This is a genomic window from Armatimonadota bacterium, assembly GCA_016223145.1.
In the GTDB taxonomy this organism is placed as follows: Bacteria; Armatimonadota; Fimbriimonadia; order Fimbriimonadales; family Fimbriimonadaceae; genus Nitrosymbiomonas.
Window position 1 is genome coordinate 277864 of the sequence record JACRPN010000005.1, and the last position, 57671, is coordinate 335534.

Below are 57671 nucleotides of genomic sequence, written 5' to 3' on the forward strand. Positions count from 1 at the left end.
CTCACCGCGCCCTGCGGCGCTCATCGAATCGATGAGGAACCGGTTGACGCTGTTGCCGATGCCGAACGTGAAAATGCGCGCGGTGCCGACGTTCTTCTGGATGGTGTCCAGGATGTTGAACTCGTCGCCGACATAACCGTCGGTATTGAACACGATGATCCGGACCCGCTTGGGATCGGCCGGGGTCTCCATGGCCTTGTCGATTGCCAGCCTGAGCTGTGTGCCGCCGTTGGCCTGAAGTGCGTTGATGAACTGCAGGGCTGCCGCTCGGTTCTCCTGGGAGTTCGGCAGTGGCTTCGCCCAGAGAGCGTTGCACACGTTGCGGAAGCACATCACGTTGAATGTGTCGTTGGGCCGCATGATCTGCAGCATCCGGCGCATCATCTCCTTGGATTTCTCGATAGGAAAGCCGCTCTGGCTGCCGCTCTGGTCCATCACGAAGATCATCTCCTTGGGAGAGATGTCGGAGCTCTCAATGCGCTGAGGCGGGAGCAGCGCCAACGTAAAGAACCCGCCCTTCTGAGCGTCGGCATGGGTGAAGAATGCGTCGCGGACTGAGTTGCCAGCGAGCCTGTAGCGCAGGATGAAGTCCTTGTTGGGGATCTCGTCCTTCTTCGCGAGCTGGATCGCCATGCGTCCCTTGCCAACGTTGTCGGACTGGATCTGGTGCAGAACCGACTGCACTTCCTGGATCGGACCGCCCGCGTCCAGGTTGACCTTCACGCTGATTCCCGCGCCGGTGCGCATGCCCTCCTTCACGATCGGCGTGCCGATCCTGTTCGGGTCGGGGGCGTTACCCATGAATCGAGGGCCCACGACCATCGGGAAATTGAACTCAAACCAATCGTCCTTGAAGCTGACGAGCTGGACGTAGCTGATCTCGACCTGCACGTCCTGGCCCGGCATCACGTTGGCGACCGACTGGGTGAAGATGTTGGGGCGCTCCTGATCGAGCAGAGCGGCGGCTTGGCCCGCGTTCTTGGCGGCCTCATAAATACGTCGGGCCTCCTCGCGCCGCTTGATCTGGCCCTCGATGATGCGGTTGCCGACCGCAAAGCGCATGCGGTCCACGGCCGCGTCGGCCGGAAGCGGGAAGGTGTAGATCGCCTCGATTGGCGACTTCGATGGGTTGGTGAACGTCTGGCGAACGGTCACGCGAGCGCCGAATCCGGCGACGTCCGCGACGACTTCGGTGCCCTTCAGCGGGCAGAACGCTCCGGGGCCCTTCGGGTCCCAAATCTGCAGGGCGCCGGGATCGATGTGCCTGTCCAGGCCGGTCTGTTTGATCTCCTGGACCTGTCTCGATTCGGGGACCACGCTCACAACGGGTAAGGCATAGTTCGCCGGGGCATTGACGGTCCCTATAAGTCCTGCGGCGAGCAGTGAAATGGCAATCATCGTTGAAATCCCTCCTAAGAACGCGGCCTGGGAAAGGCCCGCGCGGTTCTTGTTTCGCATGGTCGGACTCCTCGGCGCTCTCTCCGTTTCAGGGTCCCTAGGCCGGATGGCCGGAGGTGGTGAGCCCCCAAATGGCACGGACGAAAGCGCGCTTCAAGAGTTCGTGTTTTGCAGGAGCCAAAGCGTTCACGCGGTTCGCTCGATTCGCAAAATCCCTCAGTCCTTGCCGAAGCCCATGGCGCCAGAAGCAAGCTCAAATGGAATCTCCAGTGGAACTCGCGCCCGCGCCGTCACGAAGCAGGAACTTCACGTGCCGCAGACTTCGGCTGCGCTGGATGGACTGATGGGGCGCGCCCTTGACGTGGCCCCAACTTGGGCTATGGCCGGCGGCCAAAGCCTCCCCTTATGCGTTCCTTTGCGCTATTGCGACTTTGCGAGAAGTCCCTGGGCCGGGACCCCAGATGCGAGGCTCGGGTTTTCGCTTGCCCACGGGCTTCAAATGCGAAACCGTGGGATAGAATCGCAACGTATCCTGAGATGAGGAGGATTCCATGTCCCTTACACACAGGCTCTTGACCCCATTGCTGCTGCTCGCGGCAGCGCTGCCCCTCAGCGCCCGCACCGAGGACGCGCCCGCCGCCTCTTTGGTTGTCGCCGATGCCTTCGCAAAGGCAAAGATGGAAAAGAAGGTCGCAATGGTGGCGTTCCACGCCTCCTGGTGCGGCTGGTGCCACAAGATGGATTCCGTGATGAAGCGGCCCGAAATCAAGCCGATCTTTGATAAGTACTTCGTGGTCACCTGGCTGACCGTCATGGAGGGACCAGACAAGAAGAACCTGGAGAACGCCGGTGGCGACGAACTGATGAAGGCGAACGGTGGCGAAGGCCAAGGAATCCCCTACTTCTACTTCGCCAACCCTTCGAGCCAAAAGACGATCGTCACCTCGAAGCGCCCTGCCACAGCTACCGACAAGGGTGGAAACGTGGGCTGCCCCGCGGAGCCGTTTGAGATCGCCTACTTCCTCGATATGGTCAAGAAGGCCGTTCCTAGAATCAGCCCAGCAGAACTCAAGACCCTTGAAGCGGGCTTCAAGACTGTCAAAGGCGGCGGGTAATGCCCGATTCTGAGATCGGCTCCGGAGCCTGTTGGCGATGGGCCGATCCCGTGATTCAGGGCCTGACCACGAGCACCGAGCACGGCGCTTGGACCGCTACCTCGTAGCTGACGCTCCCGATCAGGAACCGCTCCAACACCCCGTGCCGCGTCGCGCCGACGACCAGCAGGTCGGCAGACTTGGTCTTGGCGGTTTCGATCAGCACCTCTGCCGGCCTGCCGATGTCTGTATGCGTGCACATCTCGACACCCAACCCGGCCATCCGCTCCTGGGAATGCTGCACGACCGAAAGGGCCCGGTCCCGGTCGTATTCGTAATAGGGCAGGAACGCCGCGGGGTCCACCCCGGCAGGCACCACGTTTAGCGGTTCGGCACAGGCGCTGCAGACCATGTCGAACGATCCAGGCCCTTCTTGAGCCAGCCAATTTTCGGCGGCTTCGGCGCCCGCAGAGCCGTCTGCGCCCAACACGACCCGAGCCTTCTCAAGTTGCTGAAGCTGCTTCAAGGAGTCGCCGACGCTGTGTCCTGCATAAGGATGAGACACTAGGACGGAGCATGTCGCTTGGTTGAGGAGCTTTCTGGCCACGCTTCCCAGCACGAAGCTCTTGATGGCGCCAAGGCCCCGGCTGCCGACGAGGATCAGGTCGACGCGTTCGGACTCCGCATGCTCAAGCAGCCTATCGCCGATGTTGCCCTCCAGCACGACGCCCTCGGCCTTGTGGCCATGGGCGCGCAGGCGTCCGACGGCCGCCTCGACGAAGCTCTGGGCATGGTGCAGGCCGATTTCGACGATCTCACGTGCCTGCTCACCGCTGACGGCCATGCCAAGGGGTGCGACCGAAGCCACGGCAACGTGGGCGCTCGGCACGACGCTCGCCACAGACACGTCGGCGGCCCTTAGCCGTGGAGTGAGCCTGAGCGCAGCTTCGGCCAGTTGCGCGTAGTCCGAATCATCCGTTGCCAGCAGTACTTTCATGGCACACCTCTGGGCCGGCCAGGGGAAAGGGGTTCGCCGGTCCTTATGCGGCGCAAGCGCCAGGACTCTTTGATTTTAAGGCCTAGTGCTTGGCCGCTGGTCCTACTGTACCGCGAACCTCGCCAAACTCGATGCGCAGCCCGCCCTTCCGCGCAAATGCCGTCATCGCGACCGTGTCGCCGTCTTCGAGGAACGTTCGCGTCTCTCCCGTTTCAGAGAGCTGGATCGGCCTCTGCCCTCGCCAGGATAGCTCCAGCATCGAGCCGTACGAATCCTCCCCGGGGCCACTGATCGTGCCGCTGGCGCAGAGGTCCCCCGGCTCGAGGTTTGCGCCGTTGCTGGCCATGTGGGCGATCTGCTGGGCGATGGTCCAGTAGAGGTTGCTCGTATTGGAGCGGCATATCACCTGAGGCTGAGCCATCTTTTTGGACTGTAAGGTGACTTCCAGCTGGATATCGAAGTGGCCGCTTCCGGACTGGCGCAGGTGGGGAAGAACCTCCGGGTTCTGGGGCATCCCTGCAATCCGGAACGGCTCGAGCGCGTCGAGGGTCACCACCCAGGGGCTGATGCTCGTTGCAAAGCTTTTGGCCAGGAAGGGCCCCAGAGGCTGATATTCCCAGCGCTGAACGTCCCGAGCCGACCAATCGTTGACCAGCACCAGCCCGAGCACGTGGTCCTCGGCGTGCTCGATCGGGATCGGCGAACCCAAATCGTTGCCCTTGCCAACCAGGAAACCCATCTCGAGCTCGAAATCCAGCTCTTTAGTTGGCCCAAAGGTGGGAGATTCGCTCGAAGCATCCTTGGTCTGGCCGTTCGGGCGCAGGATCGGCTCACCCGACACGATGACGCTCGACGCCCGCCCATTGTAGGCCACCGGAAGGTGCCGATAGTTCGGGAGCAGCGGCGGCTGGTCCGGGCGGAACATCCTCCCTACGTTCGAGGCGTGGTGGATCCCGGAATAGAAGTCCACAAAGCCTCGGACAAACGTCGGCAGGACCATTTCCAGCCCATCTGCGGGTAGGAAACAGGCCCGCCGCAGACCCGCATTGCCTTGGAGTTCTGCCGACCCCTCCTCCAAAAGCTCGTACACGCGCCTACGGATCGGCGCGAGCGAACCGCCCACGGCCTCGGCCAGCCCCGCGACGTCGAACACCATGTCGAGGTCCAGATCTTCGATCAAGCCCGCTTCCGCAAGGGGCCGCAAGCTCAGCACCAGATCGCCGATGCGAACCCCCAGTTCGTCCAGTCCGGTGGCGGGGTCGATGAACTTGCCAAAGGGCAAGTTCTGGATCGGGAAACCCGAACCCTCTGGCACCGGGACCCAGCTCTTCTTGTCTTCAGGAATCACGAATTTCATGCGGGCGTTCCCTCCCCGGCTTCGAGTTGCTTCAGAGACTCAAGGGGCTCTTCGACCGAGCATGAGCCAAACGACGTGAACAGTTCGCGCGCACGGCGGACATCGTCCCACGAAGCCCTCAGATCTTCGAAGGCGAAACCCTCTGGGCCGCACTTCAGAGCCCCAAAGGTCCCCTCGTCGAGCACCACGGCAATCTCGCCGTGGGACAGATCGTTGGCCTCGTGCAAGGCGCAGGCCGCGAGCACGTTCAGAAAGCCGTGGTGCGAGATCGAAAGCGCCTCGTCCCAGTGGCGAAACGCGTGGTGCAGACCGGCCGTAAGTTTGAACTCGAGGTCCAGGTCCACGCAGTGCTTCAGAAACTCTGACAATACTTTCGAACTCGGAAAGGCGCTGGAGTCCGTTCCACCCGTCCGAGCCTTGGCCCGCAGCCAGTCCTCGCCGGCCAGCCGCGCCAGGCTCTCGGGAAAGTCGTCGGTCCATCCCAACTCGACATAAACCTCGATGGCCTCGAACGCCTGCAGGTCGGAAAGGGCGCCTGCCTGAATCTCCGCGCTCGACAGTTTGAGCTCGTAGGATTCGATCTCTCCCCAGTCGCCAAAGCTCTCATCGAAGGCCATCATCGCCTTGGCATCGGCCGCCATCAAAGCTCGGACGGTTCCCGAGCCGCCCGCCGAACCGACGACCGTCAATGGAACCGGCGCGGCCGCAGAGCCCTTGAGGGCATTGCCGAGTTCGGCAAGCCGGTGGACTGGGCAGACGAACCGAGACACGATCCAGGCCTCCGGCCCCGACTTGTGGCGCTGATAGGAAGCCACGGCTGCGTCCATCGGCAGTTTGGCCGGAGGAAAGAGCCCGGCGTAATCGATGATCCCCTGCAATGCGCTGCGAAGGCCCGTCGGCATGGCTGGAGTATGGCGCAAGGGGAGAGGGGACGTGAAGTGATGATGAGGTGAGGGGAGTGAGGGGAGTGAGGGGATGCGTGAGGGAGAGCGAGGATGCAAGAGGATGATTTAGGGTGACCGGGCTGAACGGCCTCTCGACCTTCAATGCTGAGTCATTGTGTTAGGAGATGCCTCCACCTCTTCCGAGGTGGAGGCTTCAAGAGCGATTGTCCAGGTTCAAGGCCTCCGCCTTGGAGGAGGCGGAGGCGCTTGATCTGCTTTCCCCGGACACATTGACGCAGCTTCCTATGGGAGAGTGCGGGGAGCAAAGCGACCCCGTGGAGGGGCTACTGATCTCGCCTCTCGCCTCTCGCCATTCGCCACTGACCTCTTTCACAAACTTTTCATGAGTCTATGCGTCACTTGAGGTACCGACTCGCGGAAACCCGCGGCTGGAGGTAACGCAACATGAGCAAACGACTGATGTCTCTCGCACTTGGCGCAGCGGCGCTTTTCGCCCTTGCGCTTCCGTTCACCTTGGTGGCGCGAGCCCAGGATCAGGGCGCGCAGGCGGCCCAGGGCTTTCAGGGCCAAGGCCAGGGATTCCCACCCCCGGGTGGCCAAGGGCTGCCTCCAGGGCAGGGGCCTGGCGCCGGGCCGGGCGGGTTCCAGCGCGGCCAGGGCCAGTTTCCAGGGATGATGTTGGGCCCCGGCGGCGGCGCGGCGATGGTCGAGGACAACAACTTCCTTTATGTGCTCGCCGGCAACCGGCTGCTCAAGGTGTCGAAGACTGACCTGAAGATCCTGAATGAAGCCAACCTCGGCGGCGGAATGATGCCCCCGGGCGGCCCCGGCGGTTTCCCCGCTCAGCCGGGCCAGCGCGGCGGCGGCAACCCCCCGCCTGAGAAATGAGGCGATAAAGGGATAAGGAGATGATGGGACAAAGGGATAGGGAATGGTCGAACGCCCCTCCTCTTGTGGCGACGAAGGGGCGATCGGAGGAGGGGGAGTCTCACGACGGCGCCTCGTCCCACCGTCCCTCTGTCCCTTTGTTCCTCCGTCCCTCCGCCTCCTCATCCCGTCCTTCTGTCCCTCAAGAACTTCACGTGCCAATCCAGAAACAAACGATTGCGCCCGCCGAAGTGCATTGATTTGCCCTTCCATGCCGGCGGCACGGTAGGGATTGTGCCCGGGAAGTAAGGATCGACGGCCATCTCGATCTCGGCGACACCCTGGGGGTTGCCGACCTGTGCGTTCTGGGCAGCCTGCAGGTCGCTGAGCGCCTGGTCCACCGATTTGCCCCAGAGGTTATCCAGGGGCACCGGATCGTCGGGCCGGTCGAACCGCCATAGCCAGTAGTTGGCGGCGGGAGCATTGGCGGCGGCTGACACGGCTTGCCGAACCTGAACCGCCGTACCGAGCCCCGCCTCCGCGATCGCCGGGCATTGGAATATGCCGAGACTCCGCACGTAGGGCTCCAGCACCACTGCGGTCCAACCCGCCCTGGGGTCGGAAGGAGGCCAAGTGGTCCAAGGCCGATAGCCGCCGGGAAGGGAGAGCTTCAGGTCCCGCCGATCTGGCAGGCGATCGTCGTAGTCAGCGAGATAGAGCTCGAACGCCGTGCCCACTTGCTTGAGGTTGCTGAGACAGGCTGCCTTTTTCGCGGCGGCCTTTGCCTGGGAGAAGACCGGGACCAGGATCGCGGCGAGGATGGCGATGATCGCGATCACGACGAGGAGCTCGATCAGCGTGGAACCACGTCTCGATAGGGAAACACCTGCTCGCTCTCCATGTACGGCCGCCACCCCGACATTATGGTCGCGCGCAGGTCCTGAGGCAGCCATGGGCAGAGTATTGAAACGCAGCGGCGAGCATCTGGCACCCCTCTGGAGACTGTCGAGCCTCCAAACGAACCGCCCGAATCGTCGCCACCTTCAGGGAGCCGTCGCCGGAGGTTCCGCCGCCTGTCGGACGGCCTCCGCCGACGGCGCAGAGCCCTTGAGCGCCGCCGCCTTGTGTCCGTGCGCGCCGGGGGGTGGAGTCTCAAGAATCCCCTTGAGCGTCATGATGCCGATGAGCAAGACCACGGCGCACCCCGTGACGATCACCCATTGCCTGCGTGCCGGGTGGCGGGATGGCGAGCGGTCGAGCCAGGGCAGGAAGAGCATTCCCATGCTCACCAGGCCGGGAACGATCATCGTCGCCACGACCTCCCAGCCTGCCGGCATGATCTTGAGAAGCTCATAGAGCCCAAGGAAGTACCACTCGGGCCTCGGCGCGAAGTCCGTGCCGCTCGGGTCCGCGATGGCCTCTAGCGCCGGCGGGAAAGCAAGGGCCAGATAGACCACCAACCCCATGCCGCCAAGGACAACCACCGCGTCCTTGAAGAGCTGGACAGGATAAAACGGAACCGGCTTACCTTTCTGCGGGAGCACGGGCCCAGCGATATGGTGCTTGCGCACGAGGAAGAGGTGCAGCGCCATGAAGCCCATCAGTGCCGCCGGAAGCAGCATCACGTGGAGCGCAAAGAACCGAGTAAGCGTGAGCGCCCCGACCTCTTCTCCACCGCGAATGAGAACCAGCAGGTCGTGGCCGACGACCGGGATGGTTGCTGCGATGCGCGTTCCAACGACCGTCGCCCAGTACGCCTTCTGGTCCCACGGCAGCAGATAGCCCGTGAACGAAAAGCCCAGGATGACGTTGAAGATCACCACGCCGACCAGCCAGGTGAGCTCGCGCGGCTTCTTGTAGGAGCCCCAGAAGAACACGCGCAGGATGTGCAGCACAGTGAAGATCACGATAATGGTCGAACCCCAAACGTGAAGTCCGCGCACGAACGACCCAAGGGCTACTTCCTCCGTGATGTGCTTGACGCTCGCATAGGCATCGTGCGCGCTCGGCGTGTAGAACATCGCCAGCGCAAAACCCGTGATGAACTGGAACATCAGCAAGGTCATCAGGAGGTTGCCCAGCGTCTGCCACCAGCCGACGCCTGGGGGCATCGGCTCGTCGAGATTCTTTCGCACGAAGCCCCACCAACCAAGCCTGAGCTCAAGCCAGTCGCTCAGCTTGGGGCGATCGACGAGCAGTTCCTCTTCGGGCTTGAGCGGAGTCTTCTCGACTGGACGTTCGGGGGTTAGAATTTCAGCCATGGTTACACGTTCTTTTGCACGAAGATCTGGCCGTTCTCGACCTTGACGGGATGCTGTTCGAGGGGTTTGGGAGGCGGTCCAGACACGACGCTGCCGTCCTTGCCGAACACGCCGCCGTGGCAAGGGCAGAAGTAGCGGTCCTTTTCGCCAACCCAGTTGATCCTGCAGCCAAGGTGGGTGCACGCGGGGTCGAAGGCGATGACCTCCTCTCCCGACCTGTGAAGGAACACGGTGTACTTGCGGTCGACCAGCGCGTAGCCGTCCTTGATCTGCATCGTGAAGGAGGCCTCGCGGGTCTGCCCGTCTTGAATCTCCGAAAGGCCCAGCACGGGCACCCACATGCCTTTGGTCTTTCTTCCCAGAGGCGATCCCAGGAAGCCCAGGACCGGCCCGAGGACGACGCCTCCGACGATCAGGTTGATGCCGGCCACCAGCCAGCCCAACAGCTTGCGCCGGGGCGGGCCTGGCTGATCGTTGATCGAATCGATCAGGGAGTTGGATACAGGTTGTTCGTTGCTCATGGTCTTGTCTTGGGTGTGATGGGCGTGCTCAGGGGTAATAGCGAAGCTTGACGGGGCCGTCAAAGCCCGGTTCCAGCTCCCTCATCAACTGCTCCGCGATGCGCTGCGATTTGTGGTGGCGTCCCGGCGAGGGCTCGCGACGGAAGCCGATCTCCACGCCCGATTCGACGATGGCGTCGGCCAGCTTGGTGAGGGCCACCATGGTCGGCACGATCCAAACGTGGGCGAAACGGGTGAACGGCGCGGTGGCGAGGAGCACGAGCACGATCGCCAGGTGATAGAGGTAGATCGGCATGACCCATCCGGTCAGGCCGGCACGTTTCATCACAAGCGTCAGAAATCCTGCGACCAGCGCGTGGAAGAGCAGCGTGACGAACAGAAAGTCCCTGCCCTGAGTCATGCCGTTGTCGATGTACTGGTCCTTGCGGTAGCGGACCATCACGTACATCACGCCGGTCATCGCCGCCGCACCACCCAGCACCGGGAGAAGCTTCAGGGGATCGGTGAACGGCAGTTCAGAGCGCAGAGGGTTGAAGATCTGCATCAGCACGTCTCCGAGCATCAAGGCGCAGAAGCCATAGAGGATCAGGCCGTGCATGAACCACCGAAACTTGTCCTTTCGGTAGAGCGAGGCGACGCAGAACCCGTCCACGATCAGCGACTGGAGCAGGACCCCGAAACTCTTGCCGAGTCCGAACTTCTTCATCGCGGGCCAGAGCTGCTTGGGCGCCGAGAGCCTGATCCAGTAGATCCAGATCTTCACGCCGAAGATCAGCGCAAACAGCGTAACGAGCGAGAAGATGATCCCGACGTTCCTGGTGCTGAGCAAACTTCCGACCTTGTACGCGATCGGGATCTGCGTCTCATCCCAGGGCTTGGCCTTGACCTCTTCAAAGATCTCGCGAAGCTGTTGGGCGGAGAGATCGGCCTCCTTGGTGGCGGGCATCATGCCCTTACCCTTTCGCACGACTTCTTCGAACTTCTCCAGCGTGACCTTGGTCTGGGCGATCGGCGGGCCTAAGCCGCCCATCGCGCTCATTCCGTGGCAGCCCATGCAGTTCGAGGTCGCGAAATGATCGGTCGTGGGACGGGTTTTCAGGTTCTCAGGTACAGGGCTCTCAGAGGTCCCCTGACCCCGACCAAGGGCCGCCATCCCGAAAAGCATCAGCAGTGCAAGCAGAGTTGCCAGCCAATGGACTCCCATGCTTCCCGACTTCGCTTTCGGCGTGGTGGGCTTTCCTGCCGGGGAATCCAGCGGCTCGGCTCGCTCGACGCCGGCACGTTGCCCAAATGTCGAACTTGCCTGTTTCGCCATCGTGCCCAAATACCGACCTGCCGGATTGGTACCGGCTTCGGGCAGGAGCTGGAACGGTGACCTTTTTGTTTCAACCACCTGCTCCTCGATGTAGGTTGAGATTTCGCTCTCGGGATTGTCCATGTCGCCGAAGATACGCGCCTTGGTGGGGCACGCCACGACGCAAGCCGGATCGAGGCCGACGTCCACGCGCTGCACGCAATAGGTGCATTTGCGCGCAACGTTCTGGTTGAGTCGTGGCTTGACGAAGTCGCGCTCGTAGGCTTCGTCTTCGTTCAAATACCAGGCGTCCTCCGCCTTCAGCACGATGTTTCCGTAGGGGCACGCCGAGACGCAGGCGCCGGTGCCGCGGCAGCGGTCCTGGTCGATGAGCACCACACCGTCAGGGCGCATGAAGATCGCCTTGTTGGGACAAGCTTTCAAGCAAGCAGGATTCTCGCAGTGGTAGCAGAGCATTGGCAGATACACGCGCTTGGCGTCGGGATACTTGCCAGCCTCGATGTTGAGCACCCTTGCGAAGAACACGTCCATCGGGGTGCCGTTTTCCTGCTTGCAGGCCACCGTGCAGGCATCGCAACCAATGCAGCGCGTGAGGTCGATGAGCATCGCGAGCCTTGCCATTAGCGGGTGCCTCCTGCTGGATTGGGTTGCGGAGAGTTCAGGTTGCCAGGTTCTCCGGTTTTCAGGTTTTCAGGTCGTCCTGCCTGAACACCTGAAGACCCGAATACCTGAACACCAGGCCTTCTGGTGCCTTCCGGCTTGCCGTTTTCAACCTTGCGAACGTCCACACGGGTGTCCTTCCAGTGCTGCCCGGGCGCATACACCGCGGGCAGGTAGTAATTCTCGTGAGTTGGTTTGACCTTTTGGTGCGTGTGCGGGCCGTGGTACTTGCCCTCGGAGAGGTACCGGTCCCACCAACCGTGGTCGGTGCAAAGCACTCCAGGCTTGATCGTCTCCGTTACCAGCGCCCAAAGCCGATAAGCGCCATTGTCGTTGAAGATCTCGACTTCATCGCCATCCTCGATCCCGCGCATGGCCGCGTCGACCGGGTGGATCTCTACCACCGGGCCTCTGTTCATGTTCAGCAACAACGGATTGTTGCTGTGGGTCGAGTGGACCCGCCATTTGCTGTGTGGGGTCACGATGCTCAGCGGCAATTTCTGGTCCGTCTCTGGAAGATGTGAGAACGCCGCCTTGAAGATCGGCACCGTCTCTCCCAGCTTGTGGAAGACCTCTTCTTCCTTGTAAAACTCCATCCGCCCAGTCTTCAGGAACTCGCGTTGTGCGCCCTCAGGGAAGGGATAAGCCCGGGGCGGGAAGAGTTTCAGATCGTGGAACTGCTCATCGCAGCCCACCTCGGGGTCGTGCACTTTCAACCGGACCGGGCCCGCCTTGAGCTGGTCGATGGTGATGTCCTCGACCTCTTTGCCACCACCCTTGAGCATGATGTCGATGGCTCCCCACTCGTCGAGGTCGAAGTGCTTGAGCAAGGTAGGGTCCACACGGCGGACCAGTTCGCGCACGATCCAGAACTCGGTTCGCGAGTTGTATTGCGGCTTGACCACCTCGTTTTGAATCTGAAGGTACGGGTGGCAGGAAGTACCGACCAGTTCGGTCTTCTCCCAGAACGTCGGGCAAGGGAGCACGACGTCGGCATATTCACACGTCGGGCTCATCGAGAAGTCCAGGCACACGAAGAGGTCGAGGTTGTCGATCGACCTCTTGAGCGGCTCGGAGAACTCCGTGACCAAAGGGTTGCCGTGAGAAACGAACAGCGCCTTGACCCCATCCTTCGGATACTTGATCTTGGGATTGATGGTCTCGGTGGCCTTGCCCATCACGAAGTAGTGCATGGGCAGGGGCTTCGGCCGAACGCCGCCCGGGAACCAGAACGGGCTCACGTCGAGGCGGAAGTGGTGCTGCCCAGAGTAGATGGAAACCGATTCGCCTGGCTTGCCGTGCGCGCCGGCGAGAGCGGAGAGCAATAGGATCGCCCGGATCGTCAGGTCGCCGTGGAGCCGGTGGTTGAGCCCCATGCCGATGATGATCGAGCTTGGCCGGTTGGTCGCGTACTCGCGGGCAAGGTCTTTGATGGTCTGCGCTGGGATGTCGGTGAGCTTCTCGACGTTTTCCGGACGGTACTCGTCACCGGAGATGACGTCCTCGAGGAGTTGGAAGACGGGCGTAACGCGGACGCGCTTCGTCGGAAGGTCCGAGGTCCGAGGTCCGAGGTCCGAGGCGTCCGCTTGTCCCTCAGGCCCTCGGTCCCTGATCTCAACTTCCCGAGTTCCGCGGAAGCTCGGCCTAAGTTCCTTCGGGAGCGCCAGAGAGTCCATCGGCAGCTTGTAGAGGCCGTCCGCGCCCTCATCCCAGACGACGAACTCCGCGTCGGTTCCCATCCCCACGTCGGAGGCTCGGAGCCGCTGGCCGTTGTCCTCGCGCACAAGGGTCGCAGTGTCTGTAAAGGTCTTGAGGAAGTCCCAATCCACCAGGTCTTCGTTGATGATCACCTGGCACATCGAGAGCGCGAGCGCGCCGTCCGTCCCAGGCGTGATGGGCACCCAGACATCCGCGCCCTTGGCCGTCTGGCTGCAACGCGGGTCGATGCAGTAGATCTTGCAGCCGTTGCGCTGCTTGGCATATTGGGTCAGGAATTTCGCGTCGGGAATGCGGGTCTGGAAGACGTTGCTCGACCAGAGGATCGCCGTCTTGGCGTAGCCCCAGCTCTTGGTCTCGCACTCCACGCAGTCGATGCCGACCGTGTGCGTGAAGCCCATGCTGATGTCGCCGTTGAAGTCGTACGCCGTGGCGAACGACATCCCGAGCAGCGCGGCCATGCGGACCTGCGCCCCCTTCTGCACGTAGCCCGTGCCCACCACCTGGTTGAAGAGCAGCATGTGGTCGGCGCCGTGGTCCTTGATGATCCGCTTCATGTGCCCGGCGATGTGGTCGAGCGCCTCGTCCCAAGTGGCCTCTTTCCATTGCCCGGCTCCGCGCTCCCCTTGGCGGATAAGGGGCGACTTGATGCGGTCCGGTCCATAGATCAGGTGCGTCATCGACATGCCGCGCAAGCAGCCGCGCGGGTTGTATTCCGCGCACGGATAGTCGGCGGCCGGCTTGAGATCAACGATCACATCATCGACCACGGTCGCTAGCCATCCGCACGCGCCGGTGCAATTGGGGCTGTCGGTGGTGCGCACAACCTTGGCCTCGCCTTTCGGCGGTTCGGTCTGTTGGAATCTTCCCGGGACTTTGTAGCGTGTTGCCATCGGTCGAAATCCTTCCTGGCGCAGCGCCCGTTACTCGGGCGTCCGCTATCGAATACTTTGGGGTCGAGATTGATGCGCTGCTATGACAGCCGTCATAGAACGGGTGTCGAACAAAGAACCCGGCACGGTCGAACCAAGCGCTCTTGTGCGATATGTCCGCCGTCATAGTCGCGCCGGATCGCCAGCGTCAACATCGGTTTCAGGGGGTTCTGCGCCCCAAAGGAAAGACCGATGCTCTTCATGTCTGATGCCCAAGCCGTCGACACCAAATTCACCCTTGAAATCAGGGAGCGCTATGAGCGCCGACTGAACAAAGACTTCCTAACCTCTGCCGCGGACAACCGCTCCGACCTCTACTCGAGGTTCAGACCCACTCTTGAGACCAAATTCGGCAAGAACGGCACGTTCGTGCTGCAGTATCAGTTCTCGTACGACGCCGCAAGAACCCCCGCCAAGAAATTCTCAACAGAGAATCAAGACGTCAATCAGGCGTACCTGAAGATCGCCGTTCCCAATGGCTCTTTCACCGCCGGCCGCCAGAAGATCAACATTGGCAGCGAGCGACTGATCGGCTCGCTCGAGTGGGTGAACGTGCCCCGTTCCTATGACGGGTTCCGGTTTCAGCAAGGAGCTTTCGATGCGTTCGCAATGAAGGTGGGCGTGGCCGTGCCAAAGCCGGAGAACGCCGAGATCGTTGGCCTTACCTACAAGTCCGACCTAGGCCAGACGCTCGCCGTCTACAAGAACGACGAGAGCGCGACCGGCAAGACCCACATCTGGACCATTGACCACTCCAACAAGCTGACCTTCGGCAACACAGACTTCGATTACGACATTGCGGCACAGGGCGGCAAGGTCACAGGCAAGGACCACTCGGCCTGGGCGGCGCACGGCGCAGTCACGTTCCGCAAGTCGAAGACCCAACGCGCCTATGTGGAGCTCAACGCCGCGAGCGGCGGGCACAGCGCCACCAAGAGCGAGACATTCGACAACCTTTATCCCACCAACCACAAGTTCTACGGCAGCATGGATATGCAGGGCTGGAAGAACATGGTGGAGTTTGCCGCCGGATGGCAGCAATCACTGAACGCCAAGACCGATCTCCACCTTCACGCCCACCTCTTTCGGCTGATGGACGCAAAGGACGCCTGGTACGGCGCAGGCGGAGCCCCCAACAAGGGCCCGTCTGGGGTGTACAAAGACGCGACGGGCGCCAGCGGCAAGGAAGTCGGGACGGAACTTGATCTGGAGTTTGCCTACCGGCACGACGCCACGACGACGCTAAACTTCGGTATCGGCAGCTTCAACCCTGGCAAGTTCATCAAGGCGAAGAACGGCGGCTCCGCCGACAGCCAGACCTGGTTCTTCTTGATGCTTTCGAAGAAGATGTAGCCGAGCATTCTCAACTCCAGAAACGCCGAGAGCGCCGGGACAATGTCCCAGCGCTCTCTCTTTATCGGGCAGCCTATCCTCTTCATGATAGGCCCTGCAACAGCGACATGCGCTGTATGACGTCCGTCATGTCGCCAGCTCCGGAGGACCGCCAGCATAGTGGGCATGAGCGCACGAGCGACCGCGAACCGCGTGCTCTTCATGAACACGCTCGCCTTCACCGTCTGTTTCGCCGTCTGGACCCTTTACGGCGTCCTCATCACCTTCATCGCTGACAACGGCCTCATCCCGCTCGACAAGGCCCAGATCGGGTGGCTGCTCGGCATCCCCGTCCTGTCCGGCTCGCTGATCCGGCTGCCCGTCGGGATGCTCTGCGAACGGTTTGGCGGCAAGCCGGTCTACATCGGCGTGATGATCTTCTCGGCCATCTCCGTGTTCATGGTCAGCTACGCCAACAGCTTCGTCGGGCTCTTTTGGGGTGGCCTCGCCTTCGGCATTTCAGGCACGTCGTTTGCCGTCGGGATCGCCTATTCCTCGATCTGGTTCCCCAAGAAGAGCCAAGGCACAGCGCTGGGCATCTTCGGCATGGGAAACGCCGGTTCTGGCGTCACCAGCCTGGGCGCTCCGCTCATTCTCAAGTCGCTCACGAACAACGGCGCAAACCCGGACAACTGGCGGCAGCTGCCTCAGATCTATGCCGCGGCGATGGCTGCGATGGTCGTGCTCTTCGCGCTATTCACCGTTCATCGCAAGGACGAAGCCGCGGCGCAGAAGTCTTGGGTGTCCATGCTCGAGCCGCTCAAAGACGTTCGTGTTTGGCGGTTTGGCCTTTACTATTTCCTGGTCTTCGGGGCGTTCGTCGCGCTCAGCCAATGGCTCATCCCGTACTACCTCAACGTCTATGGCATGAGCCTGGCGACCGCCGGTCTGATGGCCTCGGTTTTCAGCCTGCCCTCCGGCATCATCCGTTCGCTGGGCGGGTGGATTTCCGACCGCTTCGGCGCGCGAACCACGATGTATTGGGTGCTCAGCACCTGTGCCCTGTTCTTCTTTCTGTTGGTTGCTCCAAGGATGCGCGTGACGGCTCCCGGCGAAGGGATCCTTGCCGACCGGGCCGGCACCGTCGCCAGCGTCTCGAACGACCTGATCGTCGTCGAAGGAAAATCCGGGAAACAGGAATACAAGCTGACGCCCCAAACGATGGTTCACCTGGACGTCGATGAGGGCAACCTCGTGTTCCCGACCTTCACCAACTGGCATAAGCCCGCCGCGAAAGTCGGGGACAAGGTCAAAAAGCGCACCCTGCTCGCCAGCGGCGTGACGGAGGCCTACTTCCAGGCCAACGTTTGGATCTTCACGGCGTTCGTTTTCCTGGCGGGAATCATGATGGGCATTGGCAAGGCTGCCGTGTACCGGCACATTCCGGACTACTTCCCTCATGACGTCGGGGTTGTGGGCGGCATCGTGGGCGTCATCGGAGGTCTGGGCGGGTTCATCTGTCCGATCCTCTTTGGTTACATGCTGAAGTGGACCGGCCTCTGGACCACTTGCTGGATATTCTTGGGCCTGATCTCGGTCGTTTGCCTGGTCTGGATGCACCTTGTCATCCTCAAGATGACGCGGAACATGAACCCGGCGGGCCCGCTCGACAGGCCTGAAGGTGAGCCGACATCCTGACCGCAGCAGGCTCCACGCACGACTCAAGCGGAGCGGTTTGCCAATTGGACCGCCCCGCTTGACTTCGGGCGACCAATCCTGCTCCGTATGACGGTTGTCATAGCCCCATCTGGCCCACGGCTTGACAATGAACCTAAGAGGTCACGCACTTATGGCAACCGAACGACGCCCCTCCGCCACTTGGCTCCCATCCTGGAATCGCGACGACGACGCGTTTATGGAGGCGCAGGGCTTTCGCATTGCCTGGCGCACGATGTGGATCACGACGTTCTGTCTGATCCTGTCGTTCTCGACCTGGTTCATGGTCAGTGTGATGGCGGTTCGCCTTCAGGGCATCGGCTTCAAGCTGGATGCCGGCCAGCTCTTCTGGCTCACCGCAATGCCTGGGCTCGCAGGCGGCACGCTTCGCATCATCCACACCTTCCTCATTCCGATTGTGGGCACGCGCCACACCATCGCGTTCTCCACCATCCTGCTGCTCTTACCCTGCATCGGCTGGTCCATGGCCGTGCAGAACCCGAACACACCCTACAGCACCCTGCTAATGCTGGCGTTCCTGGCGGGCCTTGGCGGCGGCAACTTCTCCTCGTTCATGCCGAGCACCAGCCTCTTCTTCCCGAAGCGATTGCAGGGCACGGCACTCGGCATCCAGGCGGGCGTGGGCAACTTCGGGGTCAGCGTGGCGCAGTTCCTCATTCCGTGGGTCATCGGGCTCTCGATGTTCGCAAGCGTCGTGGGCGCGCCCCAGAACTTCACCAAGGCGGGCAAGACCACCCAAATCTATCTGCAGACCGGCGCGCTTATCTGGGCGCCTTTCATCGTGGTCGCCGCACTCATCGCCTGGTTCGGCCTCAAGAGCGTCCCGACCGCCAAGGCATCGTTGGCCCAGCAGACCGACATCTTCAAGAACAAGCACACCTGGCTGATGACCTCGCTGTACATCATGACCTTCGGCTCGTTCTCCGGCTTTTCGGCGGCGTTCCCGCTGATGATCAAAGAACTCTACGCCAAGTTTCCGGATGGGCCCGACCCCCTAAAGTACGCCTTCCTTGGCCCGCTGGTGGGTGCTGCGTCCCGTGTGCTTTTCGGGCCGATCAGCGACAAACTCGGCGGTGCGAGGGTCACCCAGGTGTCTGGCATCGGAATGCTGCTCTGCGCTCTTGCGGTAAGCAAATACGTTCACCCGACGAGCCTGGAGGAGTTCGGCCCCTTCCTGTGGCTGATGCTCGGCATCTTCTTCTTCTCCGGGGTCGGCAACGCCTCGACCTTTAAGCAGATGCCGATGATCTTTGAGGCGCGCCAAGCCGGCGGCGTGATTGGCTGGACGTCGGCAATCGCCGCCTACGGCCCGTTCATCTTCTCGGTGCTGATCGGGGCCTCGATCAAAGGGAGCTGGACCGCTTCGTTCTTCTATGGCGTGGCCGCCTTCTACCTGTTCAATCTGGCGATCAACGCCTACTACTATGGACGCAAGGGCGCCGAAAAGCCCTGCTGAGCTGCCAATGAGATCGCAGTCCCTTCAATCCCTGCGCGTCATGCCCAACCGCTCTGCCCTAGCGGAAGGGCTGGCGCGCGCCAGCGTCGAGATCTATCGGCCGTTTTTCCTGGCAGGGGTGATCTCCGTTCTGACAGCCGGATGCCTGCTTGGGGCGGTCGCGCTGCTGGGCATCGCCCTGAACGGAAGCTACACCGCCAGCGCGTGGACACCCTACGTCCTCGCCCACGCTAACTCGCAAGTTTATGGGTGGGTGGGCTTCTTCGTCATGGGTTTCGCGCTGCAGCAGCACGCCCCGACCGTGGCCAAGAATGCCCTCTTCGAGCGGCTTGCGGCCATCTCGCTCGTCCTGATGGCGGTTGGGATCGGTGTCCGGTTCGCCGCTGAGCCCCTCAGCAATGCCGATCCAGGAATCTGGGTCCCCATTGGTGTGGCCTCCTGCATCCTGCAGACAATCTCAGTGTTCCTCTTCATGGGCAATATCGCCGTCACCCGGCATCGAAGCGGCCCGATGACCTGGCAGACGGCGCTTGTGTTTGCCTCCATGTTCTGGCTAGTCGTCATCGCCCTCGCAGAGCCTTACTTCTTCGCAGAGACCCACGGAGGCAGCCCGCAGGAGCGGGTCCTGTTCATCGCCGAGTGGTTCCCGCCCTATCGAGAGGCTCAATTCCTAGGCTTCGTCACCATGATGATCTTTGGTGTGGCCTGCGTCAAGATGAGCTCTTGCTTTGGCGCTGAAGGCGCTAATCCAAGACAGGGCCTGCTGGGATTCGGTTTGTGGCAGGCCGGTCTGCTGGCCCGGATGGCGGGTTGGGTCCTGGCGTTTCGCCAAGACCTTCGGCCGGATAGCCTGCTGGTCTACCGATCAGGAGGGTTGCTGCTCGCCGCGGGCGCGGTCTTCCTGATCGCCTCGACCCAGATGTTTCGGCGTCTCCAGTTTGCGGCGCCTTCCCACAAGTTCGTGCGAGGGGCATTCACCTGGCTGCTGATCGGTGGGCTGCTTATGGCCGTTGAGCCGCTGCATCTCGCCCAGATCGGCCAGCCATTCTCGCACGCCTATACCGGCGCGATCCGTCACGCGGTAACCGTCGGGTTTATCAGCCAGATGATCCTCGGTGTTGGAATGCACGTGGTGGCGCGCATGAACGACATGCCGGCAGAACAGGAGCGCCAGCTCTGGGCGTCCTTTTGGCTGCTGAACATAGGGAACGCACTGCGCGTCGCGCTGGAGATCGGCACCGATTATTCCGGAAGCATGTTCCTGCCGATGGGCTTCACGGGCTTCATCGAACTCACCGGCCTCCTCCTTTGGGGAGGCTATGTCGCGAAAGTCATGCTTGATTCGAGGAGGCTCAGTCGTGCAAGCTGAACACCTAATGGCCGATGGTAGATTGAGAGACGATCGCCCGAGCGTTCGGGTAGCGATTGAGTCCTGCACCATCCTGAACGCCCTGTCTCAAGTGGAGCGCGATTCGCTGGAGCAAGGCTGCTTCATGGCCTATGCCAACCGTGGCGAGTCGATCTGGCTCGCGGGGTCGCCTTCCGAATTCTCAGGAATCGTCGCTTCGGGCTTCGTCAAGCTCACGCGCACGACACCGCACGGGCAGGAGGTGGCAGTGGACCTCCTGGGTCCGGGCCAGGCGTTCGGCCTCTTGATCGCCATCGAGGGCCGGCCGTTTCCGCTCAACGCCGTTGCGGTCACGAGTTGCTGGTACCTGAAGATTCCCACGCGCGTGCTCATGCCGATCTATCACGCCAGCTCTCCCTTTAAGGACCAAATCGTGCACACGATTGGCCCCCGGCTCAGGCAAGCCCACCAGATGATGTCCCGGCTTTCGAGCGGCACGGTTGAAGAGCGCATCGCGGCCGTCCTTTTGATCCTCGCCGACAACTACGGGCTTCACAAGGGCGACAAGGCTCGGCTGAAGGTCCCCTTAACCAGGCAGGAAGTTGGCGAGATGGCGGGCACGACGGTGGAGACGACGATCCGCGTGATGAGCAAGTGGCAAAAGGACGGGCTCGTAACGACCCAGCGCCAGATCATCACGATCTGCTCGGTGAGCCAACTCGAGCGGCTCCTGAGCGAACACGCTTAGGCCGTCCTTGACGCGTCGGCTGCGACGGAGCGCAGGGGAGGACGCGGCTGAATCGCGCTTCTCAACACCTGGCACGCCTCCGGGGTGCAGGCGATGGGTGCCCCCGGATCCATCGGTGTCGTTCCGACCGGTGGGGATCAGGAGACTTCCGCTCAACCCCTGGATACCCTCTGCTGACCCCGGCAGGGCCCGTTGAGAAAGGTGTAGCCCAGGCGGCCCGACTGGGCGATTTCGGTTCAGCAACTGTAGAGCGCAAAGCCTCCGTTTCTCAACATTCGCCGGTGGGGTCGCGAGGCATACGCTAGACCGGAGGGTCGCAGAAGGCGATCTCCGTTGGGTGTCGTTGTACAAGGGCTTGGCTAGCTTTAGGGCGCCCTGAGCCTTCCCAGAGCGCCCCGAAATCTGGTGGAGGCGGGGGGAGTTGAACCCCCTTCCAAAACCGTCGCCCCGATAGCTACCACGAGCGTCTCCCCTGTACTTTTTCTCGGCGGCGATCTCTCCCGGGGTCGGCTGATCGACGCTCAGTTCGGTTCTTTTTCGAGGCCTTCGCTACGAACAGAAGCTGGGCCCTTATCCGGATTTAGCGACGCCCTTAGCCCCCCTACCGGCTCGCAGGGTTAGGACGCGCGGTCGTATTACGCCGCGTAAGCGAAGTTTGTGTTCGCAGTTGCTTTTTTCCCGCTTTTTACGAGGCCAGCGGGTCCTCGGCTCGCAACCGTCGGTCGAACCGGCTCTGTCGAGCCCGTTCGCCCCCAGTCGTCATCATTATAGAACGTCGGTACTCTGCCCATGGTTCCGCAACTTTGCCGGTTGCTGGCTGGAACGATCAAGAAGCGCTGGATTCCAGTTCCTTTACACAATTGGGAAGTATTCCCGGCTTCAATTGGTGCTAAAGTAGCCTAAAGCGTGCTCGCGTGCGATGTCGCGCTGTTCGGAGGCCATTGGTCATGAAACGGGCTTTATTTGTTCTCTTGTCGGCGGCTGTGGCTGCCACCGCCCTCTCGCAAAGTGGTGACTTCGTGCCAGGCCAGATTGTGGTCCGGTTCAAGCCAAACACCCAGATAGCTCAACTGGTTCTCAACGCCAAGACCGGCGCCAAGGTCGTTCGCAGCGTCGAAGGGCTGGACATCGTCGCATTGCAGCTGCCCACCGCCTTAGGCGTGAACCAGGCCATCAAGACCTACGCCAGCCAGAAAATCGTCAAGTATGCCGAACCCAATGCCGTCTACTATGCCGACTTCACGCCAAACGACTCGCTGTTTGCCCAGCAGTACGCCCACAAGCGAATCCAGACCGAGCTGGCCTGGGACATTACGCAGGGGCTCAATACCGTCAAGATCGCCGTCATCGACACGGGCTGCGACATCAACCACCCTGACCTGATGGGCAAAGTGTTGCCGGGACATGACTTCGCAAACAACGACGATACGGTTGAGGACAACCAGGGGCATGGGACGCACGTCAGTGGCGACGCCGCCGCCTCAACCAACAACTCAATGGGAGTCGCGGGGCCCGGATTCAATTGTATGGTTCTCCCGGTCAAGGCTAGCGAGTTTGGAGGCTTTACCGAGGACGCCATTATCAACTCCATCAAATGGGCCGCCGATCAAGGCGCCCACGTCATCAATATGAGCTTTGGTGGCTGGTTCCCATCGCAAGCAATTGAAGATGCCTGCAACTACGCTTGGGCCAAGGGCTCCGTGCTCGTAGCGGCGGCTGGTAACGACCCGGTGACCGACAAGCACTACCCCGCAGCCTATCCGGTCTGCATCGCCGTGGCGGCTTCGGACCAGTTTGACCGACAGTCCGACTTTACGACCTACGGCGACTGGGTGGACGTGGCGTCTCCGGGTGTGGCGATCCTCAGCACCACGGTGGGCGGCGGCTACGAGGCCTGGGATGGCACTTCGATGGCCTCGCCGGTCTGCGCGGGTGTGGTCGGCCTGATCTGGTCGGTCGCCCCTTCCTTCACGAACACCCAGATCCGTGCCCTCCTAGAGGACAACACGGACTTTGTGGGGAACTGGGTGGCTCACGGCAGGATCAACGCTTACAAGGCCGTCCTGGCAGCGCCGATCTATGTGACAGAGCCAATCCCATCGACTGCTATCGCCGTGGCGCAGGGGACGTACCTCTCCGGCGATCTCGCGACGCTGCCTACGGTGGATGACTACCTGTATCGCGTCGCCACCGTGTTCCAGAGAGGAGTCGGCTATGCGGCGACCGTCAACGTGACGTTCGATGGCGAGCCTCTGAGCGATGAAGTGAAGGGCATGACCCTGAACATCAACGCCAAAGGCGGCTCCGTATCGACGGGCATGATCTATCTGTGGGATCGAACCAAGAGCAGGTACGTCTGGATGAAGTCGTTCCCGATGGGTGTCAATTCAACGTCGATCACGACGAGCATCGAACTGCCGAAGCCCCTTTCGAAGTGGGTGGACGCCAACGGCGTGTGCAAGGTCTCCCTGCGCGCCGTTGTGCCGCAGCGGCTGGGCCAGTCGTTCGTCTTCAGCATCGACCGCGCCGAACTGACAAGAAAGATCCTCGTCCAGTAAGCAGTCCCAGCAAACGCGCCCGCGGAAAAAGGCTTCCGCGGGCGCGTATTGCTGTCTGGATGCTTTGAACGGGTGAACTGGTATTCTCAGCCCATCTCCGCGGGCAACGGGTTGCTCATTGCCATCTGCGGGATCAGTTGAAGGTATTCAGGGTCGTTCATGAAGAAGCTAGCCATTACTCTTGTCCTCGTCGCAGGGATTGCCGGGGTCGTCATCTCCAATTTGGGCCAAGGGAGGCAGCAGAGCGGCGTCTTGCCTGTTGTCAAGACGTTCAAAGCCGCCAAGGGCGTGAAGGATTCGACAACGCGCTTCAAACCGCAGATTGTCGATGGCATCCGCCACGTGATCGAGCGTCCAGAGAACCCCCTACCGCCACTTGCGCTCGGCAACAACTCTGAGGAGGCCACGGCACCTCACGGTGAGAACCAGGCTTACCAGCGCGTCGACAACACCCGTGCCGCACGGTTCCCAGGCATAGGCGCGACCGGCTGGGTCCCGCCAGACCCCAACCTCGCCGTAGGTTTGAACCACATCGTTGAGACCGTGAACTCCAGTGTGGCGTTTTTCAACAAATCGACCGGCCAGAAAACTTTCCAGCAAATCATGGATGGCGCAGGCGGCTTCTTCGGCTCCGTGGGCGCGACGGACTTCGTCTTCGACCCAAAGTGCTATTACGACAAGTCGTCGGGGCGCTTCATTGTGCTTGCGCTTGAACTCCAAGACCCCACCATCTCCAAACTGCTGATCGCGGTTTCCGACGATGGCGACCCGAACGGCAACTGGTTCAAATACCGCATCGAGGCGGCGCTCACGGTCGGCTCAAACACCTACTGGATGGACTATCCGAGCCTGGGAGTCAACAAGGACGCCCTCGTCGTGTGCGGCAACATGTTCGCCATGTCGGGCAGCAGTGGCTTTGCCGGGGTCGAGTTCGTGGTGATGACCAAGGCGCCGATGCTCACCGGTGGCGCGCCGACGGTTACCGTTTTGCGGGACGAGAACGCGGGGTCCGGCCAATGCGCCCAGATGGCGGACGCCGTCACGGACAAGATCTATGCCGCCGCCGCGGAGTCTACGAGTTCCATCCGCCTCTACGGCATGACTTCCCTGACCAGTTCGCCGGCGATCACGTTCCAGTCCGTGGCGGTGCCCGGCTTCACTCCGCGTCAGAGGCCATCGCTGAGCACCAACGGACGCTTCCTCGACAACATCGATTCCCGCCTCTACAACGTGGCCTGGCGCAACGGAAAGCTCGTCACGGCGCATCACACACAGGTCTCCCCCGGCGACGACCGGAGCATCTGCCGGTGGTATGCCTTCAACACCAACAATTGGCCGGGCGCCGGGTCGCCCACGCTCGATCAGAGTGGCGATGTCAAGGGTTTGGGCGGCGAGGACTACCACTTCCCGGCGATGAACATCAACCAGCTCGGCGATATCGGCATGATCTTCGCGCGCAGCAGCACGAGCATCACCGCCGACGGCATGGTGACCGCCCGACAGGCCGGCGATCCTCCAGGCACGATGGGCGCGCCGGTCATGGTGGAAACCAGCACCAACGCAAACTACGGCTCGCCGGGCGTGAACCGTTGGGGTGACTACTATTCCACGCAGGTCGACCCTGCCGACGACACCACGTTCTGGGGCGTGGATATGGTCAGCGGGACCGGCGGCAATTGGCAGACAACGATTCACTCATGGAGCATCGCCAACGTGCTGCCCCCGAAGGACTACGACGCGCTGACCGTCACCAAGTACGTCGGCCTCTCGTCACTTGGCGGCGTCACCGACATCCGCAAGGTCGACAGCCTTTACTTTTCGATCATCTCCGCGACGATGAAGGGCGTAGGCTACGCGGCAGGCGCCGAGGCGACCTACGCGATCGACGAAACCGCAACCGGAGTCAAGTCGCTCAAGGTCACATGCACCAGCCGCGCCACCATGGCCACGACCGGGATGGTCTGGCTCTTCAACTGGTCGAAGAACGCCTATGAGCACGTGGGCACCTTCCCGCTCTATGGAGTGGGCGCCAGCACGGGAACGGTGACGGTGTCGACGAACCCGGGCCGGTTCGTCAAGAGCTCAAAGGAAGTCAGAGTGCTCTTCAGAGCCCACACGCCGTCCAGACAAGCCAAGCCGTTCTCGTTGAGCATCGACCTGATGGGACTTCAAGTCGGCCCGAAGGGCTAGGTGCCTGCCTCTCTCGCTGGGCCCGGACCATCAACAAATGCTGCTCCGGGCCCGGCCAGCACGTCTGCCTCTGGATTCGGTTGGATTCGATGGCCACTCCGTTTCCTGCAGGACCCTGAGGCTCCAGGGGCCGACCGGTTGAAGCGAGGAGCCTGCCCTCTTGCCGCCGAAGTTGGGTTACCTCCTCCCGTTGCGGGGAGGCTGTGGGCAGAGCGAACGGGGTGAGGGGGTGCGGGCCAGGAACGCCTATCTCACGGCGATGGAGCCTGCCCTGAGCCTAGCGATGGGGCAACGTCTTGGAGTGTGGTTCGCACAAACCGTATGCCGTGCAAGGGCGACCTCGTCGGCTTAGGAACAACCCCTATTCGGCCCTGCTGACGGCGTAGAGCGCCGCGACCATAAACCCCTCAGCGACAGGATACGCCTCAAAGGCCTGGGCCAGTTCTCTGGGCAGATGCTTCTCCATCGCCTTCAGTGCCCCGGGCTCATCGCCGGAGGAGAACCGATCAAGAGCAACCCGAGCCCGCTTGACGGTCTTGGTCAGGGGCTTGAGGGCCTCAATCAGGGCCGTATCCCGTGCGAAGCCCTCCAGCAAGAAAAGCCGGTACAGCTCCATCTCGACCCCCAGCAACCGACCCGCGCCCAGCAGGCACCGCCGACGGGTGATGATGGATTTGCAGTGTCCCGCGTGCTCCAGGATCGTGCCCAGGTCCGTGATTTCACCCACGGCCCCCAGCGCGTAGGCAACCTCGCTTTCACCCTCATCGGAGAACTGTCGCAGCGAAGTCCTTAGCGCTTCCCGAGCTTCGATCAACTCGAGCTCGGCGACGGCCTCGGCCGCCGCGATCCGGTTGCTCGGATAGGGGTCCATCAGCGCATCCAGGAAGATCTGCACCGCCTGCCGTGCTCCGAGGAGGCGCAGGGCCTGGAGCGCCGAGCGGCGCAGGTCCGGATCGGCGTCCAGCGCCGCAGCCCGCATCAGCGGCTCCGTAGCGCTAGGTGACCCGATCTTGCCGAGCGCTTTGGCCGCTGCGCGGCGCGTGAGAGCCCGGGGGCTCTCCAGATAGCGGACCAGCGGCTGCACCGCCTCCTCGTCCTGAAGCTCGCCCAGAGCTTCAAAGGTCTCCTCATCCACCAGGTCCGGGTGGTCCTCCAACATGTGGACCAGGGCAGGCACTGCCCCGGGGTCTTGCAGCTTGGCGAGCGCCTCGGCAGCCTGCCGCCTGACCCTGGGTGAAGGATCATGCAGCGCGGCAATGATCTCTTCAAGCGCCAAAGAAAGCCCCTGGGACGCTGCACGGTGGATGGCTTCCTCGCGGTGGCCGGGCGTCTCGCTCTTGGCAAGGCTCCTGAGCGCCCCATAACCCTTCGGCGTGACCTTGCGGATGTGCTTCAGGGCCTCACGGAGCCGCACCGAACCCTCCTCGCGCACCGACAGCAGCGGGAACACCGCCAGGAACCGGGCCAGCATCGCCGTCCCAAAGAGCACCTTGTAAGCGACGTCGGGCGCCCAAAAAGTGCGGTACAGCGCCATAAGTTCGCCGCCGACCAAGGGTGAGAGGCCGCCCACCAGAGCCTGAACCGCCAAGCCGACGCCGATGTAATTCGCTCGGTCCTCGGGCTTGGCCGTCGCGAGCAGGATGTTGAGCTGGCAGAGGGTGGCGCCTCCCCACATCAGGCCGGAAAAGATGTGCCCTGGGATCAAGATTGCGGCATTCACCGTGTCCTGGCCGGGATGGCAGAACATCCACATGACGGGTGTGAGCGTGATCCCGAACGCCAGCAGGAAGAGCACCGGGCGATTTCCATATTTGTCGGCCAGGTAGCCCCAGAACCGCGTGAATGCGACGATCCCGACCGCCTGCATCGCGCCCGCTACCGTCAGGATCTTGAACGACATGTTCAGGCTCTCGATGGCGAACGCGCTGAAGAGGTTGCCGGCAATCGTCTGGCCCACTACGAACACCGTCAGGAACGCAAGGACCTTGCGGAAGTCCCTGTCTCGGACGGGGTTCAGCATCGCCGACAGGCCCTCGCGGATCGACTGCTTGACCGGGTTGGCCCGCGGCAGATCGTGCATACGAAGGAAGAACACGAGGCTCCCGGCTCCGCACAACGCGCCGAAGCCGAAGATGGTGGAGAACCCGACGTCAGCCGAGCCGGTGTCCTTGAAGAAGTCGAGGACCACGCCGCCGATGACGCCGACCGTCGCCCCGACGGCCGTGGCGATGATCTGCCGCCGGCCGAAATACCAGCCGCGCGAGGACGCCGGGACCAATTCTGCAAGCCAGTCGTTGTAGATCGGGTTCACAAAGAGCGAGCAGGCCGCCGCCGCCGAAACGCACACGGCGACGAGTGTCAGCTTCAGACTTGCGCCAAGCGTGACCAGCGGCAGCAGGATCAAGGGCCAATGCAGCAAGCGCCATAGGAGCCCACCCGGAAACACGAAGCGCTTGTAGCTGGAAAAGCTCCTCCCGACAATGGCGCCCGGAATCTGAAGCACGCCGAACAGGCTGGGAAGGGCGACGAGCAGGTTGACCCAGGCGTCAGAACCGCCCAAATGCTTGACGTAGCCGACCAGAAACGTCCCGGAAACCAGCGTGCCGAAGGCGGTCGCGAGCGCCACGTCCACATTCGCGTTCTTGAGCGATTTGAGGGTTTCCAGGCGGCTCGGACCCATCCCCCTATTGTCCCGATTCGCGGGGATCGCGGCTCAAGGCTGAAGGATTGAGCTGAGCGTTCAGGGGCCGCGACGCCCGACAGGCGATGGGCGAAGCATGATGAGCGATGCGCGAAGAGCGATGGGCAATGCTTTCACCCACCACCTGACAACCTGACAACCCGAAAACCTGAACACCCGAAGACCTGACAACCTGAAAACCTGAAAACCTGACAACCCGAAAACCTTACAACCCGAAAACCTGAACACCCGAAGACCTGACAACCCGAAGACCTGACAACCTGAAAACCTGAATACCTGAACACCACCCACCACCCCCCACCGCCCCCCATCCCCCATAATCTCTCCCATGGCGCGGCGCTATAAGCCCTGGTACGGCTTCATCATCTGGCTGGCGCGCACCGTGCTGTTCAAACTCACCGGCGGCATTCGCGTCGTCGGGCAGGAGAACGTCCCCTTCACCGGCCCGCTGATCGTCGCCCCCAATCATTCGAGCAACCTCGATCCCGAAGCCGCCGCCGTCTGCGTGGGGCGGCAGATCACCTTCATGGCCAAGGCGCAGCTCTTCAAGGTTCCGGTCCTGGGCCAACTCATCCGTTCGCTGGGCGCGTTCCCGGTGCACCGCGGCACCGCAGACACCGAGGCCTTGCGCCTGACCTACAGGTTGCTCGGCGAGGGGCGCGCGGTGTTGGTCTTCCCCGAGGGGACGCGGGGTGATGGCAAGCAGCTTCTTCCCGTGAGCAGGGGCATCGCCATGATCGCCAAGCGATCTGGAGCGCCGGTGCTTCCTGTCGCCATCATTGGCAATCACAAGAAGATGCCCAAAGGACGCCCCTGGATCGGCTGGGGGCGGACGATCGTCGCTTTCGCAAAGCCCCTGAGATTTGAGGACTTCCAGGAGGGCCGATCGGAAAAGGAGGCTGGCGAGGCCCTGGCACGGGCCTGGTGCGCGGAGATCGTGAGACTCTTCAGGGAGCAGGGCGCAAAAATCGAGATGCCTGAGACGGCAGCATAGCGGGCGAAAGCCGCTCAATGGGGTGCAGGAAGCCTCCTTCCGGACTTCGCTCTTCGCCCTTCGCCCTTCGCCCCCATCCGAAGCACCTGAACACCTGCCAACCCCAACACCTTAGCACCAAAGCACCTGGCCACCCAACACCCAACACCATAACACCATAACACCTGAGCACCTGAGCACCTGAGCACCTGACAACCCCAACACCCCCGCCTGCGAAATGATCGCAAAGAACCCCAATTTCCGCTATCCTATCCCTATGCTCTCGCTCCTGCTTGCTGTTTCACTGCTCCAGCCAACCGCACCGCAAGACGTCGCCCGGGCGCATGCGCTTGAGCTGCACAAGCGATATCCGCTCATCGACGGCCACAACGATCTACCCTGGTCGTTCAGGCGCGGCGGCGGCAACATCTTCGACCAAGTCGACATCCGCAAGTTCCGGGAGGGCGGCCAGACCGACATCCCCCGGCTCCGCGCCGGCGGCTTGGGTGGGCAGTTTTGGTCGGTCTACGTGCCCGTTTCGCTGGGGGCGGATGAAGCCGTCAAAACCACGAAGGAGCAGATCGGCATCGTCTACAAACTGGCCAAGCGTTACCCGGACACCTTCGAAATCGCCTGGACCGCTGACGACGTGGAGCGGATCTTTCGATCCGGCAAGGTCGCCTCAATGGTGGGCATGGAGGGCGGCCACAGCATCAACAACTCTCTGAAGACGCTGGGAGACATGTACCGGCTGGGCGCCAGGTACATGACGCTCACCCACAGCCTGAACACCCCCTGGGCCGATAGCGCCACCGACGAGCCGAAGAGCCACGGGCTGAACGACTTCGGACGCAAGGTCGTGCTCGAAATGAACCGCCTTGGCATGCTCGTGGACCTGTCTCACGTGAGCGCCGAGACCATGCACGACGTGCTCGACGTCGCCAAAGCGCCCGTGATCTTCTCTCACTCCGGCTCTCGAGCGGTCTGTGACCATCCCCGAAACGTGCCCGACGACGTGCTTCGAAGGCTCAAGAAGAACGGCGGCGTGTGTATGGTGGTCATCTTCGGCCCGTACACGTCGCAGGCGATCGCCGACTGGAACAAAACGCGCACCGCTTACCGGCAGGGCCTGGATCGTCAGGCCGTCGGAGTCAGCCAGATCGAAGCCAAGATGGCCGATTGGGAGAAGTCCCACCCCCGCCCCAAAGCAACCCTCAAACAGGTCGCCGACCACATTGACCACATCCGAAAGGTCGCTGGGATCGACTCCATCGGCATCGGGTCGGACTTCGACGGCGGGGGCGGCGTGGACGGCCTGAATGACGTCTCGCAATACCCAGACCTCACCGCCGAGCTCATCCGAAGGGGCTACAAGGACGAAGAGATCGGCAAGATTCTGGGCCTGAACGTCCTGCGCGTCATGCGAGAAGCGGAGCGTGTGGCAAGAGAGATGAAGGCGGCCACGACCAAATAGCCGTCAAGACCTCATCCACATGAAGACGCTGCGCCTGGGCTGGGTTTGGGAATCGTGGAAGTGGCTGAACCGTGCGATTTGGCCTTGGCTGTGCGCTACGGTGCTGTTGCTGCTGTTCGGCGTCGGGGAGCTTTTCACTTGGAGCTGGTTCAAGGGTCTGGTACTCAGCCGAAGCGACTGGAAACAGCCCCTCACATGGCAGGAGCTTCTGCGCCTGCTACCGTACCAACTGCCCCACTCCGCGCTTCTCTTTGCTTTCAGTTGGTGCCTATCTGCCGGGCTGATCGGAATGGCGCTCAAGCAGTTTCGGGGCCAATCAATACGCGCGGAGGACCTGTTCGCACACCTTAGGCTCTTCCCAAAGCTCGTTCCGCCGGCTATTGGAGCAGCAATCGGTTGGTGGCTGCTCTCGGTCGCACTTTGGTCGCTGGCTGGGTCGCGATGGGATTCCTGGCTCGCGATGCCCTTTGAGAGCCTCGCATCAGGGCTCTTCATGCTCACCCTGCCGCTGATGACGGATCGGGGGCTTTCGCTGCGCGACGCCACGCAAGAGTCCGTTAGGCTGCTGGGCAGCCAGTATCCAAGGGCCGTGGCTTTTCACTTCTGGGCGTCGTTGGTCTCGTTACTCGGGGTCTTTCTATGTTGGGTTGGCGCCTTCTGGAGCTGGCCCATCCTCTACATCTCAATCGCAAGAGCCTACGCTGAGCTGGTGGGGCTGCGGGCAGAGGCTGTCCAGGAGCAACAGAGCCCGACATCTGAACCCTCATTCCAGGTGTAGATTCAGTTGCCCCATGGGCCGGCCCAACTCAGCGAAAGCCGAAAACCGGCCTGGAACCGGGTCCCAGTCAGCGAACGAACCCTAATGGGGACTGGTGAGGCACGCGTGGCCCAGGCGTCTCGCCTGGGTGACCCAGGTTCAACGACTGGAACTAATGGGCTCAGATGATGCATCTCTCAACGGACCCTGAAAGGGTCCAAGAACGCTAGCCGGCTGTCGAAGACACCGGGCGCCGGGGGCCGCCTCGTACCTTCCGACCCTGGAGGGGTCGCAGACCGCGCTTCTTCTGGGTCCCCGACGGCGAGGGTCAGCAATCTGAACCCGGCCTGCCACCCTTCGAGCGGCTGATCGGGCCAGCCACTGCGTGGCCTCTTCTTGTGTGAGCCCTGACTGCCGTTAGCCCCTTTGTTGTGTGGCTACCCACTTTGTGGGTTGAATCTCAAGGCCTTGCGTTGAAGGTCGGCCAGCCACTGCGTGGCCCCTTTTTGTGTGAGTCCAAACTTCCATTAGCCCTCTTGTTGTGTGGCTACCCACTTTGTGGGTTGAATCTCAAGGCCTTGCGTTGAAGGTCTGAGCAGACCTACAATCCCCAAAATGCAGCCAGGCAAGAGGGTGGCCATCAATGCTCCAGGCCATGCCCACCAACTCACCTATTCTTGCTACAAGAGGCTGCCCAGTCGAGCCGCCGAACTGCGAATCTGGGGTCTGGGAGCAATATTGGGAGCCCGAATGACGCTGGTCCGGCGTACAATGGATGCGTGGCCATCCTCTCAACGTCATGCTGGGGATACAACCCCGATGATCGGGGTAGCCACACAACAAGAGGTCACACGAAGGTCAGGGGTGAACGATGGAGACCACGCAATGCGTGGGCACCCGGGAAGGGTTATGTTGTATTCGCATTGCATAAACGGCAGGTGCACCCAAGATGTCTAGACTTCCAATCGGCCTTGCACGCCAGCACCGGTGGCTTGTCTTTGTTATATTCATGCTGACTGGTGGAGGTCTGTGGATCGCTTTCGGAGGCAATTCTGTCGATTCCAGTAGCGGTGTTCAGTCCTCAAGTGCGATCGTGGCCCTTGCCGGGTCTAGAGTGTTCTCGAAGCTGTGCACTGTCACGACCTTGTCCCCAATTATGCAACACAGGATGTCGCGCATTGCTAATGATCGCGATCTATTGAAGGAGTATCGCTTCTCAACTGACCAGTTGGAGCTTCTCACTAGCATGAAATCGAGTGCAAGTGGAGCCAGTGGGCTCGCTGCATATGAGTTGGCGAGAGTTACTGCTCAGCAGTTTCCAATGGAAGCACTTGGAGTGCCAGAGCTGCATAAGGCACTGCACCTATCGCACTCTCAGATAGCTCGCATAGATGACCTGCGATCTACCTACAGGTTCGCCCTTAGCGATCTACGGAAGCAATCAGACTCTATGCCGCGACTGAACAGAGTGGTGCATGGGAAACAGGTTACGGAGTACGAGATTGGTGTGGAAGGTGCTTACTGGAAAGCAACAGAGGCGATTTATGCCGTTTTGAGCACCAGACAGCTATGTGAGTGGAAGGAAGCTCTAGGCAATCCTGTTCGACTTGAGCCCTTCTTCTCTTCGGTTCGTGCAGCGCTTCCGTGATATCCATGAGGATGTGGCCGGCTGGCCACTGCGTGGCCTCTTCTTGTCTGAGCCCTGACTGCCGTTAGCCCTCTTGTTGTGTGACTACCCACTTTGTGGGTTGTCTCTAGCAGCTTCGCGTAGAGCGCGTAACCTCAGATCGAGAAAGTGGTTGACTTCATTCGCCCACGCCAACCAATGAACGAGACGTCGTCACCGACACAGGCAGATCCACAGTCCCAAAGTCCTCAAAATCCAGAAGTGGCCAAGGATTTCGAGGAATCCAGGGATTCGAGCCAGCCCCAAGCTATCTCAAGAATGCCCGGACGCAGGCTAAAGACCTGCGGCTACAGTTCCGCGTGCCTTCGTTCCTTTGTCCCTCAGTCCCTCCAACACACGTCTTGCAGGTTTATGAGATGGCTTCCAACTCTCGTGTGAGCGATCTTGGCCGAACTGAGCACGGTTGGTTCCAAAAGAAGTCTGGTTCCCCGAGGCCCCGGTATCCTACCGCCCATGACCAAAGACCAGGTGATGGCGGAGCTTGAGGCGCTCGGCAGCGAAAAGATCCGCGCGATCAACGCCAAAAACGGCGCAAACGACAACCAGTTTGGTGTGAAAGCCGGCGACCTTCGCGCCATCGCCAACAAGATCAAGACCAACCACGAGCTCGGCCTCGAGCTCTGGAGCACAGGCAACTGGGAAGCCCGCATGCTATCCACCCTGGTGGTGAAGCCCAAGCAGCTCTCGGCGGAGGACGTCGACCGCATGGTCCGCGAAGTCCACCCCTCCCAGACCGCCCTGATGTCGCACCTCGCCGATTGGCTCATGACCAACGTCATCCGGCAGCACCCGGACAAAGAAGCCCTGCGCCAGAAGTGGATGGCGGACGGCGACATGATGGCGCAGCGCGCCGGCTGGAGCCTGACCACCGAGCGCGTCCTCAAGGCCCCCGAAGGCCTCGACCTCACGGCCCTGCTCGACCGAATCGAACGAGAAATGGGGAGCGCGCCAAAACTGGCAGCCTGGACGATGAACTTCTGCCTGGGTGAAATCGGCATCAAGTACCCGGAACACCGCCAACGGGTCCTCGCCATCGGCGAGAAGATCGGCGCCTTCAAGGACTATCCGACCCCCAAGGGCTGCGTCTCGCCTTATGTTCCCTTCTGGGTCAATGAGATGGTGAAGCGGCAAGGCGGGTAAACCTTCCAGCGTTGGGCAACAAGGGGGAGGGATCACGCAATTGGGCGCCGGCCGTCGGTCCGGCTGCCTTGGCTTTGGGCTTTGGTCTGGGAGGATTCTGCCACGGCCGCCCCGAGCTTGCCGCCAATGTCGTCCCCGTGATCCAACCGATCGGCGACCTGTGGGTGAATGCGCTCAAAGTGGCCGTCTTGCCTCTTGTGCTCACCTTGATCGTTTGCGGCGTGGCGGGCCTTCCCCTCAGCGAAAACGGGAAGCGATGGACCGTGGCCTCTGCGCTTGTCTTTTTGGGGCTCCTGGTAGTGGCAGCCATCTTCGCGCTGGCGGTCGGTGTTCCCTATGTTTCGGCCCTAGGGCCCAAGCCGGAAACGACAGTCCTGGAAGTCAGTTCGGTTGCTTCAGGCGCCGTGGGCACTGGCTTTGGCGACTGGCTCGCCGGGCTCATCCCATCGCACGGCCTCGCTGCAATGGCCTCCGGTGACATGCTCCCGGTGGTTGTTCTGGCGCTGATGTTCGGTCTGGCCATGCGCCAGATCGCCGAAGAAAAGCGCAAGCCCATCCTTCAGCTTGCGGAGGGAATCCGCGACGTCGTGCTGGTGTTCGTCGGCTGGGTGGTCAAGGCCCTGCCGATCGGCGTGTTCTGCCTCTCGCTCGCCTTTGCGTCGAAACTGGGCCTCGAGTTCGGCGCGAGCGTGCTGCATTTCATGGTCTACACGTGCGTCGCGCTCACCCTCTTCACCTTTTTGTTGGGGATCCTTGCATCGGTTTTCGGGCGGGTGCCTTGGAGCCTCTTCAGCAGGTCCGTAGCCCCGGCGCAAGCGGTAGCCATCGGCACGCGCTCCTCGCTGGCGTCCTTGCCGGCGCTCTTCCAGGGCGCGCGCGCCCTGGGGCTTCCAGACCCTGCGCATGAGATCGTGCTGCCGATGGCCGCGGCCCTGCTCAAGGTCAACCGACCCATTTCCGCCGTTTCCAAGCTGCTCTTTTGCGCTGCGATGTTCGGTGTCACACTGAGCCCTCTGGGCGTGCTGACCTTCGTGCTGACGGTGTTTCTCCTCAGCCTCGCCACACCTGGGGTTCCGAGCGCCGGGAGCAAGGTCACCCTTGGCGCCTATATGGCCGCCGGACTCCCCGCCGAAGGCATTCTGCTGCTCGACGCGACGGATTCGATCACCGACATCTTCAAGACCGTGTGCAACGTCACCGGCAACTTCGCCTCAGCAACCCTCGCGTCCCGCTTCGCCACGCGCGGCACAGAAGGGTCCGAGTAACCTGTGGCAAGCGCATGGTCGTGTTCATCACCCTCGATGAAGGCGCGGGACATACCCTCAACTTCCTGAATCGCTACGGACGCAAGTGGTCGCGTCACCTGACGGAGCTGACCTACTGCCAATTGGCTTCCCGTGCCGTGGCCCCACCCGGCGTCTACATCTTCTGCGATCGCGAGCGGATGCTGGAGGCTGAGCGCACGCTCGCCTGCCAACTCTGGGACCAGCTGTCCACCTCGCCCCAAACGCATCGCCTCCTCAACAACCCGCATAAGCAACTCACTCGGTTTGAGCTGCTGCGCGCCCTGTGGCGGCAGGAAACCAACGACTTCAACGTGTACCGAGTTTGGGAGAACCGGCGTAAGGTCCGATATCCGGTCTTTGTGCGGATCGAAAACGACCACTCCGGGCCCAAGTCCAGCCTAATTTCCAGCCCGGACGCCCTGGCCAAAGTGCTGCAGCACATGAAGGCCGCCGGTGTGCCCGAGGAGTTGGCCCTGATCGTCGAGTATCAGGAAGTGAGGAGCCCAGACGGCCTCTATCGCAAGTACGGCGCCTACAGAATTGGCGGCCGCATCTTTGGGCAGCACGTGCTCATCGGCGAATATTGGAGCCTAAAAGCTCAGGATCGGATTCGCAACGAAGCGACCCAGGCCGAGAACTCCGCCTATTACCGGGACAACCCTCACCGAGAGCTCTTGATGCCCTATTTCGAGCTAGCCCACATCGAATACGGCCGGATCGACTATGGGTTCAACGGGGATCGTATCCAAATCTGGGAGATCAACGACAATCCGGCTTTCGCGACCCCGATCCCCTCGCGCATGTCCCCAGAGTCGAAAGAGGTGACCTATGTCGAAGCGCTGGATGCGCTGGCTGAAGGTCTGACCTCCGGACCGGCGCTTGAGTTGTTTGCGTAGCGGCGGAAAGCTCGTCGGCGCTCAGCCCAAGATCGCCTTCGCCCTCTCGATCGCCGCGCTCAGGTTCGGCTGGATGTTCTCTTCACCCACATGCCGGTGAAACTCCGTCCGGTTCATCAGCCTCAGGGGCTGCGCCCTGGCGCCGCAAAGGATCAATTCTCTTCCCGTCTCATGAAGCCGGTCGGCCAAGTGCTCGAAGGCATGCAGCCCGGTGGCGTCCAAGGCAGTCATGTTGCGGATCCGCAGCATCACCACCTTGGGAAGCGATTCCAACTCCTCCTCGATCAGGGAGAGCTTGTCGCTTGAGCCAAAAAGGAACGGGCCGTGGATCCGATATACGGCCACGCCATCCGGAAGCTCGTTGGTCTGCAAGCTGTGCGCGAAGCCGGCTTCGATGTACTCGGGGGTGACCCTCGATACCGACGTCGTGGTCGTCACGCGCTGAATGAAGAGGAGTGCGGCGAGCATCATACCGACCTCGACCGCGACGGTCAAGTCCGCAAACACGGTGAGCAGGAAGGTCAGCGCCCAAACCGCCACGTCGGCCTTGCTCTGCCTCAGGACCTCGGGGATTTCGCGCCACTCGCCCATGTTCCAGGCGACGGTGAGCAAGATTGCGGCGAGCACGCACAAGGGGATGTGCTCTGCCAGGCGGGACGCCGTTAGGAGCACGAGCGCCAACGTGGCGGCATGGATCATTCCGGCCACGGGCGTCTTTGCCCCAGACCGAACGTTTGTGGCGGTTCGCGCGATGGCGCCTGTTGCCGGGAGCCCCCCAACCAGCGGGGAGGCGATGTTGGCGATTCCCTGTGCCAGAAGCTCCGCGTTGGGACGGTGCTTGTCGCCCGCCATTTGGTCTGCGACGACCGCCGACAGTAGGGACTCGATGGCGCCCAGCATGGCCACCGTGATGGTGGGCGAGAGGAGCGGCAGGATGAGGTCGGGCCGAAACGTGGGCAAGCGCAGCGTAGGCAGGCCCGAGGGCAAAACGCCGAAACGCCCCCCCACGGTCTCGATCGGGAGCTGAAGCCACCACACGAGGCCGGTAAGCACCACGAGAGAAACCACCGACCCCGGAACCCGCCCGGCAAAGCGCGTAAAGCCGATGACGACGAGCAGCGTGGCCAGGCCGATCGTGAGCGCCTGCGGCGAGTAGGACCCGAGGCTCCCAGCGATGGCGCCCATTCGGCCCAGGAATTCACCTGGAACCTTGTCGATCTGCAGACCCAGGAAGTCCTTGATCTGGGTGCTCGCGATCAAGACCGCTATGCCGTTGGTGAACCCAATGACGACCGGACGCGGGATGAATTTGACGGCTGTCCCAAGACGCGTGACCGCCAGGAGCACCAGGACGACGCCCGCCATCATCGTGCACATGTAGAGGCCGTCGATCCCGTGTTTCGCGATGATGCCAGAGACGACGACCACGAACGCGCCAGTGGGCCCGCCAATCTGGACCTTGGAGCCGCCGAGCAGGGAAATCAGAAAGCCGGCCACGACGGCGCAGGTGATTCCTGCTTGCGGCGGCATTCCCGAGGAGATCGCAAAGGCCAGGGCCAGTGGAAGAGCGACCAGGCCGACCGTCACGCCTGCGATGAGGTCTTGAATGAAGGTCTTCGTCCGATATTCGCTTAAGCACTCATAGGAGCGCGGCAGCAGCGAGTCGTTCGGGATGTCGAAGGGTTTCCGCCCCATCTAGGCCTCGCTCTCCATCGTGCGCAGCATCTCAAGCGATTCTTCCAAGTGGTTCTGGAATACCTGTTTCATGCTCGCCAAGACTTCGGCCAGCAGCGGGTCGCGCAGGCTGTAATGAACTTGGTTCCCCTCCTTGCGAGAAACGACGATCCCTTTGGACCTGAGCACGGCAAGATGCTGCGAAAGGTTGGCCTGTTCGACGCCAACTTCATGGGCCAGATCCGACACCGAGCGCGTCCCCACCGCCAACGCCTCGACAACGTGAATGCGCGTCGGATGGGCCAAGGCCTGGAAGACCTCCGCTTTGAATCTGCGCAGCTGCTGCTGGAGGTCGAAGGTGGCGGTCGAACGTTGCACGGAGCTTAGTATATTCGAATGTTAGAATATTATGGTATCAGTTCGCGAGTCGCCAAGAACACGCGAGGGGTGCAGCCCGGAAAGGCGCCGATTCGTCCGAGTAACGATGAACCTTGGCTGGCTCGATGTGTGTTTGGGGGTTCGGAACGTTGCCGTATCGCGGGCTTTCTACGAGGGCCTTGGCTTTCGCCGAGTCGAAGGCGAAGACGAAGAGGGCTGGGCGGTGATGGTGCTTGCGGAATCGCGCATCAGCCTATTCGGGGCCCAGTTTCTCGATAGCGGAAGCGTCACCCTGAACTTCCGGGGCGGGCACATCGCAGAAATCGTCGCCGCGCTCTCATCTCGGGGCCCTCGCTTCGAGAAGCAACCTCAGTGCAATCCGGATGGCAGTGGATCCGCCACCATCTTCGATCCGGATGGGTTTCGCATCTTCTTCGACTCGGCGCCCGGTGAGACCCAACTGAAGTGAACCAGCTCAGGGATTCAGGAACGTCCCATTCTGCAGGTCCTCCCAGGCTTTCCTGAGCTCGTCCTGGGTGTTCATCACGATCGGCCCGCGCCAGGCCACCGGTTCTTCGAGCGGCTTGCCCGAGACCAGCAGGAACCGAATGCCTTCCTCTCCGGCTTCCAGCGTGATCTCGTCGCCGCTGGAAAAGAGCACCAAAGACCGATTGTCCGCTTCCTTCAGGAGAGCCTCCTGCCCCATGTCGTCGGTTGTTACCGGCTGCGGGTCCGACGCGTCCGCAAAGCGCCCATCGCCGGCAAAGACGTAGGCGAAAGCGTTGCGACGCGTATCCATCGGGATCGTCTTGCGCTTTCCGGCCGGAACGAAAATGTCCAGGTAGGTCGGCTCGGCGGCGATGCCGTCCACCGGGCCCCTCTTGCCCCAGAATTCCCCGCAGATGACCCGCGCGATGGTCCCATCGTCATCCACAGCCTCCGGGATCTGGCTCGACTTGATCTCCTGGTAATGCGGCGCGGACATCTTGAGCGAGGAGGGCAAGTTGGCCCAAAGCTGGAATCCGTGCATGCGGCCAAGCTCGTCGCCGTGCGGCATTTCCTGGTGAATGATGCCCCTTCCGGCGGTCATCCACTGGATGTCGCCCGCACCGATCGTTCCCCGGTTCCCCATGCTGTCGCCATGGTCCACCGAGCCCGCCAAAACGTAGGTGATGGTCTCAATGCCCCTGTGCGGGTGCCAAGGGAATCCGGCAACGTAGTCTTTCGGGTCATCCCCACGGAAGTCGTCGAAGAGCAGAAAGGGGTCGAAATCGTGGGTGTTGCCGAAGCCAAAGGCCCTTCGCAGATGCACGCCGGCACCCTCAAGCGTGGGCTGGGCATGGACGATCTTCTTGACGGGACGGATGGACATAAATGGGGCTCTCTCCTAGACTTCCCCTGATTACGCCGGCGTTCGCGCATTCGTTCTGCCACCCGGAATGGACCGGCCCACCCAACAGCCCATAGGACATAATGGCCCTTGAATCCACCCGGCGAGGCTCGATCGCCCCGAAACATCCTATGAGTTCCCAAGGCGCCACACTGATCGTCGGAGGCAACAGCTTCATGGCGAGGAGCTTCCTGACGCGCTTCGGCACTGAGGGGAAGAGGGTGGTTTCCCACGCCGACATTGGCCAGGCAGGCCTGTTGGATGGCGTCGAGCACCTGGTGAATTTTGCCCTCGATCCCGTCTACCGCAGGGAGGCCTATAGCCCGGATCACGACATAGACCTTCGGCTCGCCGAAAGGGCCGCCGGAACCGGGATCCACTACGTAATGCTCAGCAGCCGAAAAGCCTACGCCGGGTCTTCGCAATGGGGCGCCAAAGAGTCCGACCCGACGGGTGGCGTCGATGCCTACGGCGTCAACAAGTCCATCACGGAGAAGGCCCTTCGAGGGCTGTTGGGGCTTGAAAACCTGGCCATCCTCCGCGTGGCCAATCTCATGGGCTACGAGTTCGGCGAGGGCCGCCGGTCGTTCATGGGAATGGTTCTGGGAAGCCTCAAAGAGCGCGGTTTCGTTTCCTATGACATGAGCCCGCTGGTGAGGCGGGACTTCGTGACCGATGATTTCTTTGGCGAAGTACTGGATCGCTGCCTATCTGGGCGGATCGTGGGAACCTACAATGTGGGTTCTGGGGTTCCTTTGATGGCCGGCGAGATCGCGCTCTGGATCATCGAGGGCTTTGGCTCTGGCGAGTTGCGGATCACGAACCCCAGGGTCGCTGACGAATTCGTGCTCGACGTGAGCCGCCTGGAGTCGGACTTCGGCCTGAAACAGACCAGGGAAGACCTGAAGGCCTACTGCCTCGAACTGGGAAGAAGACTGAGAGATGCCTAATATCGTACTGACCGGCGGGGCCGGCTTCATCGGCTCGCACATCGCGGACCACCTGTTCCAAGCGTTTCCCCAAGCGACGCTCTCGATTCTTGACAAGATGACCTATGCGGCGGACTTCCGCAACGTGTCGCATCTGATGGAAAGCAACCGAGTACGGTTGGCGGTCGGCGACATCTGCGACTACGCGTTCGTTTCCCGTTTCCTGGCCGACGCCGACCTGGTCATTCATGCCGCCGCCGAAAGCCACGTGGACAACTCGTTTGGAAACTCCCTTCCGTTCACGATGTCGAACGTCTTTGGCACGCACGTCGTGATGGAAGCCTGCCGCCTGCACAAGGTGCCCCAAGTGATTCACGTAAGCACCGACGAAGTCTATGGCGAGGTCTTGGAGGGTGAGGTCACGGAGTCCGCGATCCTGAACCCGACCAACCCGTATTCAGCTTCGAAAGCCGGCGCGGAGATGATCATTCGAGGGTATCTCAACTGTTACAAGATGCCGATTACCCTGGTCCGCGCGAACAACATCTACGGCATCCGCCAGTTCCCAGAAAAGCTGATCCCCAAGTTCACCCTTTACATGCACATGGGCCGGAAGGTCCCGATTCACGGCGACGGATCGAACCGTCGGCACTTCCTCGCCGCACAGGACTTCGCGAGGGCCGTCGAGCTGTTGATCCACCAGGGCAAACCCGGAGAAATCTACAACATCGGCTCAGAGGACGAATATACGAACATGGAGGTTACCACCCTCCTGTGCCAGGCGCTCGGCAAGGACATCAACAGCTCGGTGCTGTTCGTCGAAGACCGCCCGTTCAACGATCGCCGCTATTCGATCTGCAGCGACAAGATCCGGGGCCTCGGGTGGAAGCCGGAACGCTCGCTGACGAAGGACATCCCCGACATCGTCGAGTGGTACAAGGCCAACGCCGACCGCTATCGGTACTTCCTGAGCCTGGATAAGGGCCTGTAACGAACGCTATCGCGACGCCAATTTGACCATGATGTCGTAGCTCGACCAGTCCAAGATCACGGCCTTGATAAAGAGCTTGACCTTCTCGTCTTGCGACATGCTGTCCGGCTTGGCGTTAGGGTCGAATGCCTTGGGGTCCAGGGTGTTTGCCGCCACCTTCATCTGGCCCTCGTTGAGGATGGACTTCATCGCATTGAAAATGTCCGTCGTGTTCTCCTCGGCGGCAAGGGTCCGGCGAATGGTGAAGGCCGAGAACAGCCTGGCGCACTGGCTCAGAACCTCTTTGGAGGGCACGGCGCCGTTCTTTGTGCCTCGCTTTACCTCGCCGTCGATGAGCGGCTCGATTTTGACCAACTCCAGATGCTCGTTCAGCGTGATAGCGTCCTCTTTTTGCCTGGCTTTGTCGACCACCAACAGCAGCTTGTTGAGCTGCTCCTTGGTCATCGCCAATGGCAGCAAGTGGGTAAGGTGGTCCAGCGATCGCGCCTTCATCAGCACTTCGCGGCTCTTGTTCATCTTGTCTTTGCTAAGCTGCTGCGTGGCGCAGAGGTTCAGCGAGAGCAGACCGACGACGAGAAAGGTGAGAGCGTTCTTCATGGCACTTGGCTCGATTGTGACGCGTTTTCGGTGTCCCTCTGACTGGACGAAGAACCCTTTCGCGACGTTACCCCGATTGAGGCGGAAGCGAGCATTTTCGAGACCCCGGTGGTCTGGCAATGGACAAAGGCCAGCCCGGCCACAGCGATCACCAGCCAGCCCAATGGGGTGATTTCGCCTCCGCTTAGGCCGTTGACGCCTTGTAGTCCTAAGAAGCCCAGGGCAAGCGCGCCGATGCTCGACACTAGCCAAAGGGGTCCTTCAAAGGCCCTGGGGGCAGGATGGGGCCTAGCTCGGGCCTGCCGCCTAACAAGGCTTACGCCGTAGGCGACCCACAACCCAAAGGCAGCCATGCTCCAAACCCAAAACACGGCTCAAGATACCCATCGGCTCGCCTCCGCGATTCAGCAGGGGCAGCGGCCGCGTCTCTAGGGGGATGGTCTTGGTGTACGGCACGGTCTGCTTGGACCGAGTGCGAAGCGTCCAGCAGTTTCCGATTCCGGGCGGCTACGCAGAAGTGGAGGACGAGCAGCTTTTTCTTGGCGGAGAGGCGGCCAACACGGCCAATGCGCTCAAAACCTGGGGGGTGCCTGTCGCCCTGGACGGCAACCCGATCGGCAAAGGCGAGCTTGGCGAACTGCTGTTGCTGAAGCTCAAAGACAAAGGGCTGGACCCCTCGCGGCTCTCCCGGCAGGGGAGGACACCCGTGTGCGAGGTGTATGTGTCTCAGGACGGAGACCGCACGATGTTTGGGCTCGGGTTCAGGGACATGGGCGAGCTTGCAAAGCCGGAAACGGCCCCTTATGAAGCGGGCGCCTGGTTTACGGCGGACCCCAACCTGGGGGACGCGGCAAGGACGGCGGCGAGCCTGGCCCGTGCAGCCAGAATGAACCTATATCTAATGGACTTTATACGTTCCAACGACCCGATTCCGGTAGGGGCATTTTGGCAAAGCAGCACCGACTGGGTGGGGCGTCGTGGGGACGCGGGCGCGAACCTCGTTTGGCTCCGCGCCTGGGTGGAGCGGCACGGCTGTTTCGGGATTCTCAGCGACGGCCCATATGGCCTCTTGGCGGGCGATTCGGAGCACGGAATCGTGCATTGCCCCGCCTTTCCTTGCGAAACGCTGGTGGATTCGACTGGCGCAGGCGACATGCTCCGCGCGGGAATGCTCTACGGATTGGTTCAAGAATGGCCCGTGGGCGAGTGCTTGGCCTTTGGGGCGGCGGCGGGAGCGATCAAGTGCGGGCACCTTGGGGCCACCAGCCATGTGCCGAGTATCGAACAGGTCAACGCGTTGATCCGCGCGCATCCCGCCATTGCGGCCGCCTATGCAAAATGCGGCGGCTTCCGAAAGGGTGGGCACGCCATCTGAACCCAACGGCTTTCCGACACCCGCTCAGGCCTTCTCCGCTCGATCTTTGATCGCGCCCAGCACGTTGTCCATGTTCTTGACCACGATCCCGTGGATGACCCGCTTGATCAGCGCGCCCAAGGTCGGAACGTTGTACTCGTAGTTGACCACGCTGTCAAAGCGGGTCCCCCCATTCTCTTCTTTGAACGCCCATGCTCCGTCCAGACGGTCGTAATCGCCCTTGATCTGCCTAAAATCGCACTTATGTGCCCCGTCGTCCCACACGTCCTCTTGAGTCCAGCGGACCTTCAGCATGAACTGGGGAATGATGCCCACCCAATCGCTAACGATGAGTCCACCCTCACGCTCGACGATCACGATTGATTTGACGTCCTTCATGAACTCAGGAAAGGACTCATTGTCCTTGGCGATCGCGTACACCCGTTCAAGAGGCGCGTTGACCCACACGGAGGTCTCCACAGTCGGCATAAGACGAATGTACCGCCTGGATGGACCCCCGCTAGGCACAATGAAACAAAGTGCGAGGGAAGTTTTGCCCACTGTCCCAGGGTCCCATCTTGCGGCCCCAAGACACGGTCTGACGCTCTCCCACGCAGGTCTGCAGACACCGTGGACGGCCTAGAGTATTCTGGGGTCCAGAGCTTGGCTGCCTGACGCCCGGCTCGCCCCTGTTTATGGATCCCGCTTCCTCGAACCAAGCTGCAAAAGGTGGGCAAGCCGAAGGCAAAGCGCCAGCTTCGCCCGCGACGGAACCGTCTACACCAGCGCCGTCCCACATGAGGGCGCTTGTGCTCGTGGAACCAGGACGCCTCGAACTCCAAAGCGTTCCCGTCCCGGCAACGGACTTCTCCGAGATCCTGATCAGAGTCGAAGCTGCGACCACTTGCGGGACGGACCTCAAGGCCTTCCGTCGGGGCCATCCGCAGATCCCGATGCCCGGGGTCCTGGGGCACGAGTATTCTGGCGTGGTTGCAGAAGCGGGCGTTGGGGCCCAGTTCCTCATCGGCGAGGCCGTCATGGGCGTGCACTCGGCGCCGTGCAGGCAATGCCGCTGGTGCGAAAGGGGCCAGGAAAACCTCTGCGAGTCGATCATGGAAACCAAGGTACTGGGGAGCTACGCCGAGTTTCTTCTCGTTCCTGCCCGGATCGCCAATCTCCACGTATTCCGCAAGCCTGACACGCTATCGTTTGCGCTTGCGAGCCTGCTGGAACCGCTTTCTTGCGTCATGCAGGGCATACGGTCCTTTGCCCACAAAGAACACTCCGACGTGCTCGTGATCGGGCCTGGCGCCGTCGGTCTGATGTTCGTAGCCGCACTTAGGAAGCTCGGCATGGCCAGCGTGAGCCTCTTGGGCAGGAACGAAGCGCGGCTGGAGGTCGGCGCAGGCTATGGGAGCGAGACCCTCAAGTGGGACGATGTCGGAGGCCGAACCTGGGACCTGGTGATCGAGTGCACCGGCACCGTCGAGGTCTGGGAGCGTTCGATTGGGCTCGTTCGCCGCGGGGGCACGGCGGTGCTCTTCGGCGGTTGCCCGTCCGGAACAAAGGCCTCGTTCGATACGAAAACGCTGCATTACGGCCAGGTGGACGTCCTTAGCCCGTTCCATTTCGGAACCGATGCGGTGCAGGACGCTCGCCGGCTCCTGCTCGATACCGCATTCGACCTCTCTCCCCTGCTCAGTGGGACCCGCACCTTGGAAGAAGGGCCCCAGGTGTTCCAGGACCTTGCAGACGGCAAGGGGATCAAGTACGTGTTCACGCCATGAAGCTCGCGCGCTATGTAGGAGGAGGCCGCGTGGCAATCTGCAACGAGCCCGAACCGGAACCGGCGCAAGGGGGGCTGGTGGTGGAGACCGAAGCCAGCGGACTTTGCTCCGGTGAACTCATGGACTGGTACATGGAGGGCAAGATTCCCCATGTGCTCGGCCACGAGGTCGCAGGGAAGGTTCTGTGGAGCGACGATGAACGGTTCCCGGTCGGGTGCAGGATCGCGCCCCACCACCACGCGCCTTGCCTCAAATGCGCATTTTGTCGCCGGGGCCGCTATGTGCACTGCGACACCTGGAAGCGAACGCGACTTATTCCCGGCGGTATGGCGGAGCGATTCCTCGTCCGAGGGGAGAATCTGGAGGACGCCCACCGGGTCGACGACTTGGATCCACGGGACGCCGCCCTCATGGAGCCCGTCGGGTGCGTGGCCAAGTCCATCCGGAGAGCCGGGCTCGAAGCGGAGGACGAGGTTGCAGTGATCGGCCTGGGCAGTTTTGGGGTCGCTCACCTGCTTTGCCTCGACAACCCCGCAAAGGGCTATGACTTGAGCGCCAGGCGCATCGAATACGCGGCCTCGCTCGGACTCAGCGTGGGACACGTTGAGGACTCCAAACCGGCGGACGTCGTCTTCATTTGCCCGGGCAACGAAGCGGCGCTGCGACGGGCTGAGGAGATCGTTCGCCCCGGCGGCAAGATCGTGCTCTTCGCGCCTTTCCCGCCCGAAAACGAACCGCGGCTGGCTCTGAATCGCTTATACTTTTCGGATGTCAGCCTGATCCCTTCCTACTCGTGCGGTCCAGACGACACGGCGCAGGCCATCAACTGGATTCGACGGGGACGAATACGGGCTTCCCACCTGGTGAGCGACTTCGTGACGATTGAAGCGCTGCCAGAGGCGTATTTAGCCATGAAGGCCGGAGAGATTCTGAAGGCTATGGTTCTATTTGAAAGATGATCACGCGATTCAAAGACTGGAGTTGGGAAGGCGTGCCCGTTCGCGCCTACAAGGCCAATCCGGCCGGCGCCGACGGCGTGACCCGGCAGACCCTCTCGGAGGGCGTGAATGGCGACTTCGAACTGCGCTATTTCGAGGTCGAGCCCGAGGGTTACACTTCACATGAGATTCACCAGCACGAACACCTGGTCGTGGTGGTCCGGGGCTGCGGCACGGTGCTTCTTGGGACCGAATGGCACGAGGTTGGCACTTTCGACGTGGTCCACGTTCCTTCCCACACGCCCCACCAGTTTCGCTGCAAAGGAACCGAACCATTCGGCATTTTGTGCGTTGTGGATAGGGTGCGGGACCGTCCGACCCATATTGGCGATGGCGCAGAGCCTTTAGGAGCGTCCGATACTCGTTGATGCGGAAAAGTCTCGTCGTCCTTGGGCTGGGAGCCTCGCTCTCGGCGGTAGCGCTTGGCCAATCTGCCTTTGGGGCGGAAAGGCTCTTTGCTGCGTTTCACCTCCAATCCCCCTCCGCACAGGCCGCCGACAAGCCCAAAAGCGAGATCGCCGACGAAGCCAGGAAGACCTATAGTGCCTGGATCGCCGAATGGAGCAAAAGGACGGGGGTCAACCTTCCCCGACGGCAGGTCAACGACCTCGAAGAGGACTATGTGACCGGAGCGACGTACATTCCCACGGTCGAGAAGGAGAACAAGCTCAGCAAGAACCAGGCGATGATGGAGCGGCTGGAGCGCATCTCAAGACCGATTGCCGATATCGCCGCCGACCTCCAGGTGAAGTGCTCCTGGGGTGATGGCAGGCTCAACCCGCTGCCCTACAAATTCCGCCTGATCGAGGGCAAGGACGTGAATGCGTTCTCTCTTCCTGGGGGGTTCATCTTCGTCTATGAGGGCTTGATGAGCTTTGTGGAGAGCGACGACGAGCTCGCCGCGGTCTTGGCGCACGAGATTTCCCACGCCTCGCTCCGGCACTTGGCGACCATGATCAGAGAGCAGAGCAAATTCGACACCTACGCGCTGCCGGCGATGCTGATCGCGATTTTGAAGGGGGGCGATGCGGGCATCGGCATCATGAGCCTGAGCCAGCTTGCCGGCATGGCAATGCAGAGCGGCTGGAGCGTCAAGGCTGAAGTTGCCGCCGACTGGGCCGGCTTCCAGTACATGCAGGCCTCGAATTACAATCCGGTCGCCGCGCTGACGTTTATGGAGCGGCTGGCGCAAAAGCAGAGAGCCCTCGACCACATCGATTGGGGCATCTATCGCACCCACCCGCCCTCGCGAGAGCGCGCCGACTACATCGGCCAGTATCTTCGCGGGGCCAAGCTCACGATCCGACGGAGTGAGGTTGCCACGTCGTTCAGGGTTGTGCTCAAGCCCGATCCCACCGGGGTCGTCGAAGGGATGTTCGGAACGCGGAGGCTCTTCCGCTTCAAGGGCTCGGACGCCGACAAGCGAGCCACCGACGCCGCGACCAAGCTGAACGACTTTTTTGACTCTGTCCCAGAGCTTTTTGAGGTTCAGGCCACGGCAGACGGATCAATCCTCGGACGCAAGAGCTTTTTATTTCGGTACAGCGTGGAGGATGCCAGCGGCAATTCGGCGAAAGTGGAAGAACTTGCGATGGAATCCGCGCAGGCGATCAAGCGATCGCTCTACACGTTGGCATTCCGTATCTGGGACGTGAAGTGACCGAACCCGAGGATTCGCTTGAGAATCTCGCTAGCGAGATTCTGAAAGAGCTGCTTGCCAAGTGGCCCCTTGGCTTTTCGCCTCAGCTTGTGTGGCGTAACCTCCGCGTGACCGCCGGAAGCGCGGATATGCGCTCGCGGTGTATTTCCCTCAGCCGCCTTCTTCTGACCGACGCCGACAGGCTCTCCACGACTTTGGTCCACGAGTACGCGCACATGCTCGCCATTGTACGCTCCGGCCCCTCCGCCGCAGGGCACGGCGATGCGTGGAAGAAGGCCATGCGCGACCTGGGAATGGATCCCAAGCGCACCCACAACTACCCGGTCTGCCGCAATCGGGCGCACCAAGAAGTTTCGTATCGTTGCGTGCGCTGCGGGCACCTGATCGTGCGAAAGCGACGCCTTCCTTCGAAGCGCAGATACGTTCATGCGGGTTGCGGCGGCGCCCTCCGATTCGAGGGGACGCGCCTGCGAGAACCCAGGGAAGAAGTGGATCGAACCCAGCTTGTTGCCAACTGAGGTTCAGGCTCCTCCGTAGAATCCTCTACTCAGCCTTCCAGGCTTATCCGCCCTTGGCTTGTCCCTGCTGCCAAGGCGCGATGAGGGCGCATGTGGATTGCCGACAGAGACCATAGCAAGCGGCTCGATGAGCGCGCGATCGAGCAGTACGACATACCGGTGCGCGTGCTGATGGAGCGCGCTGGCCTCGCCGTGTTTGAAGCGATCCGTGAGATCATGCCGAAGGGTGGAAGGATCGGCGTGATCTGCGGTAAGGGCAACAACGGCGGAGACGGCTTTGTGGTCGCGCGTCACGCCAAGGAACACGGCTACCAAGTGGAGTGCCTTGTGGCCGCCAGCCCCGGCGACTTGACCCCCGAGGCCGAAGACCAAATGCGCGTGGCCAGAGCGCAGAGCATCGAACCGATCTTCTATGGAGACCCCCGCTGGACGGCGCACGCTGATTCGCTGGGCGCAAAGGACCTTCTTGTGGATGCCGTGCTCGGTACGGGCATGAAGGGAATCGCGATGGGGCCCGCCCTCGAGGCCATTCAGGCGATCAACCGGAGCGGCGTGCCGACCGTCGCCGTGGATATCCCGAGCGGCATCGATTGCGACACCGGGGAGGAGCTTGGCGAGAGCGTTTGGGCGATGCGGACGGTCACCTTCGGCCAGCCCAAGCCGTTCCTGTTTCAGGGGATGGGCCTGGAGCATTCGGGCTACTGGACCGTTGCAGACATCGGTTTCCCAGGCGCCCTGCTCCACGAAGCTACCGATGCCAGGCTGATTGACGACCACTGGGTCTGCGCCTTTCTCCCGGAGCGTTTGAGGGGAAGCCACAAGGGGCAAAACGGGACCGTGCTGATCGTTGCCGGCAGCCGGGACATGCCGGGCGCGGCGACCTTGGCAGCGCGGGCGGCGCTTCGTTCGGGCGCAGGGTTGGTGACCGTCGCCGGAGTCGAGATGGTGTGCCGGGCCGTCGCGGCTCAAGTCCCGGAGGCCACCCTGATGCTGCTGCCCGAAGCCCCTTGCGGAGCGGTGTCCCCCCAAGGCGCGGAGCTTCTGATCAAGAGTCAGAGCCGGTTTACTGGCGCCCTCTTTGGTCCCGGACTCACGCATAACGAGCCTGTCTTGGAGCTGCTGCGCGCCATCTGGCCCGAGTGGCACGTACCCTCGGTCATCGACGCCGACGCCCTGAACTCGGTGAGCCAAGGCGTATCGCTGCCGGAGGATGACTGTGTTCTGACGCCTCACCCCGGCGAAATGAGCCGGATGCTTGAGCGCAGCATCGCTGAGATTCAGGCGGACCGCTTCCGCACCGTGGAAGCCGCCGTGGCGAGGTTTGGCAAGACGGTGTTGCTCAAGGGCCCCTACAGCATCGTCGGCGAGCCGGGCCAAGCAATGATCGTCAATCGAACAGGTAATCCGGGCATGGCCTCTGGCGGCATGGGCGACGTGCTGAGCGGCGTCATCGCCACCCTGCTCTCCCAGGACGTCCCGCCCTACCAGGCAGCAAGCTCGGGCATGTTTTGGCACGGACTGGCCGGCGACCTTTGCGCGCAGGACGTCGGCGCGATCGGCTTCACCGCGATCGAAGTCGCCAATGCGCTGCCCAAGGCCCGTGCTACCATTACCTCACGTTGCGAACACGAACGGCCCTAGCCCTTTGCCTCTGCCTCGCCGGCGCCCTCGCGCAAGCTCAGAAACCGCCGAGCGGACCCGTCAACGTCGTCTTCGAGAAGCCCGGTGGCCACCAGGTTTGGGTCAGTCAGTGGTACGTTCGGCCCGATGCGGATGCGATCACCAAGACCGACGACCCCTCGGCCAAGGTGGATACAAACGTCAGCGGCAAAAGCATCAGCATCCATGTGCTCGACGAGTCCACGGGCAACCTTGCGGCCATCCACGTTGCGGACCTAAAAGGCTCGGAGTGGAAGCTGACGGCAAGGGACTACCAATTCATCGCGAAGGTCGTGGTACGCGTGGAGAGCAAAGGCAAACCGGTGGCTGCGGCAAGCGTCGAACTGGAGGACGGCAAAGGCGTCAAGTTCCCAAACCGGATCCTCGACCCCGCATCCAAGGGGGAGGCCGAGTTCTTCCAGCTCTATCCTGGCACCCTCAAGGTCAAGGTTGCCTATCGGACGAAGGCGGGCCGGCAGGAACCCTATGCTGTGTCTTTCCCGGTGGCCCATGAACGTGACAAGCCCGTGCCGGTGCTCGTCGTCGCCTTGCCCGAGGAAACCACGACCGTTTCGGATCAGACGGGCACAACGGGAAGCGCGGAGAAAGCCCCCGAGAGCGCCGCGCCTGCGGCCGCCAACCCCGATCGTGGCCTGAACCTCGCGGTGATGCTCATCACCCTCGCCGTCCTGGGCACGGCGGGCTATTTTGCGGTGAAGTGGTTCCGCAACGACCCGCAGCGCCTCAAAGCCACCTTGAAAAAGCTCGGCGCGGAAATACCCGAGCCAATGGCCGCGCCGGATGCCAACCAGGTTTCGGTGCAGCCGGCCGCGCCACAGCCGCCCCCACAGATATTGCTGGACGACGCTGCGCCAACGCCTCTGGGCAACGCGCCTCCCATCCCTGCGGCAAGCACAGGCGGCACACCGAGTCTCGTGGGTTCTGCAGGCCAGACGCTGAAGCTCGACGAGGGGCTCTTCATCCTTGGCCGGGAGGAGGGCCTGCCGTTCAGCTTTCCGGAGGAGCAGACCCTTTCTCGCAAACACGCCGAGGTGCTGTGTGAAGCCGGTAGAGTCATCGTGACGGACCTTGGCAGCACGAACGGAACGTTCGTGAACGGCGTCAAGATCAGCAGCGAGACGGAGTTGAAACCTGGCGATCAAGTTCAGTTCGGCGCAATGAAGTTCCGATTCGAGAGGTAACCGATGGGCCAAGTGGTGTTTCGAGCGATCCTGGGAGCGGTAGCCGGAATCCTCGCATGGCTGATCTTCGAGCCGCAGTTCGCCCGGCTCCCGGTGGACCCGACGACGGGAATCCCGCCGCGCGAGGTGTGGGGCCCGGTCGAAGTGAAGTTCATTCTCACGCTGGGGGCCATGATCGGCGCGACGGTCGGGGCGCTGAACGGCTGGATTCAAGGGAGCCGCACCCACCTCCTGCGGGGCCTCGGGCTCGGACTGTTGCTTGGCTTCTTCGGCGTCTGGCTGGGATATCGTGTCGGGAATGCCCTGCTTGCGTCCTTCTTTCCCGTCAACGTCTTCGATCAAGGGTCCAGTTTTGGGGTCAATGTGCTGGCCCGGGTCGTGGCTTTTGCGCCCATGGGATTGCTATTGGGTGGGGCCATCGGGGCGTCGGGCCTGACCGCCAGGCGATTAGTGGTCGGTGCTGTCGGCGGACTGATCGGCGCGGCCATCGGGGGTCTGATCTTCGATTCGGTTTCGGCGCTAATCGGCGGTGCGTTGCTCGACCTTCGAGCTGGTGCGACCACCACCGTGGCCGGCATCCCCCGCGAATCTGGCGAGGTCGGCCTGGGCGGCAGAGCCATGATGGCGCTGATCCTGGGAGGCGTCATCTCCCTCTTTATCGGCATTGTGGACCGGGTGACGCGCACCGCCTGGGTCAAGCTCATCCTCGGCAAAAACGAGGGGAAAGAGTGGGTGGTTGAGGCTCCGCAGACCTTCATCGGGCGGAGCGAAACCGCGCATATCCCCCTTCACGGAGATATGAACGTCGCGCCCATGCACGCCTGCATTTCGCGCCAGGGCAACGCATATATCCTGATGGACGGCGGCAGCCCGATCGGCACGCTTTTGAACGGCATGAGGGTTCAGCATGCGCCGCTCTTCGATGGCGCCCAGATCCAGATCGGCCCCCATCTGCTTCACTTCATGCTGAAGCAGGGGTCTGCGCCGCAGCGTGCCGCCGAGTCGCTGCGCGGTCAGATGGCTTCCATGGCGCCCCAGGGCCAGGCTGCCTTTGCGCCCATCCCAACCCCCTATCCGGGGGGCCCTGGACTGCCCGCATCGCCCATGCCGCAGCCTTCAATGCCAAGCACCTTCCCTCCCACCGGGGCGCCCTCCCAGCCCACCCAGGTCCTATCGGCCCAACCCCTTTCGGGCGGGTGCACCCTACTGGCGCTGGACGGCCCGATTGCCGGCCAACGATTCGACATCAGGAGCCCTATTGAGGTCGGCCGGGAGGCTCCCGGCATTCCCCTGGCGTTCGATGCGGCGGCCTCACGGCGTCACGCAAGCCTTTCGCCCGGCAACGGCGGAGTGAGCGTTCAGGACCTCGGCAGCACGAACGGCACCTTTGTGAATGGGCAGCGGATCATCACCGCTCAGGCACGAATCGGCGACGTGTTGAAGGTGGGAAGCACCAGTTTTCGAGTGGAGACAGCCTGAACGCTCGGCCCGAATCTGCCGAAAAAAGGTAGAGTCTGAACTCTCCTGCCATGAATTATCCGCGCATCTACACGTCCGAATCCGTCAGCGAAGGCCATCCCGACAAGGTTGCCGACCAGATCTCCGACGCTCTGCTCGACGGCTTCTTGCAGCAAGACTTGGATCTCAGCGTCCCCGACGACCGGCGCTGCCGTGTGGCCATCGAGACGATGCTCGCCCACGGCGTGGCCGTGGTTTCGGGCGAGGTCACGAGCATGGGCTATGTGAACGTTCAGGAGATCGTCCGCGAAACCATCAAGTCGATCGGCTACGCGAACACCGAGGTCGGCTTCGACGGTGAAAACTGCGGCGTTTTGGTGGCGATCCAGCCCCAATCGGCCGACATCGCGATGGGCGTTGACACGGGCGGCGCCGGCGACCAGGGCATGATGTTCGGCATGGCGACCAACGAGACGCCGGAGCTCATGCCGCTGACGATCTCGATCGCCCACGCGATCATGAAGCAGTCTGTGGCGATGCGAAGGAGCAACCCCGAACTCGGGTTCCGTCCCGACGCCAAGTCCCAGGTTTCGGTCATCTACGAAGGCAACAAGCCCAAGAGGATCGAGACGATCGTCGTGTCCCAGCAGCACGACGATATGCCTCAAGACGAAGTGCGACAGAGGATCGAGAAGTACTTGGTCCAACCCGTTTTGGAGCAGTACAAGGGCTACGTCGACGGGCCGATCAACTACCATTTCAACCCGACCGGCCGGTTCGTCAAGGGCGGCCCTGCCGGAGACACCGGCCTGACCGGGCGCAAGATCATCGTGGACACCTACGGCGGCATGTGCCCGCACGGCGGCGGCGCCTTCAGCGGAAAGGACCCGACGAAGGTGGACCGCAGCGCGGCCTATATGGCGCGCCACGTGGCGAAGTGCATCGTTGCGGCGGAGCTCGCCGACAAGGCCCAGGTGGCCCTTGCCTATGCCATCGGCAAGGCTGAGCCCGTGTCGGTGAACGTCGAGACCTTTGGCACCGAAAAGATCGACCCGCAGGAGATTTCCAGGCGCGTGCAAGAAGCGTTCGACATGACGCCACGCGGCATTCTGAAGCACCTCAGCCTTCGCGATTGCCGGGCCATTTGCTATCGCGATTCGGCGCGAAACGGCCACTTTGGGAACGGCGTCTTCCCCTGGGAGAAGACCGACGACGCCGCCAAGCTGAAGTAGCCGAGACCCGAATGATGGGGTTCCCTCCATAATCTCCCCATGCATCCCGGGGAGGTCTGGTACGGCAAGAACCTCAAGGCTCGTTTGACGCGCCTGTTGCTGCTCCCCTTCTCGTGGCTCTATGGCATGGGGTGGCTCGCCTATCAGGGCGTTTATCGCATTGGGCTGAAAAGGCCCAAGGAACCCCACAGCCCCGTTGTCTGCGTGGGCAACCTGAAGGTGGGCGGCTCGGGAAAGTCCCCGCTCGTGATCCACCTCGCCAAGTTGCTTCGCGAAATGGGCCATGACGTCGTGATCGGGGCAAGTGGCTACGGCTCGCCAAGGTCCGAGGGGGCGAGCGTTACCCCGGAAGGCGAACTCGACCCCAAGGAGTGGGGCGATGAGCCCGCCATGCTTCGCTGGGTGCTTCCAGGTGTCCCGTTCGTCGTCGGAAGGAATCGTGTTCGTGCGGCATGGCTGTGCCATCAGCATTATCCCAACGCAATCCTACTGATGGACGACGGGTTCCAGCACTTGCCTCTCAAAAAGCACCTCTCAATCGTCATCGACCGCCCCGGCCCCAACCGTCACTGCCTCCCGGCCGGCCCTTATCGCGAGCCGGCGTGGCTGGTCTCGCGCGCCGACCTGGTCCTGCCCGGGCGATTTTCCCTGATGGGCGAAATCACAGGCTTCGCCCATCCCTACAAGCCTGGAGCCACCCTGGAGCGCGGTTCCAAGGTCGCCCTGCTCTGCGCCCTGGGCGAGCCAACGCACTTCAGGGCAAGCGTCGAAGAATCTGGAATGACGGTCGTCCAAGCATTGTTCCTTCCGGACCACGATCCTCTGCTCGCGGGTAACCTCTTGGCTCCTTTCGAGGCCAAACTGCCGATCGTCACCACTGCGAAGGATTGGGTGAAGCTGAAGTCGAGGCCCGACATCGGCGAAAGGGACCTTTGGATCGCCACCTATGACCTCCATGTCGAACCCAGCGACCCCTTCCGATCCTGGCTTGAAGCCAGGCTCCGGGAGTGCCAAGCGCAAACGTAAGCGCGGTTTCTGGGGGAAGGTGGGGAGCTTCCTGATGGTGGGGCTGGAAGCTTGGGCTCGGCGCAAGACGGTGGAGCAGGCGGAGCGAACAGGCGCGCGGCTCGGCATGGTCTTCTTCTGGCTCTCGGCAAAGCATCGCACCTGCGCGATGAAGAACCTCGAACTGGTGTTCCCCGAGATGAGCTTCCCGGACCGCAAAGCCCTCGCAAAGCGGGTGTTTCAGCACTTCGGCAGGGTCGCGCTCGACTTCGTGCGGACCGAGGCTCGGACCCTGGAGGAAGTGATCGCCCGCACCACGGTCCATGCCCCGGACCATCTCGCGGCGGGCCTCTCGAAGGGAAAGGGCGTGCTCAACGTCGGAATGCACTTCGGGAATTGGGAGCGGATGGTCCACTTTCTGAGCGCCGTGGGCCACCCGATGTCGGCGGTCGTCCGCGAAGCCGACGAAGCGGGGCTCGAAGCCCAGATTCGCAAGCTCCGGGAACACGCGGGCATGGATGTGCTGGCTCGGGGCAACGCCGTTCGGGCGATGCTCACTGCTCTGCGCGCCGGCAAGCAGGTCAGCCTTCTGGCGGATCAGAACGCCTATGACGCGATGGTCCCCTTCTTCGGCAAGCCCGCGGGCACGGCGCTTGGCCCGGCGGTGCTCCACCTTCGCACCGGGGCGCCAATCGTGCTGTGCTTCTATCCGCGCATCGGGCCGGGCAGGTACGAGATGATCTGGGACGCGCCGATCGACTACTCCGAAGCTGAAGAAAAGCCCACACCAGAGGAGATCATGGAGCAGATCCACAGGCGGTTCGAAGAGATCATCCGGAAGTACCCGGAACAGTGGCTCTGGTTTCATGATCGCTGGCGCAGCGCGCGCAGGCAGGGGCTGCTTTGAGCGACCCGGGCGAGAATCCTCGCTTCCTGATCAGCCGCTTGTCGGCGTTCGGCGACGTGGTTTGCACGTTGCCGGCGGCAGGCGCGCTGAAGCGGGCGTTTCCGACCTGCGAGATTGTCTGGTTGGCGGACCCGCGCTTCAAGGCGCTTCCCGAGCGGTGCCGATTTGTGGATCAGGTAATCGCCTGCAAGCCAGGTCTCTCGCCTTCAACTTGGCCCAGAATCGAAGGGAGTTTTGACGCGGCCTTCGATCTACAGGGGCTTCTCAAGAGCGGGCTGCTTCTTTGGAAGGCGAAGGCGCCAAAAAGGCTCGGGTTCCATTGGCAGCGCGAGTTCTCCTGGCTCATTTCGGAGCGCGTCCTGCCCGACCCGACTTCCCTGCACGTGGTAGACCAGATCGTCGACGTGGCCCGCGCTGCGGGGGGCGAAGCGGACGGGGCCGAGTTTGGGCTTGAGCCAACCCCGCACGACCTTCAGAGGGCATCCGAGTTGCTCGCTCCGCTCGAAGGTAGGCCGTTCGCCGTCCTGAACCCCGGTGGGGCCTGGGCGAGCAAGCGTTGGCCCGCCGGTCGGTTCGGCGAGCTTGCCGACGGGCTCGACGAGGCGGGCTGCGCCAGCGTTCTGATCGGTGCGCCGTCCGAGGCTGAACTGGAAGGCGGGCGACTTGTGGCAAAGGCATGCCGAAGGGCCAAACCCCTCGACCTCGTCGGCAAAACCTCGTTTGGCGATCTCGTCGGTGTCCTGAATGGGTGCGTGCTCCATGTGGGGGGAGACACCGGAAGCTCGCACCTCGCCGCGGCCCTTGGGAGGGCCGCGATCGGGCTCTACTCGGCCACTCGCCCGGAGCGCACCTGCCCGTACGGCCAGATCGAACGGTGCCTCTACGACCCATCTGCGCTCTCAAACATCGACTCGCAAGCCGTCTTGGCAAAGTGCTTGGAGGCCCTGAATTGAGGCTGTTCGACCTCGATCCCAAGCTTCGATGGCTCTTCGCTATGACGCATCCGGACGATGAGCTCTCCATTTGCTGCTGGATCAAGAGGCTCACCGATGCCGGTGTCGAGGTCTGGCTGAGCTGGACCCATAGCACGCCAGAAAGGGAGGAGGAGGCCCTTGAGGGAGCCCGACGCCTGGGCATCCCGCGTGAGCGTCTCCGGTTTCACCGAGCCGCTGACGGCAAAGTGGCCTGGGAGATGACGCGGCTCCTAACGCATTTCAGAGCCATGATTCGAGAGATCCGCCCAGACCGATTGGTGTGCGGCGCTTTCGAGCAGGGCCACCCCGACCACGACGCGACCAATGTTCTCGTCAACCGCAGCTTCGATGGCCCCGTACTGGAGACCCCGTTCTATCACACCTATGGGCATGTGATCCAGACCATCAATCGCTTTTCGGATCCTGAGCGGGCGGAGATCCTGGAGCTGTCGGAAGCGGAGTTTCGCTTCAAGCAGGCACTCTCCCGCGCCTACCCCAGCCAGAGGATCGGAGACCTTTTGGTCTGGTTCGAGCTTTGGGACCGCCTCACGGGGCAGGGCGGCCAACTGGGCCATTTCGAGAGCCTCAGGCTTCAAACCCATCGCGACTTTCACACGCCCCAGGCGCCCGGCGAGATGCAGCCTCGGGTCTT

The 57671-nt window shown here is 62.0% G+C and carries 47 protein-coding genes and 1 other RNA gene (1 of these 48 running past the window's edge); 32 read left to right on the top strand and 16 right to left on the bottom strand.

Annotation, left to right across the window (positions count from 1 at the left end; genetic code table 11):
• The coding region (locus HZC36_03585; protein MBI5706055.1) for a VWA domain-containing protein at positions 1-1458 on the bottom strand (1458 nt) is incomplete at its 3' end.
• 491 nt (positions 1459-1949) lie between these two features.
• Here HZC36_03585 and HZC36_03590 point away from each other — a divergent pair.
• Complete coding sequence (locus HZC36_03590) at positions 1950-2513, top strand: thioredoxin family protein (protein MBI5706056.1); 564 nt, start codon at positions 1950-1952, stop codon at positions 2511-2513.
• A gap of 55 nt (positions 2514-2568) precedes the next feature.
• Here the strand turns inward: HZC36_03590 and HZC36_03595 are convergent, their stop codons facing one another.
• The 3 genes from HZC36_03595 to HZC36_03605 form a co-directional block, all read right to left on the bottom strand.
• On the bottom strand, positions 2569-3489 hold the full coding sequence (locus tag HZC36_03595; GenBank protein ID MBI5706057.1) for a universal stress protein: 921 nt from the start codon (positions 3487-3489) through the stop codon (positions 2569-2571).
• Positions 3490-3571: 82 nt separating this feature from the next.
• A complete protein-coding gene (gene fahA / locus HZC36_03600) occupies positions 3572-4846 on the bottom strand; it encodes a fumarylacetoacetase (GenBank protein MBI5706058.1) in 1275 nt (424 codons plus the stop codon).
• A complete protein-coding gene (locus tag HZC36_03605) occupies positions 4843-5748 on the bottom strand; it encodes a hypothetical protein (GenBank protein MBI5706059.1) in 906 nt (301 codons plus the stop codon). The genes fahA and HZC36_03605 overlap by 4 nt, the downstream gene beginning before the upstream one ends.
• Before the next feature lie 447 nt (positions 5749-6195).
• Between HZC36_03605 and HZC36_03610 the strand changes: the two genes are divergently transcribed.
• Positions 6196-6639: a hypothetical protein gene (locus HZC36_03610; GenBank protein ID MBI5706060.1), complete on the top strand. Its 444-nt coding sequence runs from the start codon at positions 6196-6198 to the stop codon at positions 6637-6639.
• Positions 6640-6800: 161 nt separating this feature from the next.
• On the opposite strand, the gene HZC36_03615 is transcribed toward HZC36_03610, so the two are convergent.
• From HZC36_03615 to HZC36_03635, 5 genes are all read right to left on the bottom strand, one after another.
• Complete coding sequence (locus HZC36_03615; protein ID MBI5706061.1) at positions 6801-7571, bottom strand: prepilin-type N-terminal cleavage/methylation domain-containing protein; 771 nt, start codon at positions 7569-7571, stop codon at positions 6801-6803.
• 90 nt (positions 7572-7661) lie between these two features.
• Positions 7662-8879 carry a cytochrome bc complex cytochrome b subunit gene (locus HZC36_03620; protein MBI5706062.1) on the bottom strand — a complete coding sequence of 406 codons (1218 nt, stop codon included), beginning with the start codon at positions 8877-8879 and terminating at the stop codon, positions 7662-7664.
• A gap of 2 nt (positions 8880-8881) precedes the next feature.
• Entirely contained in the window at positions 8882-9400 is a 519-nt protein-coding gene (locus tag HZC36_03625; protein ID MBI5706063.1) for a ubiquinol-cytochrome c reductase iron-sulfur subunit, read from the bottom strand.
• 28 nt (positions 9401-9428) lie between these two features.
• A complete protein-coding gene (locus HZC36_03630) occupies positions 9429-11336 on the bottom strand; it encodes a 4Fe-4S dicluster domain-containing protein (GenBank protein ID MBI5706064.1) in 1908 nt (635 codons plus the stop codon).
• Complete coding sequence (locus HZC36_03635; GenBank protein MBI5706065.1) at positions 11336-13984, bottom strand: molybdopterin-dependent oxidoreductase; 2649 nt, start codon at positions 13982-13984, stop codon at positions 11336-11338. Before HZC36_03635 ends, HZC36_03630 begins: the two co-directional genes overlap by 1 nt.
• Before the next feature lie 240 nt (positions 13985-14224).
• Between HZC36_03635 and HZC36_03640 the strand changes: the two genes are divergently transcribed.
• The 5 genes from HZC36_03640 to HZC36_03660 all read left to right on the top strand — a co-directional run bounded on the left by HZC36_03640 (position 14225) and on the right by HZC36_03660 (position 20644).
• Positions 14225-15376, top strand: a complete 1152-nt coding sequence (locus tag HZC36_03640; protein ID MBI5706066.1) for an alginate export family protein — start codon at positions 14225-14227, stop codon at positions 15374-15376.
• Between the two features lie 165 nt (positions 15377-15541).
• Positions 15542-17053 carry an MFS transporter gene (locus HZC36_03645; GenBank protein ID MBI5706067.1) on the top strand — a complete coding sequence of 504 codons (1512 nt, stop codon included), beginning with the start codon at positions 15542-15544 and terminating at the stop codon, positions 17051-17053.
• Positions 17054-17204: 151 nt separating this feature from the next.
• Positions 17205-18548, top strand: a complete 1344-nt coding sequence (locus HZC36_03650; protein MBI5706068.1) for a NarK/NasA family nitrate transporter — start codon at positions 17205-17207, stop codon at positions 18546-18548.
• A 40-nt stretch (positions 18549-18588) separates the two neighbouring features.
• Positions 18589-19917 carry an NnrS family protein gene (locus tag HZC36_03655; GenBank protein MBI5706069.1) on the top strand — a complete coding sequence of 443 codons (1329 nt, stop codon included), beginning with the start codon at positions 18589-18591 and terminating at the stop codon, positions 19915-19917.
• Between the two features lie 22 nt (positions 19918-19939).
• Positions 19940-20644 carry a Crp/Fnr family transcriptional regulator gene (locus HZC36_03660; protein MBI5706070.1) on the top strand — a complete coding sequence of 235 codons (705 nt, stop codon included), beginning with the start codon at positions 19940-19942 and terminating at the stop codon, positions 20642-20644.
• A gap of 403 nt (positions 20645-21047) precedes the next feature.
• Here the strand turns inward: HZC36_03660 and ssrA are convergent.
• Positions 21048-21398, bottom strand: a transfer-messenger RNA (tmRNA) gene (gene ssrA, locus HZC36_03665).
• A gap of 193 nt (positions 21399-21591) precedes the next feature.
• Between ssrA and HZC36_03670 the strand changes: the two genes are divergently transcribed.
• Together HZC36_03670 and HZC36_03675 are read left to right on the top strand one after the other, a co-directional pair.
• Complete coding sequence (locus tag HZC36_03670; protein MBI5706071.1) at positions 21592-23202, top strand: peptidase S8; 1611 nt, start codon at positions 21592-21594, stop codon at positions 23200-23202.
• Between the two features lie 159 nt (positions 23203-23361).
• Positions 23362-25392, top strand: coding sequence for a hypothetical protein (locus tag HZC36_03675; protein ID MBI5706072.1), 2031 nt, complete (start codon positions 23362-23364; stop codon positions 25390-25392).
• 361 nt (positions 25393-25753) lie between these two features.
• Here the strand turns inward: HZC36_03675 and HZC36_03680 are convergent, their stop codons facing one another.
• The gene (locus HZC36_03680) at positions 25754-28072 is read right to left on the bottom strand and encodes an MFS transporter (protein ID MBI5706073.1); all 2319 of its coding nucleotides are present in this window, start codon (positions 28070-28072) and stop codon (positions 25754-25756) included.
• A gap of 349 nt (positions 28073-28421) precedes the next feature.
• Here HZC36_03680 and HZC36_03685 point away from each other — a divergent pair, with 349 nt between their 5' ends.
• The 6 genes from HZC36_03685 to HZC36_03710 all read left to right on the top strand — a co-directional run bounded on the left by HZC36_03685 (position 28422) and on the right by HZC36_03710 (position 36306).
• Positions 28422-29087: a 1-acyl-sn-glycerol-3-phosphate acyltransferase gene (locus HZC36_03685; GenBank protein ID MBI5706074.1), complete on the top strand. Its 666-nt coding sequence runs from the start codon at positions 28422-28424 to the stop codon at positions 29085-29087.
• A 256-nt stretch (positions 29088-29343) separates the two neighbouring features.
• Positions 29344-30540, top strand: coding sequence for a dipeptidase (locus HZC36_03690; protein MBI5706075.1), 1197 nt, complete (start codon positions 29344-29346; stop codon positions 30538-30540).
• Positions 30541-30559: 19 nt separating this feature from the next.
• Positions 30560-31318 (top strand): hypothetical protein, encoded by a 759-nt coding sequence (locus tag HZC36_03695; GenBank protein MBI5706076.1) that lies wholly within the window; start codon positions 30560-30562, stop codon positions 31316-31318.
• 2119 nt (positions 31319-33437) lie between these two features.
• The gene (locus HZC36_03700; GenBank protein ID MBI5706077.1) at positions 33438-34124 is read left to right on the top strand and encodes a DNA alkylation repair protein; all 687 of its coding nucleotides are present in this window, start codon (positions 33438-33440) and stop codon (positions 34122-34124) included.
• A 68-nt stretch (positions 34125-34192) separates the two neighbouring features.
• The gene (locus tag HZC36_03705) at positions 34193-35389 is read left to right on the top strand and encodes a cation:dicarboxylase symporter family transporter (protein MBI5706078.1); all 1197 of its coding nucleotides are present in this window, start codon (positions 34193-34195) and stop codon (positions 35387-35389) included.
• A gap of 14 nt (positions 35390-35403) precedes the next feature.
• Positions 35404-36306 (top strand): hypothetical protein, encoded by a 903-nt coding sequence (locus HZC36_03710; GenBank protein MBI5706079.1) that lies wholly within the window; start codon positions 35404-35406, stop codon positions 36304-36306.
• A 21-nt stretch (positions 36307-36327) separates the two neighbouring features.
• Here the strand turns inward: HZC36_03710 and HZC36_03715 are convergent, their stop codons facing one another.
• Positions 36328-38001, bottom strand: coding sequence for an STAS domain-containing protein (locus HZC36_03715; GenBank protein MBI5706080.1), 1674 nt, complete (start codon positions 37999-38001; stop codon positions 36328-36330).
• On the bottom strand, positions 38002-38319 hold the full coding sequence (locus HZC36_03720) for a winged helix-turn-helix transcriptional regulator (protein MBI5706081.1): 318 nt from the start codon (positions 38317-38319) through the stop codon (positions 38002-38004).
• 70 nt (positions 38320-38389) lie between these two features.
• Between HZC36_03720 and HZC36_03725 the strand changes: the two genes are divergently transcribed.
• The gene (locus HZC36_03725) at positions 38390-38827 is read left to right on the top strand and encodes a VOC family protein (GenBank protein ID MBI5706082.1); all 438 of its coding nucleotides are present in this window, start codon (positions 38390-38392) and stop codon (positions 38825-38827) included.
• A gap of 6 nt (positions 38828-38833) precedes the next feature.
• Here the strand turns inward: HZC36_03725 and HZC36_03730 are convergent, their stop codons facing one another.
• Positions 38834-39730 carry a pirin family protein gene (locus tag HZC36_03730; protein MBI5706083.1) on the bottom strand — a complete coding sequence of 299 codons (897 nt, stop codon included), beginning with the start codon at positions 39728-39730 and terminating at the stop codon, positions 38834-38836.
• A gap of 149 nt (positions 39731-39879) precedes the next feature.
• Between HZC36_03730 and HZC36_03735 the strand changes: the two genes are divergently transcribed.
• Together HZC36_03735 and HZC36_03740 are read left to right on the top strand one after the other, a co-directional pair.
• The gene (locus HZC36_03735) at positions 39880-40698 is read left to right on the top strand and encodes a sugar nucleotide-binding protein (protein ID MBI5706084.1); all 819 of its coding nucleotides are present in this window, start codon (positions 39880-39882) and stop codon (positions 40696-40698) included.
• On the top strand, positions 40691-41668 hold the full coding sequence (locus HZC36_03740; protein MBI5706085.1) for a dTDP-glucose 4,6-dehydratase: 978 nt from the start codon (positions 40691-40693) through the stop codon (positions 41666-41668). Before HZC36_03735 ends, HZC36_03740 begins: the two co-directional genes overlap by 8 nt.
• A gap of 6 nt (positions 41669-41674) precedes the next feature.
• Here HZC36_03740 and HZC36_03745 read toward each other — a convergent pair whose 3' ends face one another.
• The gene (locus HZC36_03745; GenBank protein ID MBI5706086.1) at positions 41675-42265 is read right to left on the bottom strand and encodes a hypothetical protein; all 591 of its coding nucleotides are present in this window, start codon (positions 42263-42265) and stop codon (positions 41675-41677) included.
• A 436-nt stretch (positions 42266-42701) separates the two neighbouring features.
• Here HZC36_03745 and HZC36_03750 point away from each other — a divergent pair, with 436 nt between their 5' ends.
• On the top strand, positions 42702-43640 hold the full coding sequence (locus HZC36_03750; protein MBI5706087.1) for a carbohydrate kinase family protein: 939 nt from the start codon (positions 42702-42704) through the stop codon (positions 43638-43640).
• A 24-nt stretch (positions 43641-43664) separates the two neighbouring features.
• Here the strand turns inward: HZC36_03750 and HZC36_03755 are convergent, their stop codons facing one another.
• Positions 43665-44108 carry an SRPBCC family protein gene (locus tag HZC36_03755; GenBank protein MBI5706088.1) on the bottom strand — a complete coding sequence of 148 codons (444 nt, stop codon included), beginning with the start codon at positions 44106-44108 and terminating at the stop codon, positions 43665-43667.
• A 320-nt stretch (positions 44109-44428) separates the two neighbouring features.
• Between HZC36_03755 and HZC36_03760 the strand changes: the two genes are divergently transcribed.
• From HZC36_03760 to HZC36_03820, 13 genes are all read left to right on the top strand, one after another.
• Complete coding sequence (locus HZC36_03760) at positions 44429-45406, top strand: alcohol dehydrogenase catalytic domain-containing protein (protein ID MBI5706089.1); 978 nt, start codon at positions 44429-44431, stop codon at positions 45404-45406.
• A 29-nt stretch (positions 45407-45435) separates the two neighbouring features.
• The gene (locus tag HZC36_03765) at positions 45436-46365 is read left to right on the top strand and encodes an alcohol dehydrogenase catalytic domain-containing protein (GenBank protein ID MBI5706090.1); all 930 of its coding nucleotides are present in this window, start codon (positions 45436-45438) and stop codon (positions 46363-46365) included.
• Entirely contained in the window at positions 46362-46772 is a 411-nt protein-coding gene (locus HZC36_03770; GenBank protein ID MBI5706091.1) for a cupin domain-containing protein, read from the top strand. The genes HZC36_03765 and HZC36_03770 overlap by 4 nt, the downstream gene beginning before the upstream one ends.
• Positions 46772-48064, top strand: a complete 1293-nt coding sequence (locus tag HZC36_03775) for a M48 family metallopeptidase (GenBank protein MBI5706092.1) — start codon at positions 46772-46774, stop codon at positions 48062-48064. Before HZC36_03770 ends, HZC36_03775 begins: the two co-directional genes overlap by 1 nt.
• Positions 48061-48582, top strand: coding sequence for a SprT-like domain-containing protein (locus tag HZC36_03780; protein ID MBI5706093.1), 522 nt, complete (start codon positions 48061-48063; stop codon positions 48580-48582). Before HZC36_03775 ends, HZC36_03780 begins: the two co-directional genes overlap by 4 nt.
• A 90-nt stretch (positions 48583-48672) precedes the next feature.
• Positions 48673-50223, top strand: a complete 1551-nt coding sequence (locus HZC36_03785) for an NAD(P)H-hydrate dehydratase (GenBank protein MBI5706094.1) — start codon at positions 48673-48675, stop codon at positions 50221-50223.
• On the top strand, positions 50202-51443 hold the full coding sequence (locus HZC36_03790; protein MBI5706095.1) for an FHA domain-containing protein: 1242 nt from the start codon (positions 50202-50204) through the stop codon (positions 51441-51443). The genes HZC36_03785 and HZC36_03790 overlap by 22 nt, the downstream gene beginning before the upstream one ends.
• A 3-nt stretch (positions 51444-51446) precedes the next feature.
• Positions 51447-52922 carry an FHA domain-containing protein gene (locus HZC36_03795; GenBank protein ID MBI5706096.1) on the top strand — a complete coding sequence of 492 codons (1476 nt, stop codon included), beginning with the start codon at positions 51447-51449 and terminating at the stop codon, positions 52920-52922.
• A 50-nt stretch (positions 52923-52972) separates the two neighbouring features.
• Complete coding sequence (locus HZC36_03800) at positions 52973-54133, top strand: methionine adenosyltransferase (protein ID MBI5706097.1); 1161 nt, start codon at positions 52973-52975, stop codon at positions 54131-54133.
• Between the two features lie 39 nt (positions 54134-54172).
• A complete protein-coding gene (gene lpxK / locus HZC36_03805; protein ID MBI5706098.1) occupies positions 54173-55159 on the top strand; it encodes a tetraacyldisaccharide 4'-kinase in 987 nt (328 codons plus the stop codon).
• A gap of 34 nt (positions 55160-55193) precedes the next feature.
• The gene (locus HZC36_03810) at positions 55194-56045 is read left to right on the top strand and encodes a lysophospholipid acyltransferase family protein (protein ID MBI5706099.1); all 852 of its coding nucleotides are present in this window, start codon (positions 55194-55196) and stop codon (positions 56043-56045) included.
• Positions 56042-56998: a glycosyltransferase family 9 protein gene (locus HZC36_03815; protein ID MBI5706100.1), complete on the top strand. Its 957-nt coding sequence runs from the start codon at positions 56042-56044 to the stop codon at positions 56996-56998. The genes HZC36_03810 and HZC36_03815 overlap by 4 nt, the downstream gene beginning before the upstream one ends.
• Positions 56995-57671, top strand: the 5' portion of a protein-coding gene (locus tag HZC36_03820) for a PIG-L family deacetylase (GenBank protein ID MBI5706101.1). It continues 70 nt past the right edge of the window; the window shows 677 of its 747 coding nt (coding positions 1-677); its start codon is at positions 56995-56997; the stop codon falls past the right edge of the window. The genes HZC36_03815 and HZC36_03820 overlap by 4 nt, the downstream gene beginning before the upstream one ends.

Coding starts and splice junctions, on each gene's coding strand:
- HZC36_03785 (MBI5706094.1), top strand. CDS start 48,673: ATGTGGATTGCCGACAGAGACCATAGCAAGCGGCTCGATGAGCGCGCG.
- HZC36_03620 (MBI5706062.1), bottom strand. CDS start 8,879: ATGGCTGAAATTCTAACCCCCGAACGTCCAGTCGAGAAGACTCCGCTC.
- fahA (MBI5706058.1), bottom strand. CDS start 4,846: ATGAAATTCGTGATTCCTGAAGACAAGAAGAGCTGGGTCCCGGTGCCA.
- HZC36_03625 (MBI5706063.1), bottom strand. CDS start 9,400: ATGAGCAACGAACAACCTGTATCCAACTCCCTGATCGATTCGATCAAC.
- HZC36_03650 (MBI5706068.1), top strand. CDS start 17,205: ATGGCAACCGAACGACGCCCCTCCGCCACTTGGCTCCCATCCTGGAAT.
- HZC36_03680 (MBI5706073.1), bottom strand. CDS start 28,072: ATGGGTCCGAGCCGCCTGGAAACCCTCAAATCGCTCAAGAACGCGAAT.
- HZC36_03690 (MBI5706075.1), top strand. CDS start 29,344: ATGCTCTCGCTCCTGCTTGCTGTTTCACTGCTCCAGCCAACCGCACCG.
- HZC36_03605 (MBI5706059.1), bottom strand. CDS start 5,748: ATGCCGACGGGCCTTCGCAGCGCATTGCAGGGGATCATCGATTACGCC.
- HZC36_03615 (MBI5706061.1), bottom strand. CDS start 7,571: ATGGCTGCCTCAGGACCTGCGCGCGACCATAATGTCGGGGTGGCGGCC.
- HZC36_03700 (MBI5706077.1), top strand. CDS start 33,438: ATGACCAAAGACCAGGTGATGGCGGAGCTTGAGGCGCTCGGCAGCGAA.
- HZC36_03755 (MBI5706088.1), bottom strand. CDS start 44,108: ATGCCGACTGTGGAGACCTCCGTGTGGGTCAACGCGCCTCTTGAACGG.
- HZC36_03710 (MBI5706079.1), top strand. CDS start 35,404: ATGGTCGTGTTCATCACCCTCGATGAAGGCGCGGGACATACCCTCAAC.
- HZC36_03685 (MBI5706074.1), top strand. CDS start 28,422: ATGGCGCGGCGCTATAAGCCCTGGTACGGCTTCATCATCTGGCTGGCG.
- HZC36_03630 (MBI5706064.1), bottom strand. CDS start 11,336: ATGGCAAGGCTCGCGATGCTCATCGACCTCACGCGCTGCATTGGTTGC.
- HZC36_03770 (MBI5706091.1), top strand. CDS start 46,362: ATGATCACGCGATTCAAAGACTGGAGTTGGGAAGGCGTGCCCGTTCGC.
- HZC36_03740 (MBI5706085.1), top strand. CDS start 40,691: ATGCCTAATATCGTACTGACCGGCGGGGCCGGCTTCATCGGCTCGCAC.
- HZC36_03775 (MBI5706092.1), top strand. CDS start 46,772: ATGCGGAAAAGTCTCGTCGTCCTTGGGCTGGGAGCCTCGCTCTCGGCG.
- HZC36_03670 (MBI5706071.1), top strand. CDS start 21,592: ATGAAACGGGCTTTATTTGTTCTCTTGTCGGCGGCTGTGGCTGCCACC.
- HZC36_03795 (MBI5706096.1), top strand. CDS start 51,447: ATGGGCCAAGTGGTGTTTCGAGCGATCCTGGGAGCGGTAGCCGGAATC.
- lpxK (MBI5706098.1), top strand. CDS start 54,173: ATGCATCCCGGGGAGGTCTGGTACGGCAAGAACCTCAAGGCTCGTTTG.
- HZC36_03635 (MBI5706065.1), bottom strand. CDS start 13,984: ATGGCAACACGCTACAAAGTCCCGGGAAGATTCCAACAGACCGAACCG.
- HZC36_03810 (MBI5706099.1), top strand. CDS start 55,194: ATGGTGGGGCTGGAAGCTTGGGCTCGGCGCAAGACGGTGGAGCAGGCG.
- HZC36_03800 (MBI5706097.1), top strand. CDS start 52,973: ATGAATTATCCGCGCATCTACACGTCCGAATCCGTCAGCGAAGGCCAT.
- HZC36_03695 (MBI5706076.1), top strand. CDS start 30,560: ATGAAGACGCTGCGCCTGGGCTGGGTTTGGGAATCGTGGAAGTGGCTG.
- HZC36_03725 (MBI5706082.1), top strand. CDS start 38,390: ATGGTATCAGTTCGCGAGTCGCCAAGAACACGCGAGGGGTGCAGCCCG.
- HZC36_03595 (MBI5706057.1), bottom strand. CDS start 3,489: ATGAAAGTACTGCTGGCAACGGATGATTCGGACTACGCGCAACTGGCC.
- HZC36_03655 (MBI5706069.1), top strand. CDS start 18,589: ATGCCCAACCGCTCTGCCCTAGCGGAAGGGCTGGCGCGCGCCAGCGTC.
- HZC36_03645 (MBI5706067.1), top strand. CDS start 15,542: ATGAGCGCACGAGCGACCGCGAACCGCGTGCTCTTCATGAACACGCTC.
- HZC36_03730 (MBI5706083.1), bottom strand. CDS start 39,730: ATGTCCATCCGTCCCGTCAAGAAGATCGTCCATGCCCAGCCCACGCTT.
- HZC36_03745 (MBI5706086.1), bottom strand. CDS start 42,265: ATGAAGAACGCTCTCACCTTTCTCGTCGTCGGTCTGCTCTCGCTGAAC.
- HZC36_03750 (MBI5706087.1), top strand. CDS start 42,702: ATGGTCTTGGTGTACGGCACGGTCTGCTTGGACCGAGTGCGAAGCGTC.
- HZC36_03675 (MBI5706072.1), top strand. CDS start 23,362: ATGAAGAAGCTAGCCATTACTCTTGTCCTCGTCGCAGGGATTGCCGGG.
- HZC36_03610 (MBI5706060.1), top strand. CDS start 6,196: ATGAGCAAACGACTGATGTCTCTCGCACTTGGCGCAGCGGCGCTTTTC.
- HZC36_03590 (MBI5706056.1), top strand. CDS start 1,950: ATGTCCCTTACACACAGGCTCTTGACCCCATTGCTGCTGCTCGCGGCA.
- HZC36_03715 (MBI5706080.1), bottom strand. CDS start 38,001: ATGGGGCGGAAACCCTTCGACATCCCGAACGACTCGCTGCTGCCGCGC.
- HZC36_03640 (MBI5706066.1), top strand. CDS start 14,225: ATGTCTGATGCCCAAGCCGTCGACACCAAATTCACCCTTGAAATCAGG.
- HZC36_03735 (MBI5706084.1), top strand. CDS start 39,880: ATGAGTTCCCAAGGCGCCACACTGATCGTCGGAGGCAACAGCTTCATG.